Source organism: Humidesulfovibrio mexicanus (assembly GCF_900188225.1).
Classification (GTDB): Bacteria; Desulfobacterota; Desulfovibrionia; order Desulfovibrionales; family Desulfovibrionaceae; genus Humidesulfovibrio; species Humidesulfovibrio mexicanus.
In genome coordinates this window covers 1-52,981 of record NZ_FZOC01000005.1, presented here as the reverse complement: position 1 = coordinate 52,981, position 52,981 = coordinate 1, and the positions used below count along the sequence as shown (strand labels likewise).

General features: G+C 66.4%; 66 protein-coding genes, 1 other RNA gene and 1 pseudogene (1 of these 68 cut by a window edge). 43 read left to right on the top strand and 25 right to left on the bottom strand.

All coding sequences use genetic code 11. The features are described 5' to 3' along the window. From CHB73_RS11540 to CHB73_RS11525, 4 genes are all read right to left on the bottom strand, one after another. Positions 1 to 1,139, bottom strand: partial view of a putative sensor domain DACNV-containing protein gene (locus CHB73_RS11540; protein WP_089274745.1) — the 5' portion only. 55 nt of this gene lie to the left of the window's left edge; only the first 1,139 of its 1,194 coding nucleotides appear in the window; the start codon lies at positions 1,137 to 1,139; the stop codon falls past the left edge of the window. A gap of 148 nt (positions 1,140 to 1,287) precedes the next feature. Then, positions 1,288 to 2,304: a hydrogenase expression/formation protein HypE gene (gene hypE, locus CHB73_RS11535; protein ID WP_089274744.1), complete on the bottom strand. Its 1,017-nt coding sequence runs from the start codon at positions 2,302 to 2,304 to the stop codon at positions 1,288 to 1,290. A 3-nt stretch (positions 2,305 to 2,307) separates the two neighbouring features. Then, the gene (hypD, locus tag CHB73_RS11530; protein ID WP_089274743.1) at positions 2,308 to 3,405 is read right to left on the bottom strand and encodes a hydrogenase formation protein HypD; all 1,098 of its coding nucleotides are present in this window, start codon (positions 3,403 to 3,405) and stop codon (positions 2,308 to 2,310) included. Positions 3,406 to 3,637: 232 nt separating this feature from the next. Further along, positions 3,638 to 3,955: a TusE/DsrC/DsvC family sulfur relay protein gene (locus tag CHB73_RS11525; RefSeq protein WP_089271175.1), complete on the bottom strand. Its 318-nt coding sequence runs from the start codon at positions 3,953 to 3,955 to the stop codon at positions 3,638 to 3,640. Positions 3,956 to 4,227: 272 nt separating this feature from the next. On the opposite strand from CHB73_RS11525, the gene CHB73_RS11520 reads away from it, so the two are divergent. The 7 genes from CHB73_RS11520 to CHB73_RS17005 are packed head-to-tail and all read left to right on the top strand — an operon-like array spanning position 4,228 to position 11,206. After that, a complete protein-coding gene (locus CHB73_RS11520) occupies positions 4,228 to 4,872 on the top strand; it encodes an HD domain-containing protein (RefSeq protein WP_235641591.1) in 645 nt (214 codons plus the stop codon). Continuing rightward, complete coding sequence (locus CHB73_RS11515; protein WP_089274742.1) at positions 4,835 to 5,761, top strand: D-alanine--D-alanine ligase family protein; 927 nt, start codon at positions 4,835 to 4,837, stop codon at positions 5,759 to 5,761. The genes CHB73_RS11520 and CHB73_RS11515 overlap by 38 nt, the downstream gene beginning before the upstream one ends. 2 nt (positions 5,762 to 5,763) lie before the next feature. Beyond that, positions 5,764 to 7,074 carry a 3-deoxy-D-manno-octulosonic acid transferase gene (locus tag CHB73_RS11510; protein ID WP_089274741.1) on the top strand — a complete coding sequence of 437 codons (1,311 nt, stop codon included), beginning with the start codon at positions 5,764 to 5,766 and terminating at the stop codon, positions 7,072 to 7,074. 24 nt (positions 7,075 to 7,098) lie between these two features. After that, on the top strand, positions 7,099 to 7,866 hold the full coding sequence (gene kdsB / locus CHB73_RS11505) for a 3-deoxy-manno-octulosonate cytidylyltransferase (protein ID WP_089274740.1): 768 nt from the start codon (positions 7,099 to 7,101) through the stop codon (positions 7,864 to 7,866). Next, the gene (carA, locus tag CHB73_RS11500) at positions 7,863 to 8,981 is read left to right on the top strand and encodes a glutamine-hydrolyzing carbamoyl-phosphate synthase small subunit (protein WP_089274739.1); all 1,119 of its coding nucleotides are present in this window, start codon (positions 7,863 to 7,865) and stop codon (positions 8,979 to 8,981) included. The genes kdsB and carA overlap by 4 nt, the downstream gene beginning before the upstream one ends. A gap of 49 nt (positions 8,982 to 9,030) precedes the next feature. Beyond that, positions 9,031 to 9,834 (top strand): tetratricopeptide repeat protein, encoded by an 804-nt coding sequence (locus CHB73_RS11495; protein ID WP_089274738.1) that lies wholly within the window; start codon positions 9,031 to 9,033, stop codon positions 9,832 to 9,834. Between the two features lie 16 nt (positions 9,835 to 9,850). After that, complete coding sequence (locus CHB73_RS17005) at positions 9,851 to 11,206, top strand: FAD-binding protein (RefSeq protein WP_089274737.1); 1,356 nt, start codon at positions 9,851 to 9,853, stop codon at positions 11,204 to 11,206. 8 nt (positions 11,207 to 11,214) lie between these two features. Here CHB73_RS17005 and CHB73_RS11485 read toward each other — a convergent pair whose 3' ends face one another. After that, complete coding sequence (locus tag CHB73_RS11485) at positions 11,215 to 11,952, bottom strand: TetR/AcrR family transcriptional regulator (protein ID WP_089274736.1); 738 nt, start codon at positions 11,950 to 11,952, stop codon at positions 11,215 to 11,217. A 279-nt stretch (positions 11,953 to 12,231) separates the two neighbouring features. Between CHB73_RS11485 and CHB73_RS11480 the strand changes: the two genes are divergently transcribed. The 5 genes from CHB73_RS11480 to CHB73_RS11460 all read left to right on the top strand — a co-directional run bounded on the left by CHB73_RS11480 (position 12,232) and on the right by CHB73_RS11460 (position 18,651). Next, the gene (locus tag CHB73_RS11480; protein ID WP_089274735.1) at positions 12,232 to 15,630 is read left to right on the top strand and encodes a PAS domain S-box protein; all 3,399 of its coding nucleotides are present in this window, start codon (positions 12,232 to 12,234) and stop codon (positions 15,628 to 15,630) included. 82 nt (positions 15,631 to 15,712) lie between these two features. Further along, positions 15,713 to 17,287, top strand: coding sequence for an alkaline phosphatase (locus tag CHB73_RS11475; RefSeq protein WP_089274734.1), 1,575 nt, complete (start codon positions 15,713 to 15,715; stop codon positions 17,285 to 17,287). A 177-nt stretch (positions 17,288 to 17,464) separates the two neighbouring features. Further along, positions 17,465 to 17,905, top strand: a complete 441-nt coding sequence (locus CHB73_RS11470) for a flavodoxin (RefSeq protein WP_089274733.1) — start codon at positions 17,465 to 17,467, stop codon at positions 17,903 to 17,905. Further along, on the top strand, positions 17,898 to 18,305 hold the full coding sequence (locus CHB73_RS11465; RefSeq protein WP_089274732.1) for a tetratricopeptide repeat protein: 408 nt from the start codon (positions 17,898 to 17,900) through the stop codon (positions 18,303 to 18,305). The genes CHB73_RS11470 and CHB73_RS11465 overlap by 8 nt, the downstream gene beginning before the upstream one ends. A 34-nt stretch (positions 18,306 to 18,339) precedes the next feature. After that, positions 18,340 to 18,651, top strand: a complete 312-nt coding sequence (locus CHB73_RS11460) for a hypothetical protein (protein WP_089274731.1) — start codon at positions 18,340 to 18,342, stop codon at positions 18,649 to 18,651. Between the two features lie 366 nt (positions 18,652 to 19,017). Here CHB73_RS11460 and CHB73_RS11455 read toward each other — a convergent pair whose 3' ends face one another. The 20 genes from CHB73_RS11455 to CHB73_RS11375 form a co-directional block, all read right to left on the bottom strand. Then, positions 19,018 to 19,398: a Mor transcription activator family protein gene (locus CHB73_RS11455; RefSeq protein WP_089274730.1), complete on the bottom strand. Its 381-nt coding sequence runs from the start codon at positions 19,396 to 19,398 to the stop codon at positions 19,018 to 19,020. Continuing rightward, positions 19,398 to 19,847 (bottom strand): gp16 family protein, encoded by a 450-nt coding sequence (locus tag CHB73_RS11450; RefSeq protein WP_089274729.1) that lies wholly within the window; start codon positions 19,845 to 19,847, stop codon positions 19,398 to 19,400. Before CHB73_RS11450 ends, CHB73_RS11455 begins: the two co-directional genes overlap by 1 nt. Further along, positions 19,848 to 20,018, bottom strand: a complete 171-nt coding sequence (locus CHB73_RS16865; protein ID WP_179217018.1) for a hypothetical protein — start codon at positions 20,016 to 20,018, stop codon at positions 19,848 to 19,850. Positions 20,019 to 20,081: 63 nt separating this feature from the next. Continuing rightward, entirely contained in the window at positions 20,082 to 20,246 is a 165-nt protein-coding gene (locus CHB73_RS16860; protein WP_179217017.1) for a hypothetical protein, read from the bottom strand. Positions 20,247 to 20,275: 29 nt separating this feature from the next. Then, positions 20,276 to 20,965, bottom strand: coding sequence for a DUF2786 domain-containing protein (locus CHB73_RS11445; RefSeq protein WP_089274728.1), 690 nt, complete (start codon positions 20,963 to 20,965; stop codon positions 20,276 to 20,278). Between the two features lie 17 nt (positions 20,966 to 20,982). Further along, positions 20,983 to 21,058, bottom strand: an RNA gene (locus CHB73_RS11440) — hammerhead ribozyme type II. Then, positions 21,056 to 21,208, bottom strand: a complete 153-nt coding sequence (locus tag CHB73_RS16855; RefSeq protein ID WP_179217016.1) for a hypothetical protein — start codon at positions 21,206 to 21,208, stop codon at positions 21,056 to 21,058. The genes CHB73_RS11440 and CHB73_RS16855 overlap by 3 nt, the downstream gene beginning before the upstream one ends. 18 nt (positions 21,209 to 21,226) lie before the next feature. Then, positions 21,227 to 21,502, bottom strand: a complete 276-nt coding sequence (locus tag CHB73_RS11435) for an HU family DNA-binding protein (RefSeq protein ID WP_089274727.1) — start codon at positions 21,500 to 21,502, stop codon at positions 21,227 to 21,229. A 24-nt stretch (positions 21,503 to 21,526) separates the two neighbouring features. Further along, the gene (locus tag CHB73_RS11430) at positions 21,527 to 22,024 is read right to left on the bottom strand and encodes a helix-turn-helix domain-containing protein (protein WP_089274726.1); all 498 of its coding nucleotides are present in this window, start codon (positions 22,022 to 22,024) and stop codon (positions 21,527 to 21,529) included. Further along, positions 22,017 to 22,304, bottom strand: coding sequence for a hypothetical protein (locus CHB73_RS11425; protein WP_089274725.1), 288 nt, complete (start codon positions 22,302 to 22,304; stop codon positions 22,017 to 22,019). Before CHB73_RS11425 ends, CHB73_RS11430 begins: the two co-directional genes overlap by 8 nt. A gap of 29 nt (positions 22,305 to 22,333) precedes the next feature. Continuing rightward, complete coding sequence (locus CHB73_RS11420) at positions 22,334 to 22,930, bottom strand: DUF3164 family protein (RefSeq protein ID WP_089274724.1); 597 nt, start codon at positions 22,928 to 22,930, stop codon at positions 22,334 to 22,336. Between the two features lie 15 nt (positions 22,931 to 22,945). Further along, entirely contained in the window at positions 22,946 to 23,152 is a 207-nt protein-coding gene (locus CHB73_RS11415; protein ID WP_089274723.1) for a hypothetical protein, read from the bottom strand. Between the two features lie 25 nt (positions 23,153 to 23,177). Further along, positions 23,178 to 24,380 (bottom strand): ExeA family protein, encoded by a 1,203-nt coding sequence (locus CHB73_RS11410; RefSeq protein ID WP_089274722.1) that lies wholly within the window; start codon positions 24,378 to 24,380, stop codon positions 23,178 to 23,180. Then, positions 24,374 to 26,131 carry a DDE-type integrase/transposase/recombinase gene (locus CHB73_RS11405; protein WP_089274721.1) on the bottom strand — a complete coding sequence of 586 codons (1,758 nt, stop codon included), beginning with the start codon at positions 26,129 to 26,131 and terminating at the stop codon, positions 24,374 to 24,376. Before CHB73_RS11405 ends, CHB73_RS11410 begins: the two co-directional genes overlap by 7 nt. 1 nt (position 26,132) lies before the next feature. After that, entirely contained in the window at positions 26,133 to 26,417 is a 285-nt protein-coding gene (locus tag CHB73_RS11400) for a hypothetical protein (RefSeq protein WP_089274720.1), read from the bottom strand. Between the two features lie 2 nt (positions 26,418 to 26,419). Beyond that, positions 26,420 to 27,799, bottom strand: a complete 1,380-nt coding sequence (locus tag CHB73_RS11395) for a hypothetical protein (protein ID WP_089274719.1) — start codon at positions 27,797 to 27,799, stop codon at positions 26,420 to 26,422. Beyond that, positions 27,786 to 28,019 carry a hypothetical protein gene (locus CHB73_RS11390; RefSeq protein ID WP_089274718.1) on the bottom strand — a complete coding sequence of 78 codons (234 nt, stop codon included), beginning with the start codon at positions 28,017 to 28,019 and terminating at the stop codon, positions 27,786 to 27,788. The genes CHB73_RS11395 and CHB73_RS11390 overlap by 14 nt, the downstream gene beginning before the upstream one ends. Positions 28,020 to 28,043: 24 nt before the next feature. Beyond that, on the bottom strand, positions 28,044 to 28,349 hold the full coding sequence (locus CHB73_RS11385) for a helix-turn-helix domain-containing protein (protein WP_089274717.1): 306 nt from the start codon (positions 28,347 to 28,349) through the stop codon (positions 28,044 to 28,046). A gap of 9 nt (positions 28,350 to 28,358) precedes the next feature. Beyond that, on the bottom strand, positions 28,359 to 28,808 hold the full coding sequence (locus CHB73_RS11380) for a hypothetical protein (RefSeq protein ID WP_089274716.1): 450 nt from the start codon (positions 28,806 to 28,808) through the stop codon (positions 28,359 to 28,361). 53 nt (positions 28,809 to 28,861) lie between these two features. Next, positions 28,862 to 29,089: a DNA-binding protein gene (locus CHB73_RS11375; RefSeq protein WP_089274715.1), complete on the bottom strand. Its 228-nt coding sequence runs from the start codon at positions 29,087 to 29,089 to the stop codon at positions 28,862 to 28,864. Between the two features lie 103 nt (positions 29,090 to 29,192). Between CHB73_RS11375 and CHB73_RS11370 the strand changes: the two genes are divergently transcribed. The 31 genes and pseudogenes from CHB73_RS11370 to CHB73_RS11220 all read left to right on the top strand — a co-directional run. Next, complete coding sequence (locus CHB73_RS11370) at positions 29,193 to 29,555, top strand: helix-turn-helix domain-containing protein (RefSeq protein WP_179217015.1); 363 nt, start codon at positions 29,193 to 29,195, stop codon at positions 29,553 to 29,555. A 20-nt stretch (positions 29,556 to 29,575) separates the two neighbouring features. Beyond that, positions 29,576 to 30,055: a hypothetical protein gene (locus CHB73_RS11365; protein WP_143337377.1), complete on the top strand. Its 480-nt coding sequence runs from the start codon at positions 29,576 to 29,578 to the stop codon at positions 30,053 to 30,055. Positions 30,056 to 30,139: 84 nt separating this feature from the next. Beyond that, on the top strand, positions 30,140 to 30,682 hold the full coding sequence (locus CHB73_RS11360) for a phospholipase D family nuclease (RefSeq protein ID WP_235641590.1): 543 nt from the start codon (positions 30,140 to 30,142) through the stop codon (positions 30,680 to 30,682). A gap of 230 nt (positions 30,683 to 30,912) precedes the next feature. Then, complete coding sequence (locus CHB73_RS11355; protein WP_179217014.1) at positions 30,913 to 31,284, top strand: putative holin; 372 nt, start codon at positions 30,913 to 30,915, stop codon at positions 31,282 to 31,284. Positions 31,285 to 31,296: 12 nt separating this feature from the next. Then, positions 31,297 to 31,971 (top strand): transglycosylase SLT domain-containing protein, encoded by a 675-nt coding sequence (locus tag CHB73_RS11350; RefSeq protein ID WP_089274711.1) that lies wholly within the window; start codon positions 31,297 to 31,299, stop codon positions 31,969 to 31,971. Further along, positions 31,968 to 32,609 carry a hypothetical protein gene (locus tag CHB73_RS11345; protein WP_089274710.1) on the top strand — a complete coding sequence of 214 codons (642 nt, stop codon included), beginning with the start codon at positions 31,968 to 31,970 and terminating at the stop codon, positions 32,607 to 32,609. The genes CHB73_RS11350 and CHB73_RS11345 overlap by 4 nt, the downstream gene beginning before the upstream one ends. Beyond that, positions 32,606 to 32,992, top strand: a complete 387-nt coding sequence (locus CHB73_RS11340; protein ID WP_089274709.1) for a DUF2730 family protein — start codon at positions 32,606 to 32,608, stop codon at positions 32,990 to 32,992. Before CHB73_RS11345 ends, CHB73_RS11340 begins: the two co-directional genes overlap by 4 nt. Position 32,993: 1 nt before the next feature. After that, entirely contained in the window at positions 32,994 to 33,293 is a 300-nt protein-coding gene (locus CHB73_RS11335; protein WP_089274708.1) for a VpaChn25_0724 family phage protein, read from the top strand. Between the two features lie 3 nt (positions 33,294 to 33,296). Next, positions 33,297 to 33,875 carry a DUF3486 family protein gene (locus tag CHB73_RS11330; protein WP_089274707.1) on the top strand — a complete coding sequence of 193 codons (579 nt, stop codon included), beginning with the start codon at positions 33,297 to 33,299 and terminating at the stop codon, positions 33,873 to 33,875. Continuing rightward, a complete protein-coding gene (locus tag CHB73_RS11325; RefSeq protein WP_089274706.1) occupies positions 33,872 to 35,239 on the top strand; it encodes a phage terminase large subunit family protein in 1,368 nt (455 codons plus the stop codon). Before CHB73_RS11330 ends, CHB73_RS11325 begins: the two co-directional genes overlap by 4 nt. A gap of 8 nt (positions 35,240 to 35,247) precedes the next feature. Further along, positions 35,248 to 36,813: a DUF935 domain-containing protein gene (locus CHB73_RS11320; protein WP_089274705.1), complete on the top strand. Its 1,566-nt coding sequence runs from the start codon at positions 35,248 to 35,250 to the stop codon at positions 36,811 to 36,813. After that, on the top strand, positions 36,813 to 38,192 hold the full coding sequence (locus tag CHB73_RS17000) for a phage head morphogenesis protein (RefSeq protein ID WP_089274704.1): 1,380 nt from the start codon (positions 36,813 to 36,815) through the stop codon (positions 38,190 to 38,192). The genes CHB73_RS11320 and CHB73_RS17000 overlap by 1 nt, the downstream gene beginning before the upstream one ends. 329 nt (positions 38,193 to 38,521) lie before the next feature. Further along, the gene (locus CHB73_RS11310) at positions 38,522 to 39,577 is read left to right on the top strand and encodes a phage protease (RefSeq protein ID WP_089274703.1); all 1,056 of its coding nucleotides are present in this window, start codon (positions 38,522 to 38,524) and stop codon (positions 39,575 to 39,577) included. Next, the gene (locus CHB73_RS11305; protein ID WP_089274702.1) at positions 39,578 to 39,982 is read left to right on the top strand and encodes a hypothetical protein; all 405 of its coding nucleotides are present in this window, start codon (positions 39,578 to 39,580) and stop codon (positions 39,980 to 39,982) included. A gap of 8 nt (positions 39,983 to 39,990) precedes the next feature. Then, positions 39,991 to 40,899, top strand: coding sequence for a Mu-like prophage major head subunit gpT family protein (locus CHB73_RS11300; RefSeq protein ID WP_089274701.1), 909 nt, complete (start codon positions 39,991 to 39,993; stop codon positions 40,897 to 40,899). Positions 40,900 to 40,917: 18 nt separating this feature from the next. Next, on the top strand, positions 40,918 to 41,226 hold the full coding sequence (locus CHB73_RS16995) for an HI1506-related protein (RefSeq protein ID WP_089274700.1): 309 nt from the start codon (positions 40,918 to 40,920) through the stop codon (positions 41,224 to 41,226). Position 41,227: 1 nt separating this feature from the next. Further along, positions 41,228 to 41,656: a gp436 family protein gene (locus CHB73_RS11290; RefSeq protein WP_089274699.1), complete on the top strand. Its 429-nt coding sequence runs from the start codon at positions 41,228 to 41,230 to the stop codon at positions 41,654 to 41,656. After that, positions 41,653 to 42,108, top strand: coding sequence for a phage virion morphogenesis protein (locus CHB73_RS11285; RefSeq protein ID WP_179217013.1), 456 nt, complete (start codon positions 41,653 to 41,655; stop codon positions 42,106 to 42,108). The genes CHB73_RS11290 and CHB73_RS11285 overlap by 4 nt, the downstream gene beginning before the upstream one ends. After that, a complete protein-coding gene (locus CHB73_RS11280) occupies positions 42,105 to 42,674 on the top strand; it encodes a hypothetical protein (protein ID WP_089274697.1) in 570 nt (189 codons plus the stop codon). Before CHB73_RS11285 ends, CHB73_RS11280 begins: the two co-directional genes overlap by 4 nt. Positions 42,675 to 42,676: 2 nt before the next feature. Beyond that, positions 42,677 to 42,853, top strand: a complete 177-nt coding sequence (locus tag CHB73_RS11275) for a DUF2635 domain-containing protein (protein ID WP_089274696.1) — start codon at positions 42,677 to 42,679, stop codon at positions 42,851 to 42,853. A gap of 3 nt (positions 42,854 to 42,856) precedes the next feature. Continuing rightward, on the top strand, positions 42,857 to 44,332 hold the full coding sequence (locus tag CHB73_RS11270) for a phage tail sheath subtilisin-like domain-containing protein (RefSeq protein WP_089274695.1): 1,476 nt from the start codon (positions 42,857 to 42,859) through the stop codon (positions 44,330 to 44,332). Between the two features lie 9 nt (positions 44,333 to 44,341). After that, a complete protein-coding gene (locus CHB73_RS11265) occupies positions 44,342 to 44,698 on the top strand; it encodes a phage tail tube protein (RefSeq protein ID WP_089274694.1) in 357 nt (118 codons plus the stop codon). Between the two features lie 2 nt (positions 44,699 to 44,700). After that, on the top strand, positions 44,701 to 45,063 hold the full coding sequence (locus CHB73_RS11260) for a phage tail assembly protein (protein ID WP_089274693.1): 363 nt from the start codon (positions 44,701 to 44,703) through the stop codon (positions 45,061 to 45,063). Positions 45,064 to 45,192: 129 nt separating this feature from the next. Then, entirely contained in the window at positions 45,193 to 47,064 is a 1,872-nt protein-coding gene (locus tag CHB73_RS11255; RefSeq protein WP_089274692.1) for a phage tail tape measure protein, read from the top strand. Next, positions 47,064 to 48,260, top strand: a complete 1,197-nt coding sequence (locus tag CHB73_RS11250) for a DNA circularization protein (protein ID WP_089274691.1) — start codon at positions 47,064 to 47,066, stop codon at positions 48,258 to 48,260. Before CHB73_RS11255 ends, CHB73_RS11250 begins: the two co-directional genes overlap by 1 nt. After that, entirely contained in the window at positions 48,247 to 49,287 is a 1,041-nt protein-coding gene (locus CHB73_RS11245) for a phage baseplate assembly protein (protein WP_089274690.1), read from the top strand. Before CHB73_RS11250 ends, CHB73_RS11245 begins: the two co-directional genes overlap by 14 nt. Continuing rightward, positions 49,284 to 49,877 carry a phage baseplate assembly protein V gene (locus tag CHB73_RS11240; protein ID WP_218819401.1) on the top strand — a complete coding sequence of 198 codons (594 nt, stop codon included), beginning with the start codon at positions 49,284 to 49,286 and terminating at the stop codon, positions 49,875 to 49,877. Before CHB73_RS11245 ends, CHB73_RS11240 begins: the two co-directional genes overlap by 4 nt. 3 nt (positions 49,878 to 49,880) lie before the next feature. Then, on the top strand, positions 49,881 to 50,327 hold the full coding sequence (locus tag CHB73_RS11235) for a phage GP46 family protein (RefSeq protein ID WP_089274689.1): 447 nt from the start codon (positions 49,881 to 49,883) through the stop codon (positions 50,325 to 50,327). Next, complete coding sequence (locus tag CHB73_RS11230) at positions 50,324 to 51,382, top strand: baseplate J/gp47 family protein (protein WP_089274688.1); 1,059 nt, start codon at positions 50,324 to 50,326, stop codon at positions 51,380 to 51,382. Before CHB73_RS11235 ends, CHB73_RS11230 begins: the two co-directional genes overlap by 4 nt. A 5-nt stretch (positions 51,383 to 51,387) precedes the next feature. Further along, positions 51,388 to 51,981 carry a YmfQ family protein gene (locus tag CHB73_RS11225; RefSeq protein WP_179217012.1) on the top strand — a complete coding sequence of 198 codons (594 nt, stop codon included), beginning with the start codon at positions 51,388 to 51,390 and terminating at the stop codon, positions 51,979 to 51,981. Continuing rightward, positions 51,981 to 52,981: pseudogene (locus tag CHB73_RS11220) on the top strand (hypothetical protein); the annotation flags it as partial. The gene CHB73_RS11225 and the pseudogene CHB73_RS11220, both read left to right, overlap by 1 nt.

Sequence of the window (52,981 nt, the reverse complement as noted above, 5' to 3'; positions counted from 1 at the left end):
CCCTGCAGCACATCCGCCCAGGTGAACATGGACAGCCGCCCGTCCTGCGAGGCCACGAACACATCGCAGGCCCGGTTGGCGTTGACGAAGCGCGCAGCCGACTGGTGGCGCATTCCGCCCAGCTCCGCCAGGGGCACATGCTTGCGCAGCCGCCCGGTCACCGCGTCCAGCGTCGCAACGTCAAACTCCTCCGGCCCGTACAGCAGCTTGGCCCCGAAGCCGTAGAGCCGCAGTTCCATGTCCATCACCACCGCGCCGTCCACCAGCCCCAGTTCGCCGATACGCCGGAACAACGATTCGCTCAGCCCGCGCAGGAAACTCACGGCCTCGAAGCGTTCCCGCAGGGTAATGAGCGAATCGCAGCCGGTGCGCCCGGAAACAAGGTCGTCATAGCCGCGCTTGGCCTCGTCGGCCATGGTCTCGAAATTGCGCACCGAGTCGTACAGCACCCGTGCGCTGGCTTCATCGAAACAAAAGCGGAAGCTCACAGCGCTGCGCCAGGAGTCGTCTTCCGGCAGGGTGAGCACGAGGCTGCCGCCGTGCCCGTGCCGGATCATGGTGCTGACGATGCGGATGAGCCTGCCCGGAACATTGGCGTGCTGCTCCAGGGCGCGCTCCATGCCCAGGGTGCGCGCCACAAGCTGCGCCAGCGAGGCCTCGTCCGAGGCCACGGGGATGGACACCTCGCCCTGGTGCATAAGCGCGAGCACCTGCCCGGCGCGCGAGGCCAGCAGCTTGCCGTTGCCCGCAATGCGCAGCCGCGTGCCGCCCTCCGGCTCGGAATCCACGATGCCCCAGACCTCCAGCCCCTCCGCACCGCCATGCACGGCCAGCGGGCTGCGCGGCGATGCCGTTAGCAACTCCACCAGGTTCTTGACGGAGACAGGCACAGGTCGGGTAAAGCTGCGCGCCAAGAGCGACGCCGAAGGCGAGCACAAGGCGATGGCGCCGCGCACCTGCCTGCCCTCCTCCTGCTCCAGGCTGGCCCAAAAACAGTCGGAACACAGTTGCGCAAGCTGCGCGGCATCGGCCAGCAGGGCCTGGGCGCGGTCGGCGGGCGTATCACCGGGCGCAGGCCCAACGGCGCGCCGCAACGCGTCGATGAAGACGGAATCCACGGGGAAAATGCACGAGTCCATGGGGCCTCGGGGTTGCGCGGCGGTGAGAGGGGCTGTCCCCCCGGATGTAGCGCGTGAGCCCTCCCCTGGGCAAGGGGCTTGCGCACACCCGCCCGGCCCCTCGCAACGGAGGGGAGGCCGGGCGGGTCGTTTCGTGCTTGTCGCGCCCCTAGCAGATGCGCGGCAGCTGCTCGCCTTCAAGCATTCCGAGCAGGCGCTTGCCGCCCAGCCCGGTCCGAAGCAGCACGCGGCCGGGAGCGCCCGGCTTGTCCGTGGGCAGCACGGAGCCGATGCGCCTGGCCCCGCCGCACAGCGGGTCCGCGCGCATGATGGCGAGCGCGGCCTCGGCGTCGGCCTCGGGCACGATGCAGATGAACTTGCCCTCGTTGGCCAGGTACAACGGGTCCAGGCCCAAGAGCGAGCAGCCGCCCTTGACCTCGGCCCGCACCGGGATGTCGTCCTCGACGATCTCGCAGATGACGCCGGAGGCGCTGGCGATCTCGTTCAGCGTGGTGGCCAGGCCGCCGCGCGTGGGGTCGCGCAGCACATGCACGTCCGGCAGCTGGCGCAAAAGCGCCCCGATGGCGTGGTTCAGGCTGGCGCAGTCGGAGAGCAGGGGCGTCTCGAAGGCCAGGCCCTGCCGGGTGGACAGGATGGCCAGGCCGTGGTCGCCCAGGGTGCCGCTGATGAGGATGGCGTCGCCGGGCGCGGCGCGGTCCCCGGCCGGGGCCGGGTCGACAATGACATCGCCGATGCCGGTGGTGTTGATGAAGATCTTGTCCACCGCGCCCTTGGGCACCACCTTGGTGTCGCCGGTGACGATGTCCACCCCGGCCGCGCGCGCGGCAGCGCCCATGGACTCGACAATGCGCCCGAGTTCGACCATGGGCAGCCCTTCTTCGATGATGAAGCCGCAGGTGAGGTACCGGGGCGTGGCGCCCATCATGGCCACGTCGTTCACGGTGCCGTGCACGGCAAGCGCGCCGATGTCGCCGCCGGGAAAGAACGGCGGGTCCACGGTGAAGGTGTCGGTGCTGACGGCCACCCTGCCGCCCACGGAAAGCACCGCGCCGTCGTTCATGCGCCGCAGTTCGGGGTTGTCGAAATGCTTGAGGAACAGCTCGCCGATGAGCCGCTGCGAAGCCTTGCCGCCGGAACCGTAGTCAAGAAGCACCTTGTCGCTCATGAGCTAGTCCACCTGGTATTTGTAGTAGGCCGCGCAGGAGCCCTCGGTGGAGACCATGCACGGCCCGACGGGGTTGGCGGGCGTGCAGGCGCGTCCGAAAAGCGGGCAGAGGTTGGGGGCCAGCTTGCCCTTCAGCACCTCGCCGCACTTGCAGCCGGGCAGAGGCGGGCAGTCCTTGATGACGATGCCGTACTGGCGCTTGGCGTCAAAGGCGGCGTATTCGTCCGCCACTTCCAAACCGGAGCCGGGAATGAGCCCGATGCCGCGCCACAGGGCATCGGCCGGGCGGAACACCTGGGCCATGACCGCACGGGCCTTGGCGTTGCCCTCGTCGCGCACCACGCGGCGGTACAGGTTGGCGATCTCGGCCCGGCCGTCGCGTTTGCATTCGGCCAAAAACAGCAGCGCCTGCAGAATGTCCAGGGGCTCGAACCCGGCCACGGCCGCGGCCTTGCCGAAGCGCTCGGCAACGGGGCGGTAGGGCTCGGCGCCGATGATGGCCGACACGTGCCCGGGCATGATGAAGCCGTCGATGTCCGTGCCGGGGTCGGAAAGCAGGGCCTCCAACGCCGGGGGCACCAGCTTGTGGAAGGAGAGCACGCGGTAGTTGGCCACGCCCTGCGCCCTGGCCATGAGGATGCTGGCGGCCACGCCCGGGGCCGTGGTCTCGAAGCCCACGCCCAAAAACACCACTGTGGCGTCCGGATTGTCGGCCGCCAGCTTTATGGCGTCGGGCGGGGAATACACCACGCTTACGCGCGCGCCCTCGGCCTGGGCGGCCTTGAGGGTGCGCCCCCGGCTGCCGGGCACGCGCATCAGGTCGCCAAAGGTGGCGATGATGACGCCTGGCGTTCCCGCCAGGTCCAAAAACGCGTTGATCTCGGCCTCGTGGGTGACGCACACCGGGCAGCCCGGGCCGGAGAGGTGCACAATCTCCTTTGGCAGGATGGAGCGCAGTCCGCTGCGGAAGATGGCCACGGTGTGCGTGCCGCAGACCTCCATGAAGCGCAGGGGCTGGCCGTCCAGGGTGACGCGCAGGCGCTCCAGAACGCTTTTGCACAGGGCCGGGTCGTGGAACTGGTCGAGAAGTTCGAGGCTCACTGGCTTGTCCTTCGGTTGCGGTCTTGCGGAGGCGGGCGCGCCCACCTTCCGGCCCAAGGGACATACACCGTGTCGGCGCGCGCGTCCATGCCCGCGCCGCGCTTCGCGCGGGCCACCAGCGATTTTCGCGGGGCGGCGCTGCGCACGGGCCAAAAACCGGGAAGGGCGGCGGGCGAAAAAAAGGGGCGCAGACCAAAGCCTCCGCCCCTTCGGGTCACACTTGGCGCAGGGATTACACGCAGCCGGTGGGCTTGGGCAGGCCGGCCATCTTGCAGGCGCCCTTGCCGGGGCCGGAGGGGAACAACTCGTAGATCTCCTTCAGCTTGTATCCGGTCACCTTGGACAGGATGCGCACCATGGGAGCGATGCCGTTCTTCTTGTAGTAGTCCTGCAGGAAGTCGATGACCTTCTGGTGGTTCTCGGTGATGACGGGGATGCCCTCGCTCTCCTTCACGAACTCCACCCACTCAGGGTTCCATTCCTCAAACTTCAGCAGAAAGCCGTCCTCGTCAACCTCGAACTTCTTTCCCTTAAACTCGAGAATAGCCATATTCGGAATCCTCCTCGGTCTAGATTGCATTTCATACGCTGTCGGGGCCACAGACACCGGCATCGGGCTGTCAGCCCTTTGCGCCTTTCGTTTTCCAACAGGTCCTGTAGCCCGAGCCTGGGAATAATTCAAGGGCAATTTCGCACCCGGACCGATAGAAATAGCCGTGCCCACGCTTTCTTTTTCGTCCCGCTGCTGGTAGGCATTGCCCATATGGCGGGCACGGCTCCGCCCTGAAACGCAAATCCGGACAAAAACGCGACGTGACTCCCATGCGCCCAGTCATCCCCATGGCCCCCATGTGGCCAGACCTGCCGCCCCCGCCGCCGCCCGCGCCGGAAACGGCCCGCAGACCCCCCTGGCGCGCGCCTTCCGAGGCCCGCTGCGTGGCCTTGTGGGACCGCTTCAAGATGCCTGCGCACATCCGCGCGCACAGCGCCAAGGTCGCGCTGGTGGCCTCCCAGGTGGCCGAGGCGGCCAGGGCCAAGGGATTCGAGGTCTGCGTGGACACGGTGCGCGCCTCGGCCCTCCTGCACGACATCGCCAAGGCCTACTGCATCAAGCACGGCGGGCACCACGGCCAGCTGGGCGGGGCCTGGGTCATGGCGGTCACGGGGAACCCGGTGCTGGCGCAGGGCGTCATCCACCATATGTACTGGCCGTTCGAGATGGACTTCCGCCGCTTTTTCACCCCGCTGGCCGTGCTCTACGGCGACAAGCGCGTGGCCCACGACACGATCGTGCCCATCGAATCGCGCTTCGGCGATCTCCTTGACCGCTACGGCAAAACGCAGGAGATTCGCGACCGCATCGCGGAGACCAACCGGCAGGCCAAACAGATAGAAAGCGTTCTGTCGCAACTCTTGGAGAAGGATCTCAATGCGCATGATTTTGATAGCCGGCGGCTGGTCGACTGAACGAGACGTCTCCCTTTCCGGCGCGCACGGCATCGCCCAGGCGCTTGGCCGCCTGGGTCACGAGGCGCGCCTGCTCGACCCGGCCACGGACTTCGCGGGCATCATCCCCGCCGCCCGCGAGGCGGACTTCGCCTTCCTGAACCTGCACGGCTCGCCGGGAGAGGACGGCCTCATCCAGGCCATGCTGGAGGAGGCGGGCTGCCCCTACCAGGGAGCCGGGCCAAAGGCCTCGTTCCTGGCCCTGAACAAGGCCGCGGCCAAGGCGCTGTACGAGGCGCGCGGCCTGCGCACCCCGGCCTGGCGGCTCTACACCGGCATCGCGGGCGAAGCGCGCCTGTGCGACCTGCCCTGCCCGCTCTTCGTCAAGCCCAACAACGGCGGATCCAGCCTGGGCATGAGCCGCGTGGAGCGGCCCGAGGACCTGGGCCAGGCCCTGGACAAGGTCTTCGCCATGGGGCAGGCCGCCCTTGTGGAGGAATGCATCCCCGGCATGGAGCTGACCTGCGCCGTCCTGGCGGACCGCGCCCTGCCGGTGATCCTCATCCGCCCGCGCGCGGGCACGGCGTTCTTCGACTACGAGAACAAGTACGCTGCCGACGGGGCCGAAGAGATCTGCCCCGCGCCCGTGGACGCAGCCCTTGCCGCCGAGGTGCAGGGCATGGCCCTGGCCGCGCACAAGGTGCTCGGCATCGAGGGCTACTCCCGCTCCGACTTCATGGTGGACGCCCAGGGCCGCCCCTTCATCCTGGAGACCAACACCCTGCCCGGCATGACGCCCACCAGCCTGCTGCCCAAGGCGGCCAAGGCCGCGGGCATGGACTTCGACGCGCTGGTGGCCGAACTGGTGCGCCTTGGCCTGTCCGCCCGGGCCGCCAAGGCCAAGGGCTAGCCATGCCCGTCCCCCGGAAGCCGCCCCTGGTGGCGCGCGCCATCCTCGGGGTCTACGGCCTGGCCTGGCGCGCGGCCCTGCCCGGCCTGCGGCGCAACGGGCGGCTCAAGGACGGCTGGGACGCGCGGCTCATGCGCTCCGGACCGCCGCCCAAGGCGGACCTCTGGGTCCAGGCGGCCAGCGGCGGCGAGGCGTACCTGGCATGGGAGCTGGCGCGCCGCCTGCCCGACTGTCTGCCCGGCGGCCTTGTGGACGGTCGCCCGCCGCGCGTCCTCGTCACCACCTTCACCAGCCAGGGCATGGGCGTGCTTGCGCGCGCCGCAACCGACCTCGCGGGCCGCGTGGAGCTGCTGCCCGCCTGGTTTCCCTTCGACATTCCCGGCAACATGGCGGCCGCCCTGGCCGCAGTGGCCCCGCGCGCGGTGGCGCTGCTCGAAACCGAGCTCTGGCCTGGGCTTCTGGCCGCCTGCCGCAGGGCCGGAATCCCGGCCCTGGCCGTCAACGCCCGCATGACGCCGAAGAGCCTGCGCGGCTATCTGCGCCTTCCCGGCTTCTGGCGCTGCCTCGGCCCGGAGCGCGTGCTGGCCGTGTCCGAAGACGACGCGACCCGCTTCGCCGCCCTGTTCCCCCAAACGCGCACGCAAATCATGCCGAACATCAAATTCGACCGCCTGGACTTCTCTGCCTCCGCCCCGAACCCGGCCCTGGCGGCCCTGCTGCCGCAAGTCGACGGCGTCCGCGCGCCCTTCATCGTGCTGGGCAGCGTGCGCAGACAGGAGGAAGCCCAGGCTCTCGCCATCATCCAGGGTCTGCTGGCGCGGCTGCCCGGTGCGGTGGTGGGCGTGTTTCCCCGGCACATGGAGCGCCTGAACGCCTGGGAAGGGCTGCTCGAACGGGGCGGCGTGCCCCATGTCCGCCGCAGCGCGGGCGCGGCGCGGCCCGGCTCGGTGCTTCTGTGGGACGCCTTCGGCGAACTCTCCGGCGCCTTCGCCCTGGCGCGGGCCTGCTTCGTCGGCGGCAGCCTGGCGGACCTTGGCGGACAGAATTTTCTGGAGCCTCTGGCGCACGGCGTGACACCGGTCATCGGCCCGTCCTGGTCCAACTTCGCCTGGGTGGGACATGAACTTTTCGAGTGCGGCCTGGCCCGGCTGGAGCAGGACGCGGCGGGCGTGCTGGACGCCCTGTGCGCGCTTGCGGACACCCCGCCCGACCGCCAGGATGTGCGCCGCCGCGCCGAAAGCTACGCACAATCGCGCCGGGGCGGCGCGGACGCCGCTTGCCAGGCGGTTGCCGAATGCCTAATTTGCGGGTAAACACCCTGCGGAGCCGTGACGAGCATGAGAACCCTGCCCCCCTGTTACGCAATCATCCCGGCTCGGTATGATTCCTCGCGCTTTCCCGGCAAGCCGCTTGTGGAAATTTCCGGCGTGCCCATGTGCGTGCGCGTGCACCAGCGCGCGTCCCTGTGCGCGCGCTTTTCGCGGGTGCTCATCGCCACGGACGACGAGCGCATCATGGCTGCGGCCAACGCGTGGGGAGCGCCCGCCATCATGACCGGCCGCCACCACCAGAGCGGCACCGACCGCGTGCTGGAGGCCGCCCGGCTCATCGGCGCGGAGCCGGACAGCGTGGTGGTGAACGTGCAGGGCGACGAACCGGCGCTCGACCCGGCCATGCTGGAGGAATTGCTGGCGCCCTTCGCGGCGCCAGGGGGCGAGACGGTGCAGGCCGCCACCTTGGCCACGCCCATGACCCGCGCCGAGGCCCAAAGCCCGGACCGGGTCAAGGTGGTTCTGGACGCGCAGGGCCGCGCGCTGTATTTTTCCCGTGCCGCCATTCCCTTTTGCCGCGACGGCGAAGCGGACGGGGACACGGCCGGGCCGCTTCTGCATGTGGGGCTGTACGCCTTCCGGATGCACGCGCTGGAGCGCTTTGCGGCGCTGCCGCAGGGCAGGCTTGAGCGCACGGAGAAGCTGGAGCAGTTGAGGCTTCTGGAGAACGCCATCCCCATCCATGTGGCCCTGACCCGCCACGCGTGCCATGGGGTGGACCGGCCAGAAGACGTTGAGCACATTGAAAAAATCCTGCGGGAGCACGCAACATGAAAGCGATTCTGGCCCTTGAGGACGGAACCTGGTTCGAGGGCTCGTCGTTCACCGGTCCCGGCGAGACCGGCGGCGAGGCCATCTTCAACACCGGCATGACCGGCTACCAGGAGATCCTCACCGACCCCTCCTACGTGGGCCAGATGGTCTGCATGACCTACCCGCTCATCGGCAACTACGGCGTCAACGCCGAGGACGTGGAGTCGCACAAGATCGGGGCCGAGGCCCTCATCGTCAAGGAGTGCTGCAAGGAGCCCTCCAACTGGCGCGCCGCCATGTCCCTGCCCGACTACCTCAAAAAGGCCGGCGTCATGGGCATCGAAGGCATCGACACCCGCGCGCTGACCCGGCACCTGCGCCTCAACGGAGCCATGCGCGGGGTCATCTCCACCTCCGGCTCGCCGCAGGAACTGGTCAAAAAGGCCCAGGGGCTGCCCAGCATGGAGGGCCTGAACCTGGCCGACAAGGTCAGCGCCAAGAATCCCTACCTGTGGACCGGCAGCGGCACAAAGACCGTGAACCTGGCCGACTTCAGCTGGGCCGGCAACGGCCCGCGCCTGCTGGTCTACGACTTCGGCGTCAAATGGAACATCCTGCGCCTGCTCGCAGCCCAGGGCTTCGACATGCTCGTGGTGCCATCGCACTTCACACACCAGCAGGCGGCGGAGCTTTCCCCGGACGCGGTGTTCCTCTCCAACGGCCCCGGCGACCCGGCCGTGGTCAAGAACGCCATCGAGGCCACCAGGGTCTTTGCGCAGAAGCTTCCGGTGGCGGGCATCTGCCTGGGACACCAGATCATGGGCCTGGCCCTGGGCGGACGCGCCTACAAGCTCAAGTTCGGCCACCACGGCTGCAACCACCCGGTCATGGACATGGAGTCCGGCAAGATCGAAATCTCCTCGCAGAACCACGGCTTCTGCGTGGACATCGACCACCTGCCGGAGCTCAAGGTGACCCACCGGAACCTGAACGACCAGACGCTGGAGGGCTTCGCCCACAGAAGCAAGCCCCTCATCGCCATCCAGTTCCACCCCGAGGCGGCGCCCGGCCCCCACGACAGCGCCTACTTCTTCCCCCGCTTCCGCGACCTGGTGCGCCAGGCCACGGGCAAGTAAGGGACACAAGCCAGCGCCCGCTTTTGCGCGGGCCAAGGGAGGCGCACGCATGTCAGGCGAACTCACAAAGGCGAGGCAAAAGCTCGCAGGCATCAACGCCAGCCTTAAAATGGGCAAGTACATGACTGCGGCCCAGGCGTTGAACGACGCCATCGTGCTCATGCTCTCCGCACCGCTGCTCAAGAACGAGCGCGAAGAATTCGCCCAGATGCTCGACACCGCCGTGTATTCCCTGAACAATCACAAGGAGCTGCGCAAGTTCTACCCGCTGCTTCTGCACTACACGCCCGGCGCTGAAAAGAAGCTCCTGGAGGAGCTTTACGAGATGCGCAAGGTGCTGCAGGAGGACGTGAACGAGACCGCCCAGAAGGACCTGGAGGCCCTGGAGTCCAAGAAGCGCGAGGGGCTTGAACGCGGCCAGAAGCACCTGGACGAGCAGCAGTTCGACGAGGCCCGGCAGGCCTTCGACAGGCTTACCGGGGAATTCCCCGGCGATGCGGAACTCAAGGCCGACATTGCCGACCGCTACTACAAGGCCGGGCTGAACCAGGACGCCGTGGGCCACCTGAGCCAGGCCATCAACGAATCTCCGGAGTCCATCCACCTGTACAACCGCATCGGCATCGTGCTGCGCAAAATGCAGGACTTCGAAAGCGCCGAGGGCTACTACCGCCGCGCCCTGGGCATCTGCCAAACGGACGAGTACCTCTTCTTCAACCTGGGCCGCCTGTACTACGACTGGCAGAAATGGGCCAAAATGGCCGAGGCCGCCAAGATGGCCGTGGCCATCAACCCCAATTTCGTCGAGGCCAAGAAGCTGCTCGCCTTCGCCCAGAAGAAGCTCGGGGGCTAAGCCCCCAGGAGGCTCCATGGCCCCGCAGGCCGCGCCCGCCCCGTCCTTCCGGCATGTGCTTGTGCTGGGCGCGGGCCTGGCTGGAATGCGCGCCGCCTGGGCCGCAAAGCAGGCCGCCCCGCACCTCGCCGTCACCCTGGTCAGCCCGCGCGCCGCGCCGTGCGGCTCCTCCTTCGCCAACCGCAACAACGCCCTGGGAATGCAGGCCCCCCGCCCCGGCGAGGCGGAAGCCTTCATCAGGGAGGCCCTGGCCCTGGCCGCGCCCGGAACCGTTGCCCTGGAACTGGCGCGCGCCCTGGCGCAGGACGCACCGGTCGCGCTCTCCGACCTGCTCTCCCTCGGCCTGGCGTTCCGGCGCAAGGCCGACGGGGCCCTTGCCCGCTACCCGGGCTGCTTCAGCCCACCCCGGCGGGCCGTGGTCTTCGACGATTTGGGCGCGGCGCACGGCGCGTTCCTGGCCCGCGTGCGGGGCCTGGGCGTGCGCCTGCTGCACGGCTTCGTGGCCCTGCAGATCACCCGCGATGCGGCAGGCCGCGCAACCGGCGCATGGCTCGCCCCCCTGCGCGACGGCGAACCGGTCTTCCTGCGGGCCGACGCGGTGGTGGCGGCCCTGGGCGGCCCGGCTCCGCTCTTCGCCAGGCGCATCTGCGGTCCGGGCGGCAGCGGGCTCTCTTTTGGATTGCTGCGTTCCGCCGGGACCGAGTTGGTCAACGCGCGCTTCCTGCAATTCTTCTGGGGCCATGCGGCCGATGGCGGGTTCGTGAATCCCGGCGCCCTGCCCTGGAGCCTGCTGGCTCCGGAGCTGGCCCACCATGCCGAAGCCAGGCGCGGACACTGCCCGCTGGCTTACTCCCTGCCCGACGCCGCGCTGGACCGCTGGCTGCTTGCCCGGCGCGGTGCGGACGGGCTGGCCCCCCTGCCTGGGGGCGCGCCCCTGGCGCTGTTCGCCCACGCGGGCAACGGCGGGGCGCGCATCGATGCCGACGGCCGAACCGCTGTTCCGGGCCTGTACGCCTGCGGCGAATGCGCGGGCGGAATGCATGGGGCGCAGCGCATGGGCGGCGGCATGGCGCTCTCGGCCCTTGTCTTCGGCGCGCGCGCCGGACGTGCGGCCGCCCTCCAGCCGGACCAGGGCGGAACAGCCCTCGCCGGACCGCCTCCCGCCCCTGCTCCGGGTCTGGACCTGCGCCCGGAGCGGACGTTCCTCCCGCGTCTGCGCAGGGGCATGGACCGCCATGCCGCGCCCTTTGCGCCGCAGGACCGCACGCGCGCGGCCTTCATCGCCTGGCTGCGGACGCAAGAGGAGGACGCGCCCTCCCTGCGGCAACGCCTGCTGGCCCTCTCGGCCCTGTGCGTGCTGGATGCGCAATAGCGCGTGCTTCAGCGGCCCGGCTCGGCCAGGGCGCCGCGCAGAAACACCTCGACAACGGTGCGCAGATATTCCTCCGGGGCGATGCCGCCCTGGCAGCCCGCCCCGCCGCGCCCCACGGCCTGCGAGAGCCTGTGGTTCAGCCGCCGCGAGGAGGTGAACCAATGCTCCACCGTGCACAGCATGGCGGACAAAAGCGGCAGGGGCTCCACGCCCTCGCGCAGTTGGCCGCGCTCCTTCATGAGGGTCAATCGGTCGTGGGCCGCGCGCATCAGGTGCAGGGTGCTCATTTCGCGGCCCTGGTCGTCCAGTTCGTCCAGCCCGGCCACCAGATCCGGGTCGTTGTGCATGGACAGGTCCAGGATGCGGTAAAACCGCACGCACTGCTCGTTGGCGGAAAGAAAGCGAAAATAGGCCGTAAGCGCTGCGCTGATGAACGCGGCGGCCTCCTCGGGCGCGTTTTTCCCGGTGGTGTCCACCACGGGCTGGATGATGCCCTTGAGATCCTCGTCCAACTCGGCGAGAAAGGCGTGCACCGCGGCCACGTACAGCCCCTTCTTGGAGCCGAAGTGGTGGTGGATCAGGCTTTGGGCCACTCCGGCCCTGTGGGCGATGTCGCTCAGCGAGGCCTGATGGTAGTCGCCGCGCAGAAACACCTCGCGGGCGGCCTGCACTATTGCCGCGCGGGTGCGTTCGGCGTCGCGCTGGCGTCTGCGCCGGGCGATGGGGGGCGGGCTCGCGGCGGTCATGAGTCCTCCTTGTTGCACTGCGCCTGACGGGGAAATTTATGCGGAGAACGGCGCAGGCGTCAAGATCGGGTGACATAAGCCAAGCCACGCCCCTCGCCTTGACCTGGGACGGAAAAGCGGCGAGACTTCGCGGCAAACATGGACTGGAGACCAGCAATGCCGCGCAGCGCAACACAGAGCCCCCCTCCGCACGGCCCACAGGCCGGGCGCGTACGCGCGGCCTGCCCCTCCGGTCGTGTCGGCGGCCGGGTCGGCGGCCAGCGCCCGGGACTGTAGCCCATGTTCAAGCGTCTCGCCCTGTGCCTGGTCCTGGCGGTCCTGTTTTCGGGCCTGGCCGCCTGCCCGGCCCTGGCCGAAAAGCCGCGCAAGAACGTGCTGGTGCTCAACTCCTACCACGACGGCTACGCCTGGTCCGACGAGATCGTCACCGGCCTCAGGCAGTACTTCGCCGAGTCCCAATTCCTGGTGGACCTGCAGATTGAGTACATGGACACCAAGCGCTTCGCCACGCAGGAGCGCGCCCAGGCCCTCTTCACGTTCTATCGCGACAAGTTCCGGGACTCGGAGTTCGACCTGGTCATCGCCAGCGACGACTTCGCCTACAACTTCGTGCTGGACTATCAGGACAGGCTGTTCCCCGGTCTGCCCGTGGTCTTCTGCGGGGTCAACGACTTCAAGCCCGAAAAACTCGCCGGAAGGAACAACATCACCGGCCTGGTGGAGAACGTGGACTTCGAGGCCACCCTGCGCCTGGCCGCGCGCCTGCACAAGAACGCCCACAAGATGATCGTCATCGGCGACCGCTCGGTGACGGGCATGGCCATCCAGGGCCAGCTGCGCAAGACGGCACCCAGGCTCCAGGGCCTGCTGGAGTTCGAGTACTGGGACGACCTGCCCATGCCGGAGATTCTGGAGCGGCTTCGCGCCATGCCCAAGAACACCCTGCTGTTCGTCATCCCCATGTACCTGGAGCACGGCGGCAAGCTCTACGCCGCGGACGAGGTGCTGGAAGTCATTTCCGCCAACGTGTCGCTGCCGGTGTACAGCTGCTGGCGTTTCCTGCTCGACCACGGCTGCGTGGGCGGCCGCCTGCACAGCGGGGTGGACCATGGCCGCATGGCCGGGAGCCTGGCCCTGCGCATCCTGGCCGGGGCCGACCCTTCGGCCATCCCGGTGGTGGAACGGCTGAACGATCCCTATGTCTTCGACTACATTGTCCTGAGAAAGATCGGCATCCCCATCTCCGAGCTGCCAAGCGGCGCGGAGATCATCAACGAGCCCTACCGCTTCTACACCATCGACAAGGGCATCTTCTGGACCATCATGGTGAGCCTGGCCGCGCTCCTGTTCATCCTGGTGCTGCTTCTGGTCAGCATCAGCCAGCGCAGGCGCATCCAGGAACGCGTCAACGACCAGCTCTCCTTCCTCAAGATCCTCATGGACGCCATACCCCTGCCGCTCTATTCCCTGACCCGGCGCGGCCTGTTCCAGGACTGCAACCTCGCCTTCGAGCGCCTCTTCCAGGTGGAGCGGGAGAAAATCCAGGGCAAAGCCCCGGAGGATCTGGCCGAGTCCGGGGCAGAGGAGCTGCGCGACGCCGTGGACAAGGAACTGCTCGCCCGGGCCGGGGTGCGCGTGTACGAATCCGCCTTGCACCTGCCCGGAGACGATACCCGCGCGGTGATGCTCTCCAAGGCCACCTACCTGAACGCCAAGGGCGAGATCCTTGGACTGGTGGGCGCGCTCAACGACATTTCCGGGCTCAAGCGCGCCCAGGAGGAGCTGCGGCAGGCCGAGGAAAAGTACCGCGGCATCTTCGAGAACTCGGTGCTGGGCATCTTCCGCGCCGCGCCGGACGCCCGCCTGCTGGACGCCAACCACGCCCTGGTGGAGATGCTTGGCTTCGAAAGCCTGGAAGCCCTGCTGGCCACGGGCGCGGACTTCCTGGCCGGCGACGGCGACGGTCCCGCGGACTGGCTGCGCGCCAGCACCGGCCCCGGCGGCGTGGCCACCCATCGGCGCGAGTTCGTGCGTCCCGACGGCAGACGCATCACCGCGTTTCTGCACATCCGCGTCGTTGCCGGGCCGGACGGCGGCCTTGCCGCCTACGAAGGCGTGGTGGAGGACATCACCCAACGCGAGAACGCCGAACGGGCGCGCAGCGAAAGCGAGCGGATGCTGCAACTGGTGCTCGACACCATCCCCCAGTTGGTGAGCTGGAAGGACCGCGACCTGCGCTACCTGGGCGTGAACCGCTCCTTCGTGTCCTTCTTCGGCCTGGAGGACGCCCGCCGCGTGCTCGGCCACACGGACGAGGAGCTCTTCGGAGAGTCCGAGGCGGCGCGGGCCTCGCAGCAGAGCGACCGCCAGGTGGTGGAGACCAGCCAGCCGCAGTACCGCGCCACCTGGAGCACCGAGGACGGCTACGGACGGCCCGTGCTGCTGGAGGTCTCGCGCGTGCCCCTGCACGACGCCTCGGGCCGGGTGGTGGGCCTTTTGTGCGCAGCCGAGGACGTGACCGAGAAAAACAACCTGGAGCGCCAGCTCCTGCAATCCCAGAAGATGGAGGCCATCGGCACGCTCGCCGGGGGCATCGCCCACGACTTCAACAACATCCTCACCAGCATCATCAACAGTGCGGAGCTGGCCCTCATGGACGCGCCCGGCGAATCGGACATGACGCAGGACTTGCTGCGCGTGTTGCGGGCCGGGCAACGCGGCAGCCAGCTGGTGCGGCAGATCCTGGCCTTCAGTCGGCCTTCCCAGGCAGGGTTCCAGTACGTCAACGTGGCCGACGTGGTGCGCGAGACCTTGAGCCTGCTCTCGGCCTCGCTGCCGCGCAACATCAGCGTGCGCGAGGACATCCGCCAGGACCCGGCCCTGGCCCTGGCCGACCCCATCCAGCTGCACCAGGTATTTTTGAACCTGTGCACCAACGCCTTCCAGGCCATGCGCGAGACCGGCGGCGACCTGCTGCTGACCCTGCAGGCCGAAGACCTGGACGCCCCGGCCGCGGAAGTCCTCTCGCTTCCGCCCGGATGCTACCTCCGCCTCACCATCACCGACACCGGGCCAGGAATCGAGCAGGACATCCTGGACAAAATTTTCGACCCCTTCTTCACCACCAAGGGCAAGGCCGAAGGCACGGGCCTGGGCCTGGCCGTGGTCCACGGCATCATCAAGGCGCACAAGGGCGCGGTGGCCGTATCCAGCATCCCCTGGGAGCGGACCAGCTTCGACATCTACCTGCCCAAGCAGCGGGACTTGGACCAGGAAGAGCAGCCCCTGGCCGAGCACGTGCGCCCCGGCCAGGGCCGCGTGCTGTTCGTGGAGGACGACGACGACCAGCTGGCCACCATCCCCCGCGTGCTGGGCAGACTCGGGTACGAGGTCACCGGCTGCGCCAGCGCGCTGGAGGCCCTGCGCCTGCTGGCCGATCGCCCCGGCGGCTTCGACGTGGTGCTTACGGACTTCGACATGCCGCAGGTAAACGGCGTGGAGTTCGCCTGGCGGCTTCTTTTCGAGCACCCCGGCCTGCCCGTGGTCATGATCTCCGGTCGCCTGCACACCGGCGACGTGCCCCCGGACCTGCCGCCCAACATCCTGCGCGTGCTGGCCAAACCGTACAGCCAGGCGTCCATCTCCGAAGCCCTGCGGGAGATTCTTTCCGCCGGGTAGGTCCGCGTAAATATGTCGCCGTGGCGACACAGCCCTGTCGCAGTTCCCTGGCAGCCTTTCCAGAAACATTCTGGAGGGGCCCATGAACGATTCCGATTCCAGCGCGCAAAACGGACTGACCAGACGTGAACTGCTCGGCCTGCTGGGCGCGGGCGCGCTTGCCGCGCTTCTGCCCGCCGGGCTGCCCGGCCAGGCCCATGCGGCCAACAACGCCGACTTCGACACCGCCAAGGGGCCGGGGCTCATCTTCGTGGTGGGCGACGGAATGCCCGCAGGCGTGGTGCGGGCCATGCACGAAGTGCGCACAGGGGTGTTCGGCCGCGCAAACACCGCCCTGCACGCGCGGCTGCGCGATCCCCGGTCCGCCCTGGGCCTCATGGCCACGGCAAGCCTGTCCAGCATCGTCACCGACTCCGCCCCGGCCTCGGCCGCGTGGTCCACCGGCGTGCATACCGCGAACCGGCATCTCGCCGCCCTGCCCGACGGCCGCCCCCTGACGACCATCTTCGAGCTGGTGCGCAAACGCGGCGTGGCCACTGGCCTGGTCACCACCACACGCGTCACCCACGCCACCCCGGCGGCCTGGATCTCGCACCAGACCAACCGCGACCTTGAGGACGACATCGCCTCGGAAATCCTGGCCTTCCGGCCAGAGGTGCTGTTGGGCGGCGGGTTCAGGCACTTCAGCGCCGCCAAGCGCAAGGACGGCCGCGACCTCCTGGCGGAATTCCAGCGGTCCGGGTGCGACACCGTGACCGATCGCGCCGGGCTGCTGGCGGCGACCGCCGCCGCAAAACCCCTGGTCGGCCTGTTCTCGGCCTCGCACCTGGCCTACAACCTGGACCGCCTGAACGATCCCGCTCTTTCGGCCCAGCCCACCCTGCCGGAGATGACCGCCCAGGCCCTGCGGCGTCTGGCCAAGAATCCAAACGGCTTCCTGCTCCAGGTGGAGGCGGGCCGCATCGACCACGCCTGCCACTCCAACGACGCCTGGTCCTCCATCATGGACACGGTGGAGTTGGACGACACCCTCGCCGTCATCGATTCCTTCCTGGCCGTGAACCCCAAGACGCTCGTCATCGTCACCTCCGACCACGGCAACTCGGGCTGGGGCATCAACGGCACCGGATCGAGCTACAACGACGCCACCGCCGCCCTGCGGAGCTACCGCGCGGGCAAGGCCTCCTTCGAGGCCATCATCAGACGGCTGAAGGGCAAAAACGCCCAGCAGACGCAAGACATCCTCACCGAGTCCACCGGCTTCGCCATAGGGCTCGACGAGGCGGAGATGGTCCTTGCCGCCATGGAGCCCGGCTACGGCGGCTTCACCGGGGACTACGTGTACCAGCCCGACGCCACCATCGGCCTGCTGCTGGCCCGCAACGCCAAGGCCAAGGACGGCAAGGCCGGGCTGCGGCGCGGCAACGTGGGCTTCACCTCCACCAACCACACGGCCGAGGACCAGACCCTGCTTGCCTACGGCCACCGCGCCAGGGAACTGAACCTCGCGCGGCTGCTGGACAACACGGAGCTGTTCGACACCATGTGCGCCTACTTCGGCCTGCGGCACACCAACCCGCGCATGGCCCAGGACGAGGCCGCGCGGCTGCTTCTGGCCACTCGCCAGGACGCCGACCCCAGGCTGCATATCGCCTAAATCTCCTCCAGGCCTCCCCGCCCCATCCAGGTCCGCCCGGCCATAAGCCGGTGCGGGCCTGGACTGTTTTTTGGCGCAAACATTTCTTCCGCGCGCGCCACATTTCTCTTGCAATTGATTTTGAATTTCACTATCAGTGAACTCGTCCAGACAACGGAACCCAACAAGGAGAATACAATGTCCAAAGCGCTCATCGTATACGGATCCACCACCGGCAACACCGAGACCGTGGCCGGGCATGTCGGCGCCGCACTGAACAAGGCCGGCTGGGAAACCGAGATCAAGAACGCGTCCGACGTTTCCGCCGCGGGGCTGGCGAACGGCTGCGACCTGCTGCTTTTCGGCTGCTCCACCTGGGGCGACGAGGACATTGAGCTGCAGGACGATTTCGTGCCCCTGTACGACGATTTGGACAAGGCCGGGCTTTCCGGCAAGAAGGTGGCCGTGTTCGGCTGCGGCGACTCCAGCTACACGCACTTCTGCGGTGCGGTGGACGCCATCGAGCAGAAGGCCGAAAGCCTTGGCGCCGTGCTCGTCACCGGCTCCCTCAAAATCGACGGCGATCCCGACAAGGACGAAGTCATGGACTGGGCCAAGACGGTGGCCGCACATGCATAGCGGTTGCTCCGGCGGCTGCTCCGGCCGCTGCCGCACCCTGCGCACCGCGGCCTTTCTCTGGCGCGAGGGCATGGCCATGCTGAACCAGAACGAGCCCGCCAAGGCCCTGGCCATGCAACGGCAAGCCCTGGAGATCGTGCGCGGCGTTGGCGGGTTCGACGTGCTGCAGGCGCGCATCCACAACAACATCGGCGTGATCCTGTCCTGCTCCGATCGGCACCAGGAGGCCAAGCGTTCGTTCGAGCACGCGCTCTTCCTGCTGCATGGCCGCATCAAGCCCGACAGCAGCCTGCACCGCGTGATCGAAAAGAACCACAAGTACGTGACGGGCCGCACCATGCCGCAACATGTCCCGGCGAGCGCGCCCGCCATCCAGGCCGAACCGCGGGCCGCCCTCTAGGGATCCGCCCCGCAGCGCACCAAGGAGGCGCATCATGCCGGAACTCGACGCAATCACCCTGTACAACAAGCTGGCCTTGCGCGCCCGCCGCGCAGGAGCCACGGAACAGGCACTGCTGCACCTCTCCGACGCCCTGCGCCTCTCGCGCGAATGCGGAAGCTCCCTGCTGGAGGCGCACTCGCGCAATTCCATGGGCATGGCCTACGCCCAGGCCGGCCGCCCGGAACTGGCCGCCAGCTGCTGCCGAACCGCCCTGTGCGTGCTGGGCCGCAGCCAAGGCAAACCAGCCGGAGCGCGCCTCGCACAGTCCATTGCCGCCAACCTCGCCGCCTTCGAAAAGGCATAAAGCCCCCGCCGACCCTCCATCCGGGGGTGGCGAACCTGGAACACGCACCAGGAGCGCCACCCCCGGAACCCCGCCCTGAAAAAGACCATTCGACGCAATTTCCCAGGCCACCCAGCTGCGGTGCGGCGGTGCTCTGCCCGCCTGTGCAAAGCTGACCCGAAACGGTTCGGGAAGACTCTGCGCAACCGCCGGAAAAATGTAGAAGGGCTCCCGTTCGCATCGCTGCCCCCGCCTTTCGCGCCACGCGGTGATCCCCGTCAGGATAACTGAGACAGGCTGACGTGATAAATGGGACTTGGCGGGACGATCCGGGCTGAGGTGGGACGGCCACATTTGAAATGGTGTTGCAGTATGTGAAACGGAAAATCAGGCGCGATCGTGATCCTGCGGCGAAGTCACGTCAAGGTTAAGAAGCGAAGCTTGCTTGGGCATGCGTAGCTCGCCCTGCTCCTTGATAATGCGGTAGATGCACTGCCTTGAAAGGCCGTACTTGAGGGCAAGTTCCGACTGATTGTCACCATTGAATTCGCGGTAGATCTGCTTATTCCGGGTGCTGCGACGTCCGATCATGTCCATGGGTAGGTACACCGTTTGTCCTCCCCAATCGTCCGCAAGCCTGCCAGCAGCATCTTCGGCAAACGCTTTGGCCTTGGCTGCGCTGATGCCGAGCTCGTCTTGCACTTGCTTGGCGAGCTTGTCCGCAAAGTCTCGCAGCAGCTCCATGCCGATTTCGCGAGGTGTGGCCATTATGATCCCTCCACGCGATCTACCCACTTCTTGAGGCTCTCGATGACCAGACCGGCCTGGTAGCCGTTCAGCCACTCCAGGCGTTCCACCTTGGTCTGCCGCTTCACAAACGCGGCCAAGGCCGCCTCGCTGCTGTCTTGGATCGCGCCCATGTCGCGCAGGGTGAGCCAAAGCGAGCGGATCTTCCGCGACTGCGGATCGTCCGCCAAGCGCTTCGTCTTGGCCTTGCTGGCGGGCTTGGCCGGGGCATTAAAGCCACGACTCCTCAAATGATCGACCACCGCCTCCAGCTCGCTCATGCTCATGTCCGAGCAGCTGGTCTTGCCGGTCTGCGCCTGGAGCATGGCGCGGTAGTCCTCATCAGACAGACCCAGGCTGCGCTTGGCCACGTGGATGATCTTGATGAGCTTGCCCTTGTAGGGCGCAAGGTTGCGAGCGGGTACGGCCATCTAAGCCTCCTTTTGGCGCTGGGCCATGAATGCCGCATACTTGCGGTTGAGTGCTTCGGCGCAGACCTCGGCCATGTTGACGGCGGCAGCTTCGGCCTTGTCCTCGGGTAGGCTGCAATCACGGGGGATGATGGCGGCCAGGCGCTTCTTTTCGGTGTCGCGCAGGATCACGGAGTCACCAGCTGCGCGAGCGACGATGAAACGAGGAACGGCACCAGTTGTCATTAGCTACCTCTACTTACTGAAGCTGATGGTGATGGAGGTGCCCTTCTTACCCTGACGCTTGCGGTAAGTGATCTTGGTCGCCCTATCCATACAACGCTGGATCAGTTCCTCGGGAGTCGGAACGGCTTGCGTGGCGGGGGGGGCGGGTATCTCGGGCTTCTCGCTGGCGCTCATGGTGCTCTCCTTGTGCTAGCGGTTGCAGGTTAAGCGGTGATTTCAAGCTGCCTTGCTCCCTTGAGCGGCGACGAAAGAGGCACATTTAAACCATCAGTCATGCCTGCTTCCAGGTCGGCAGCGCGGACCTTCTTGAACTCCAGGCTGCTGGACCGTAAATCGTCGGGCATGGCGGCCTCTATGGCGTCCATTTTGACAGGGACCAAATCAGTTTGAGTCACGGGCGTGCGCGTGCGCTGGGCCATCAACCTGCCGGAAACAGTGAGCACCACTCCACGGAGATACGATTCGCGGGCGAGGCTTTTGCTGCGGCTGCTCCGAAGTCGGCGGCACTGGGGCGATCGCATATGTCTGGACGCCATGCTCAGCATCGTTTTGTAGAGGTAGCCGAACGTCCAGGCACAGACTTCCTGGTCTGCGCCGACACCGACGAAACAGGTGTTGCCCTCCCAGGAGTGATAGTAGGCGCAATCAAACGCCTTGGCCGTGTGGTACGCCAAGGACATCGCCCACTTCTCCAGGCGCTGCCGCGTCCTTGTCTTGGCTGTATCCGCGTGGATTCGGCCGTCATCACCGGCGGGGATGTCCGACATGGAGAGGTTATACTGGGACAGCAGCTCCTGGGCCTTCGCCGCTGCGGTCGCCGCCTCGTGCTCGTTGTCGGACTTGGAAAGCGACAGCAGCTTGCGGATTTTCTCGATGATGCGCTCGTGTCCCATGGTCTTCTCCTGTCGGTTGTCGGCTGCTCATCAGGACCGGGCCACCACGCCCGGCCGACCGCACCCGGCCCGCAGGCCGGGGCGGTTTCGCTACGATTGCGTTGAGAATTTTGTGACGGCCTCCATCATGATGCCCGCGGCATACTGGGCTTTCGTCATGGTATCTTCATCCTTGAGAGGCGGTTTGAAATCCAATTCGAAGTCGACCGTCTCTTGCTCCGTGTCTTTGATGGTGATGGTCACTGTCGCCACGGCCGCCCCCTAGCCCTTCAGGGCGTCCTTGAGTTCCTGGCCGGCCACGAACTTGACCGCAGTATGCGCGGCGATCTGCAAGGGCTGGCCGGTCTTCGGATTGCGGCCCTCGCGCGCCTTGCATTCCTTGGCCTTGAGCTTGCCCAGGCCGGGCAGGGGCACCTCGCCGCCGCCCAGCAACTCAGCGGCGGCAACGCTGCCCAGGCTGTCGAGCACGCGCTCCACGGTGGCCTTGCTGTCCCCGGACTCCTCGGCGATCTTGGCGATAAGGTCTTTCTTGGTCATTGTTTTCGCTCCTATTTTACATGGTTACATGGTGAAGTTCTGGGCGGCCACTTCGGCGTCCACGTCGCGCAGCCGGGAGGAGAGTTCCTTGATCCTTTTCTGGGCCTGCACGAGCATGTCGCGGCTCGTGCCCTTGAGTTCGATGAGGTCGTCGAGCGTGGTGCGCGAATGCACCAGGGCCTCGCGGATCATGTCCGACAAGCTCTCGGTTTCGCGCATCACCCGGTGCAGTTCCTGCTCCAGCTCTTCCACGCGGGCTGAAGCACCGCCCGTGGTCTCGCGCGGGCCCTCGCCGGTCAGGAACCAATCGGCGAACACCTGGTGCTTGCGCTGGAGCTTGAGCAGCCACTCGGCCGGGATGCTGGCCCGGCGCTTGGCGTCGGAGATGGAGGACTGGCGGATATCCAGGGCCTCGGCCAGCTGCACCTGTGTGCGGGCGCCGGTGACGGTGCGGATGCGTTCCATGGCGGCCTCGAAGGCGGCCACACGCTCGGGGGTGATTTCGCGGGCTTGCTTAGGCATGGCTGGCCTCGCTGACGTGGGGGACGTCCTCAATCACAGCCCCGACCATGATCTTCACCTGACCACCCTCGGAGTATCCGCCATCGACGGTGATCTCTTCCATCGGCTCTTTGCCGCCCTGCATGCTTTCCTCCGGGGCGAAGTCTTGCAGTTCACCGGAATGAGCGGCTTCCCTGGCTATCTCCAAGGCGTCTTCAAGCGACTCGGCGTAGACGATGACGTCTTGGTCCTTTTCGTAACTCACGTTGATTTTGAACGGCTTGCGCTCGCTGCTGCTCATGGTATTCTCCTTGTCGCTTGGAGTTGGGTTTAGACCGCCGCCATATCCAGCGGGATGGCGGTGTAGGAGCCGTTGTCCCGGCGCTCGTAGACGCGCACGTAGGGCTTGGTGCCCGTGACCTGGATGCTGTCTCCGATGGCCTGCATGGCCCGCAGCCAGCGCTCGTCGGTGATGTTCAGGCGGCGCAGGCCGAGCACACGCGAGGTCGAGAGGTTGCCCTCCTTGTCGACCTGGAAGGCCTGGTCGATGATGGCCTGGATCTCGCTGCGGGCGTCCTTGGTCCAGTCGCGCAGGCATTCGTCGATGAGGGCCTTGGCGGCTTGCAGGCGCTCGTCAAAGGTGATGTTTTCGGCCACCTGCCGGACGATCTTGTAGCGGCCGTCAAAGGACAGCAGGGACACGTTCCCCTTGTTGCCGCCCACCTTGACCTCGTACTTCTCGGCGCTGAGCTGGATGAACGCGCCCACGTCGTCCATGATCTCGGCCTTGAGTTCGGCCAAGGCCTTGCGCATGGCCTTGGCCTTGGCCACCTTCTCCATCACCAGCTCGTGCCGAGCCTTGTCGATTTCCTGCACCTGGGCCAGCGGCACCTGGTGCCCCTGGGCGTTTTCCATGTAACCTTCCATCATTGCTCCTTATGCCTAGGCCTCGGCCGAGGTGGTTATGGGGTTGTAGACAATGGTCCCATCGCGCGGGGTGGGCCAATTGCGTTCAATCTCTTCAGCCTGGTCGCCAGCATCGTCCAATTCGTGTTGGATGCACTTGATGGCGGCCCATGCATCCTCACTCACCTGACCGCCCAGGGCGGAAAGGGCCTTGCGCGCATTGCGAATCTTTTCTGCAAGCATGGTGGTCTCCTCGTTTGGGCTTGGTTTACACGGAGCGGATGACGTCCGCGTTGACGATAGGCACGCCCAGCTCAGCGGCGGTGTTCAGGGCGGCCACGATGAAGTTGCCGACCGCGAGCGGGTAGCAAAGGCTCACGCCGTCCCGGCTGCGCTGGCTGGGGTGCTGAACGGTCAGCCGGGCGCGAAGGGCCTCAATGCCGTCGTCGCTGATTATCTTGGCCAAGTCGTCCACGCCCGCCCGTGAGAACTTGAAGCGCAGGTAGGCGTGCAGATCGTCGTTGCGCAGTGGGGGCAGTTCCACCAGCTCGCAGCGCTGGACCACCTCACGCACCTGGTAGTTGCTCTCGCTGAGCTTGGTCTTGAGTTCGGTCTGGCCGATGAGCAGGATGCCGAGCAGCGATGCCAGGCCGTCCGTCAGCTCGATGTAGCGCTTGAGGTGCTTCAAGAGCGGCGTGCTCAAATCATGCGCCTCCTCGATGATGAGCACGTGCGAGTTGCCCGCGCGCTTGCTGGCGGAGAGCGCCCGGTGGACTTGGCGGAACCTGGCCTCCGGGCTGGCGGCCACGGTTTCCAACGGCACCACCGTGCGCAGAATGGCCTCGGCGATGTGCGTGGAGCGGAGGGTCTTGCCCAGGCGCTCGGTGTCCTCCATGCCGAGCACATACGGCTCGATGACCAGCACGGGGCGGCCCTCGCCCTGCAGCCGCTCAAGCAGGTCACGGCGCAGGATGGTCTTGCCCGAGCCCGACTCTCCGGCCACGGCCATGAGCCCGCCGTGGCGCGCCGTGGCGTACATGGCCTCGCGCACGTAGCGGATGTCCTGGCTCATGAACACGTCAGCCGGGTCCTGCACGTCGTTGATGAAGGGGTTTCGGGTCAGGCGGAAGTGCCGCTTGGTTTCGGGGAACAGTCCTTGTCGCCTCAAGAGCATGGTGGTCTCCTCCTCCTTGGGTGCTGCGGCCGCAGAAACGGCCTGGTGGCAATAGTTGGTCTCGCGTTTGCGCACGCCCATGCGCACAAAGGCGTCTTCAAGTTTCTCGCGCGGCACGCCTTGGGCCAGCAGGAAATCCACGATGAGCCCGCGGACCTCGCCCATGCCCTTGCGTTTTGGCCACGCGCCCCGGTTCACCAGCTCGGAAAATCCCGCAGGGCTCAAGCCGCATGCGTCGGCCACCATGCGCTGGGACACGCCTTCCAAGCCGTCGATGATCGTCTTCAAGTTCAGCATGCCGTGCCTCCGGCAACGAGTTTGAGCACCGCGCCGACCGGGGTCTCCGGCGCGGCAAGGCGCGTTGCGATGTCGTCGACCTGTTCAGCGGGAACGCCGTCCGGGTAACGCTGGACAAGCCAGGCATAGCGTTCGGCGGTCCATTCCTGGCCCAGGCGGGCCTTGAGCTGCTTTGCGGCTTCCACGTGGGACAGGGGCGGAATCTCGCGGCGGGAGGCGTCCAGGCCCAGGTCACGGCCACGGCGGGGGATGTATGCCGGAGCCGGGGCGGCGGTGATGTCCGCCTCGATGTCGAGGCCGTAGGGCGCCACGCCGGTCTTGCGCCCGGCCACAACCCCGGCGGCCTCGATCTCCTTGGTGCGCTTGTCGGCCACGGTGTCCGGCAGGGCCTTGTGCTCCTGGCCCCACACGGCCGCGTCCGCGCGGAAGCCCGCCTCGGTCATCTGCACCGGCTCAACGGTCCAGATGGTTTCGTCGCCGCGCTCGTCCTTCACGGCCACGTCCACCGCCGGGGCCTTGTAGGGGTTGACCACCACGCTCACCTTCATGCCGGGCACCAGCCCGGCCAGGTACCGCAGGTCGTACGTTTTGCGGCCAAAGCCCTTGACGCTGTGGGTGATGCTCATGTCCGCGCGCACCGTGGCGTCCACCGGCCTGGTGGTGACCAGCTCGCGGCACAGTTCCATACTTGGCGCGATGCGCAGCTGGTCTTCGGTGATGGTGAGCCAGAGGGCGTTGCGGGTCTGCTTTGTGCGGGAATGGACAGCCCAGGCGTTGTAGTGGCAGCGCCAGCGGTCCGCCGCAGCCTGGAGCTGCTCCACGGTTTCGATGCGCATGAAGGACAGGCGCCCTTCAAACTGCGTCTCCACCAGCTGTTGCGCCTGCTCCACTTGCCCCTTGGCGCGGCTGTTCCCCGGCGTATGCACCAGAGGCGTAACGCCAAGATTTTTGAGCAAGTTCAGGAACAGGTGCGAGGTGTTGGCCGAGCCAAGGTCCATCATCAAGTTGTTGGGCACCCCATGCATGGGGTCATTCTGCTCGCGTTTCTGGATGGCTTGCAGGAACGTTTCCGCGAGGTTTTCCGATGTTTCGCCCGCTGTCTGGACGTAACGGACGTAGAGCGTTCCGGAGTAGTGATCCGTCACCACGTAGCGCCACACGCGTTCCTGCGACACCCGCTCAATGTTCAAGGGCTTGTTCTTGTAGAACACGCCCTCGGGCATGATCTGCAAACCCTGCTTCGGCAGGTAGAAGATGACGCACATGCTGGCGTCCACCTGCCACACATGGTTCGGGTGCAGGCTCTGCATGTGCGTGTGCGGCTTGCCCTGCTGCAACATGGCCGGGTGGCAGCCATGCCGCCGCATTGCGCGCGAAAGCGTGGCGGCGGAATCGGGCAGCCGGACCTCTCCGGTCTCTGCGTCCACGGAGCCGCGACCGTTCTCGCGCAGGATTTCCAAGGTCTCGGTGAGGGGCATGGTCTTTTTGCCGGTCTTGCGCCGTGCGCCCTGGACCAGGGCCGCCGCCTGCATGGCCACCTCCTTGGTGACCATGCTGCTGCCACGGTCCGCGCGCTTTTTGCGGCCTGAGTCGAACCCGACATCCTTCAAGCGGCGGTAGACCTCCTGACGGGAGCAGCACAGGGTCCGCGCCGCCTTGTCCACCAGGGCCGTCCGCCCGCCGTGCGGGGCCGCGCCAAGCCGCGTGGCCAGCTCGCGCAGGAGGTCCAGTTCGCCCAGGTCCGCTTTCACGCTAGGCCTCCGTAACGAGTTTGTAGGCCGTTTGGAACTTGGCAGCGCTGATCACTCGGAAGGCGCGGTCCCCGTCGCAGATGATATAGTCGCCGGAGCTGACCTCCAGCCAATTGCCCTTGTCGAGATGGAGGAGAATCCTCGTCGCGCCGATGAGCACGTCGCCGTCCTCGTAGGCGGCGCGAAACCATGTCGGGAGGTTGCCCCAGGCGGTAGTCGCCTGCGCGAACACGGTTTCGGCGTCCACGGCGCGGACAGTCCTGGGCATTTCCTTGTAGAGCCCCATGACTACCTGCCCTCCTGGTCCACCGGGCTTTGCTTGGCCTGGTCGCGCATCCATTCGGGCAGCATGATTTCCGCCATGTCCGCCTGAATGCCGTTCTCTTGCAGCGCGTACTGCACCTGCTGGCAGAACCACGAGGCGGTATGGTCCGCGTGCTCCTTGGTGTAGGCGCTGACCTCGGCCTCCTTGATCTCGGCCAGCTGCACGAGGAAGGCATTGACGGCGGCCTGTGCCTCCATCACGGCGGTGGTCAGCTTCTTGGCGGCGGCTTGCTCCTGCTCCAGGCGCAGCACTTCGCGCTTGTTCGCGGGCAGGCTCTTGAGCTTCTCCAGCTCCATGCTGATCTTGTCGAGGCGCTCGCTCTTGTCGGCCAAGAGCTTGTCGCGGGCGTCCAGGTCGGCCTTCATGTCCTCGGTCTGCTTCTTGGTGGCGGCGCGTTCGCTCTGGTGCCGGGCGGCCAGGTCTTGCAGGATGTCCAGCACCTGCTCCTTGCTTTCTGCGGCCAGGGCGGTCTTGACGATCTCCTGCTCGGCCTCGGGCAGGGCCTTGAGGGCGGCGTAGTCGCGGGCCTTGAAGCCGATACGCTCGGCGGACTCGTAGAGGTCCGGGCCGAGGAGGTGCAGATTCTTTGAGAGTTCGTAGCAGCGCGTATAGGACTTGCCGAACGCGAGCTGACAGAACTCCTCAAAGTTCTGACAGCGTCGAAGGTTTCCCTCCGCGTCCTTAATTGGGTAGTCCTTGTATCTCTTTGAGTTGCGAAGGTCGACGAAGGTCTGCGCGACGATAATATCTCCGACGTGTCGAAAGAATTCGGCGGCCTTGATGCGCCCCAGAGCCTCGGACACAGGGGCCATGTCCATCACGGCCTGGTCGGCTACCGCCATGGTGTTCTGCGTCTGCAGCAGCTCCGCGCTGCGCTCTGGGGTGATGTCGGGGATGGCCTCAATCCGGCCAACGTTCGGGCCGTTCTTCAGGCCTTCGCGCCACGCGGACGGGTCGCCGACCATGGAAGCCTTGTTAGGATCAAAGGCCGGCGGGGTGGCCAGATTCATCTTGCCGGGCTTGCCCTTGGGTTCCCAGGAGAACCGCTGGTTGTTCGGCACATTGTCGGGGCCGAGCCAACTGACGAGGACGTGATGCAAATGATACTCGTCCTGTTCGGGGTCTATGCTCCGCACGGCGGCGATGGCGATGCCTGTCAGGGCCTCGTCCGAGAGGTCTTTCTTGGCGTTTTCGGCCAACTCTGCCGCGACCTGGAGCGCCTCGTGGGCGCGGTCCGCCAGGACGGGCTTGATGGCCGGATTCCTGCCAAGGTCATGGATCACGTCCATGACGGCCTCACTTTCAAGAATGGCGTGGAGGCGTTCGATGCTAATTTCCTGCATGGTCGTCCTCCTCGTGCAGCGGCGTAGCCAACTCACGCAGGCGCTCAAGAATCTCGATCATGCGAGGGTCTGTGGTCAGCAGAGCCAGCGCCCCGCCATCGCCCCTCGTGAACGAGAGAGTCCCGGAGCCCCGCTCGTTTAGCTCGCCAAGCAACTCCCCGAAGGTTTTGGATAGAAAGCTCTTTCCGTTGTCGGTCTTGATGGTCTCTGGCGCTGTCATGGTTTCTCCTTGTCGCTTGTCGTGTTAGCGCGTTGCCCCTGCGGCGACGCGTTGGTTGATCTCGGACATGCGGTCTTGCAAGCTGGCCATATGGGCGGTGTGCGCGGCGGATATCTGCAGCATGGCCACGCTGTGGGCCCAGCGGCCGTTGTCCAGCTTTGTGGCCAGGCCCTCGGCCTCAAGCTCTGCCAGGGCGCGGCTCACGTTCACGGGGCTTTCGCCAAGGGACTCGGAGATCTCCTTGTTCGAGATCCCGGTGATGGTGTGCCCCTTGAGGATCTTGAGCACGCGCAGCGCGCGGCGGGCGGATGAGATGGTGTTGTCTTTCAAGTCGTCCTCCTAGGCCTTGATGCGTTCCAGCAGATCGCGCTTCTTCCGGTGGCGCGTGCGGTCCTCGGCGGTCATGCGGCCCAGCTCGTAGTAGGCGTGCTGCTCCGGGGCCAGCACGCTCCACCCGGAGCACTCCAGCGCGGCGCGCGCCAGCCCGGCGTCACCGGTTACGATGGTGAGGGCCGCGAGCTGCTCCAGCGGGATGGACCGGTCCTCCTTGGCGGTGGACGTCCAGTTGTTGATCTGATGGATGGAGACGTTCTCTCCGGTGAGGCGGGTCAGCTCGTCGGCCACGGTCTCGCGGGAGAGTCCGCAGGAGCGCAGCGCCTGGCGCAGGGCCTCCTTGACGGTCTCGGACGTACGCAGTGAGCCAGCTTTCAGCTTTTGCGAGGGCAGGCTTGACAAGGGAAGGGTGAGTTGCACCATCCCAGGGGCAAGATTGGGCGTGCGCTTAGACATTGCACACCCCCGCGCCGCCGTGTAGAAGATTGCCAAGCCGCATGGAGTTCGCCCTACATGTTGATGGCGGTGGCGATGTCATGGTCCTCGATGATTTCGCCCGCCTTGAGACCCAGCTTCACGGCGATCTTGTGGCTCTGACCGCGCACACCTTTCTTGCGGCCAGAGAGAACTTCGAAGACCAGGTTGGTCTCGAAGCCATTGGCCCTGGCCCAAGAAGCAACGGAGATGCCCTTGCGCTCAAATTCCTTTTTCACGTCCTGGGAGGTTCTCGGAATCATACGGTAATTCCCTTTGTGGCTAGTAAGTGTGTGGGCGTGTGCCGAATGTGTGTTGGTCAGACGATGTACCCAAATGGTTACTTTGTCAAGCTCTCGAATGGGTATGATTCAAAAAAAGATTCTCTCTCTCGACACCATTGGCGGTCGCATTGCGTTTATCCGTGGGGAGATGCGGCAGGAGGATTTTGCCGTCCTCCTGGGGGTAAGCCGAATGACTTTGATCCGCTACGAGAAGGGGGAGCGGCAGCCGGACGCTGATTTTTTAAAAACGATTGTTGCTGAATTCGGGGTTGACGGCAGTTGGCTGCTCCTTGGGGATGGGGACTTGCCGTCGATCAAGCTCACCCCCCGCGAGGCGGCGCTGCTTGACAACTACCGGCACTGCCCGGACGACGCGCAACGGAACTTGGAAACGATGGGTGCTTTGTTGGCGCAATCCAGCGCCGGGAAGAAAAAAGTTGGCTGAGTAGCTGGAGGAGGGAGGGCGTGAAGGGTGTGCAAGCTGTTTCTGCCCTGGTTCTTCTACTAGTATTTTGTGGGGTATCTGGTTGTGGCGTTGATGAAAAAGAGCAAAAAAATCTGACGATGACCCTGCCGTCAGACACGCCACCGCACACTGTCGAGCTACTGCGCCGGGTGCTACCGAAGATAGAGGCGCACTGCCCAGGGCTGGTGAAGTATTGGTCAGCGCTGGAATTCCAGCAGGTGGAGCCGGACCGACCGTATCACGTTGGAGCCGGGACGCACCTGCCAGATTGGCCTCAGGTGACGTGGCTGGTATTCCAGGTAAAAGACGAGAACCAGTTGGTGCCTGGGAAGTATAGGGCGCACGGGCATGTCTGTCGGATTGGCATCGACGCGGACGGCACAGCCCTGATCGTGCCCAAAGAACCTTGCCAGTCTTTGTTCTTTGATCGGCCAGCAGCCCTAGCCGACCAGGATTTCATCGTCGATATCCGAGACTAGCCGCCTCATCCCACCACCATCTTCCCCGCGCTGGCCGCTTAGGTCATCCCGTGGTGGATATGTTAGCCGCACCGGAGTGATGCCGTGCCCTTCTCCACTCGTCTATTTACTCTGTTCCTCGTGGTTTGGTTGCCCTCACAGGCGTTAGCCGCCGAGGTTGTATTTCACGACACTTCGGCGGAAGTCTATTTTAGCCCGCGTGGCGGGGCGCAGCAAGCCTTGCTCCGGCATATCGAGCAGGCACGCAAATCCATCTTCGTGCAGGCGTATGGGTTCACTTCCCCGGAGATAGCCTCTGCCCTTTTGGCCGCTGCCGATCGTGGTGTCCATGTTGAGGCCATCTTGGACAGAAGCCAGCGCAAGGCACGTGGCACAAAGGCCGGAGCCCTCGCCGAGGCGGGAATCCCGGTTTATATTGATAGCCGACACGCCATTGCCCACAACAAAGTTATGGTGCTGGACCGCAGGATCGTAATTACGGGAAGCTACAACTTCACCAAGTCTGCGGAGACTCGAAACGCCGAAAATCTTTTAATTGTCGAGTCCCCTGAGTTGGCCCGGAAGTATCTTTCGTCATGGCGCAAACACAAGAAGCACTCCAAACCATGGTTGCAGCCATCTAACTAATGTCTCCTCTCTCCGGGCCGCCCTTTGGGCGGCCCTTGCCGTTTCTAGCCTCCGGCCCCTCCCGCCGATAGTAACGCCGGTTACAAGACCCGGCCTCGCCACCCGCCTAGTGTGGCCTTCGCACGCGCGTGAACCGCGCGATTGACGCTTCTCCTTGTCGCGCTCCGCCGCCGGTCTGGATGGTCCCGGCCGGTGGCGGGGCAAAGGGGAGAGGCGAACGCGGAGGCAAAATGAACACGCTCAAGTCCCTGTCCGCTTGGCTGCGCCGCAAGTCCCCGCGCATGACCCTGCCCAACCTGTTGGCCACCGCGCTTTTGCTGATTGTGGCGGCCATGGCGCCGCACCAAGCCCCGGTCCTCATGTACAAGCTCGGCGGCGTGGCCGCTGGCGGCTGCCTGGGCTACCTCCTCGACGTTGCAGCCTTCCCCTACGCCAAGCCCAGCGGATACCTCCGCGTCGACTGGCGCAACGTGGACAATTTCGAGGATGACAAGCCGGACTACGGTTTCGCCCTCGGCTGTGAGTTGCCATTCCTGATTGCGTGCGCGCGTCGCGCGGCCATCATCTGCGCCTGCATGTTGGCCGTGGCCCTGGCGCTGTAGGTGGGGGGAGAAATGGACGAGTACGATACCGACCCCTACCTCAAGCTGCTGCAGTTGGTCCTTATCTCGTTATGGGGGGGCTGCGTGGTCCTCCTTGTGGTGTTTTCCCTGCAGGCCCGCGCCCATGCCGCCGAGCGCATCCCCGCAGCCGCCCTCAAGTACCGCGGCCAGATCATCCGCGCCGCGCGCGCGGAGGCGGGCCTTGCCGCCCCGGTGGCCGTGTTCGCGGCTCAAATCGAACAGGAGTCCGGGTGGAACCGGCAAGCCGTCTCGCCTGTGGGCGCGCGTGGCCTGGGACAGTTTATGCCATCCACGGCGGCGGACATGGGCCGCAACCGCCCGGACCTCGGCCCGGCGGAACCCTTCAACCCCGGCTGGGCCATCCGCGCCCTGGTGGCCTACGACCTGGCGCAGCTCAAGCGCATCCGCGCCGCCACCCCGTGTGATGCCTGGGCCATGGCCCTGGCCGCTTACAACGGCGGCCTCGGCTGGGTGCAGCGTGACCAGGCGCTGGCCAAGCGTAAGGGCCTGGACTCCGGCCGCTGGGAGCACGTCGCCAGCGTCAACGCCGGGCGGTCCATCGCCGCGAAGCGCGAAAATACGGACTATCCCAGACAAATCCTGCTCCGGCGTCAATCCAGGTACCTAGTGTGGGGGCCGGGCATACTCTGCGAGGTCGCACAATGATCCCCCTCGACCTCACCAAACCCGCCGTCAAGCTGGCCCTGGGCCTTGGCGGCGCGCTCGCCGTGCTGCTGCTCTGCCTGGCCTGCGCCTGGGGCGGCTACCGCTACGGCCACGCCACGGCAAAGGCCGGGGGCGACAAGGCTTTGGCCGAGCTGCGCCAGACGCAAGCGGATGCCAACCGCCTGGCCAGCGACACGGCCCGGCGCATCGTGGATGCCGAGATCATCCGCCGCGATCAGTTGGCCGAAGACCTGGCCACGGCCCGCGCAACCATTGCGGCCCAGGGCCGCGCAATCACAAACCAAAGGATAGCCCATGCGTCGCAATCTGTTGCTGTTGCTGATGGCCGCTGCACTTTTGGCCATGAGTGGGTGGGGCTGTACAACGAAGCCTGGGGCTTCGGCCACGGTGATCCAGCCGGTGCCGCCTCCGCCCCCGGCCCTGACGGAGAAGCCGGAAGCCTACCGGCCGCTCAAGCCGGGGAGTTTCAACAAGGCGGAGTGACGCCGGAGGATGTGCTAGCCGTCAACCGCGACAACGCCCGCATCTGCCGCGACACCACGGCCAAGTACCTGGCCCTGCGCGAGTGGGCGCTGGGGCTGCCAAGAACCACTGATGACCAGGAGGCCCGCCCGTGAACATCGCCGACATCGGCAACGCCCTCGGGCCTTGGCTGCAAGTGTTCTCCATGCTTGGGGCCGTGGTGCAGTGCGTGGGCACCATCGTCCTGTGGATGCTCGTGCGCAAGTTCATGACCCGCGAGGAATGCGAGGACTGCCGCAAGGTCTGCCGCAAACAGGTCGACGAGCGGCTCGGCAAACAGGAGGCCAGCAGCGGTGAGCTGCACCAGGCCGTGTCCCAGGCCGCGCCCAAAGACAAGTTGGCCGAGGTGGACAAGGCCGACGAGACCTTGCGCGGGGAGATCAAGGCTCTGACCGCGATGATCCAGGGGCTCAAGGATCAGCAGCACGCCATGTCGAGGCAGGTGTCCCTGCTCATGGAACACCATTTGAGGAGGTAGCGTGAACAGCTTTGAACGCCTGTTGAACGAGGACCGCCGCCTGGTCATTCTGCGCGTGCTGACCGAAGACCCCGGCTACCGCGCCAACGCCTACGTGCTGCGCCCGGCCTTGGAGGCCATGGGCCACACTGTGGCCATGGACAAGCTGGAGGGCGACCTGGCCTGGCTGGCCGAGCTTGGTCTGCTGACCATTGGCCGGAGCTCCGGCATCACCGTGGCCACGCTCACCGCGCGCGGCCTGGACGTGGCCGCCGGTCGCGCCACTGTGCCCGGCGTCAAACGCCCAGAGCCGGAGGCGTAGGCCATGCCGCGCAAGTCCACAGTCAAGCGCCTGCCGCCGGAGCTGCGCGAGCAGATCGGCGCGCTCCTTGAGCAGGGCCGCACCCTCACGGAGATCACCGAGCATCTGCGCCAGCTGGGCGCGGAGGTCTCCCGCTCGGCCCTGGGCCGCTACAAGCAGCACCTGGACAAGGTGGGCGAGAAGCTGCGCCGTTCGCGCGAAGTGGCCGAGGCGCTCATCACCAAGCTGGGAGCGGCCCCGGAGTCCAAGACCACGCGGCTCAACGTGGAGCTGATGCACGGCGCGATCCTCGACTTGCTGCTCAAGATCAACGAGGACGGCGAAGGGGGAGAGGATGCCAAGTCCGTCGCCCTGGACCCTCAGGGCGCCATGCTGCTGGGCAAGGCGCTCGACCATCTTTCGCGCGCCAGCAAGGCCGACGCCGAGCTGATCGGCAAGATCCGCGAGCAGGCCCGCAAGGACGCCGAGGCCAAGCTGGACAAGGCCGTTGATGCGGCCACGGGCGAGGCCAAGCGCGACGCCGCCCTCACGCCGGAGCAGGTGCTGGAGCGCGTCCGGGCCATCTATCGGGGCGAAGCATGAGCGGTATCCTGTACCCGTTCCAGCGCCGCTGGATCGACGATCCCGCGCGCTTCAAGGTGGGCATGTTCGCCCGCCAGACGGGCAAGACGTTCACCAACACCCTGGAGATCGCCGAGGACATCCTGGCCCACGACGTGGCCGGCACGCGCACGCGCTGGGTCATCCTTTCGCGCGGGGAACGCCAGGCCAAGGAGGCCATGGACGAAGGGCTCAAGCTGCATTTGCGGGCCATGGGCGCGGCCTTCGAGGCCGTGGAGGGCGACTCCGGCTATCGCTACGAGGACGGCTCCAGCATCAAGGCCCTTGAGGTCATCATGCGCCACGGCTCCCGCGTCACCGCCCTGCCGGCCAATCCGGACACGGCGCGCGGCTTTTCGGCCAACGTGCTGCTCGACGAATTCGCCTTCCACAAGGATTCCCGCGCCATCTGGAAGGCGCTCTTCCCGGTCATCTCCAAGCCCGGTCTCAAGCTGCGCGTGGTCAGCACGCCAAACGGCAAGGGCAACAAATTCTACGACCTGGTCACGGGCAAGAACGACCGCTGGAGCCGCCACATCGTGGACATCCACCAGGCCGTTGCCGAAGGCCTGGAGCGCAACATAGCCGAGCTGCGCGAGGGCTGCGGCGACGAAGACGCCTGGCTGCAGGAGTTCGAGCTGCAATGGCTCGACGAGTCCTCGGCTTGGCTGTCCTACGAGCTGATCAACACCTGCGAGCATGACCGCGCCGGACAGCCGGAGGGCTACGCGGGCGGGCCGTGCTTTGTGGGGGTGGACATCGGCGCGCGGCGCGACCTGTTCGTCATCTGGGTTCTGGAGGCCGTGGGCGACGTGCTCTGGACGCGGGAGATCATCGCCCGGCGGCGCATCCCCTTTGCCGAGCAGGACCGCCTGCTCGACGCCGTGTTCGAGCGTTACCGCGTCGTTCGTTGCGGCATGGACCAGACAGGCATGGGCGAAAAGCCCGTGGAGGACGCCAAGGCACGGCACGGCAGCTTGCGCGTGGAGGGCGTGCTGTTCACCGGCCCGAACAAGCTCACCCTGGCCACGGCAGGCAAGGAAACCTTCGAGGACAAACGCATCCGCATTCCCCTGGGCGACAAAGAGGTACGGGCGGACCTGCACAAGCTCCAGCGGGTGGTCGGCCCCACGGGCAGCCCGCGCTTTGTGGCGGAGAGCGATGCCGAGGGACACGCCGACCGGGCTTGGGCCTGTTTCCTGGCCGTGAACGCGGCCTCACAGGAGCAGGAGCGTTTCGGCTCCATCCGCGTGCCCCGCAACCCCACTTCGAGCCATGAGCGGGACGACGAGTCCCATGACCGCAACGTCCGCATCACTGCCGGTTTCCGGCGCGGCAGCCTGTAGGAGCACCCATGAAAACAGTCACCCTTGTCGATCACCTGGGCCGCCCAATCGAACGGCAGACTTTGCTGAGCGAGGTGGCCGCACCGCAGCTCACCGGCGTGCGCCGCGCCTGGGATCCGGAGGCCATCGCCCAGGGGCTGACGCCGCATCGCCTAGCCAGGATTCTGCGCGCCGCGGCCGAAGGCGATCTGCGCGCATACCTCACCCTGGCCGAGGAGATGGAGGAGCGCGACCCGCATTACCAATCCGTGCTCGGCACCCGTAAGCGCGCCTGCTCCGGTTTGGAGCCCACAGTGGCCGCAGCCACGGATGACAAGCGCGACGTGGAGCTGGCCGACGCCGTGCGTGAGCATATCGCCGAGTCCACGGAGTTTCCGGACCTGTGCACCGACCTGCTTGACGGGCTGGGCAAGGGCTATGCCGCGTGCGAGATCATCTGGAACCGGCAGGCCACGCGTTGGCTTCCTGCCGCCTATGAATGGCGCGACCCCAAGTTCTTCCGCTTCGACCAGGTCACCGGCCGCGAGCTGCGCCTGGAGGATATGGGCGCAGTGGATGGCCTGCCCTTGCCTCCGTTCAAGTTCCTCGTCCACATGCCCAAGCTCAAGAGCGGCCTGCCCGCGCGCGGCGGCCTGGCCCGTCTGGTGGCGGCGGCGCACATGTGCAAAAGCTACACCCTCACGGACTGGCTGGCCTTTGCCGAGGTATTCGGCATGCCGCTGCGGCTGGGGCGCTATGGCCCGAACGCCTCTGCGGATGACATCCGGACGCTGGTCTCCGCCGTGGCCAACCTGGGCACGGACGCCGCCGCCGTGATTCCGGACACCATGCGGATTGAGATGGTTGATGGAGGCAAGGGCGGTTCCTCCGGCGGGCAGATCCTGTTCCAGAACTTGGCGGAATGGCTGGACCGGCAGGTGAGCAAGGCCGTGCTGGGCCAGACCATGACCAGCGACGATGGCAGCTCCCTTGGTCAAGCAAAGGTCCACAACGAGGTGCGCAAGGACATCTTGACGGCCGATGCGCGTCAGCTCGCCGCCACCATCAACCGCGACCTGGTGCGCCCCTTCGTCGACCTGAACTACGGTCCGCCGCCTTCCGGCAAATACCCGCGGCTGGTGCTGCCCGTGCGCGAGGCCGAGGACGTGAAGGCACTCACCGAAGCCCTGGCCAAGCTGGTGCCGCTGGGGTTGCGCGTGGAGGCCTCCGTGGTGCGCGACCGCCTGGGCTTCCCCGATCCTGCGGATGGTGCCGAGGTGCTGGGCGCGGCGCAAACACCGGCACAGGATAACGACGAGGGCCGCGCCGCGAACCGCGAGGGGTACACAACTGGCGGCGACATGGGGGCGGAGCTTGAGGAGTTCGCCGGGGAGGCCCTGGCCGACTGGGAGCCACAGGCCAGCGTCGTGGTGGATCCCGTCCAGGAGTTGGCCGACCGCTGCGAGAGCTATGAGGATTTCTTGGCCGGGCTGCCCGGCCTGCTGGAAAAGATGGATCCGTCCGCCCTGGTGCGAGCCCTGGCGCTGGCCACGTTCAAGGCGCGCGCCGTGGGTGACGCGGGGAGCGGCTCCTGATGCCACGGCGAGAGTTCACGCCGAAGCCCGGCTTTACCTTTCCCGGTCCGCCTCCCAAGGAGGCGCTGGAGTTCTTCCGCGCCAAGGGACTGAAACCTTCTTTCAGCTACCAGGATGTGTGGGCCGAGGAAAATGTGGCCAACTTCACCGTGGCCAAGGCCATGCAGCTCGACGTGCTCTCCAGCATCAGCGATGCGGCCGAGCGGGCGCTCTCGGAGGGACGCACCTTCCGCGATTTCGCCAAGGACTTGAAGCCGGAACTCCAGCGCCAGGGTTGGTGGGGCAAGCGAGAGGTCGTGGATCCGCTGACGGGCAAGACACGCATGGCGCAGCTGGGAAGCCCGCGCAGGCTCAAGACTATCTACGACACCAACATGCGCACGGCCCGCGCGGCCGGGCAGTGGGAGCGCATCCAGCGCACCAAGCGGGCGCTGCCCTTCCTCTTGTACGAACTTGGCCCCTCGCGTGAGCACCGGCCGGAGCACGCGGCCTGGGCCGGGCTCATGCTGCCCGTGGATGATCCGTTCTGGCGTAGCCACTACCCGCCCAACGGGTACGGCTGCAAATGCAGGGTCCGCCAAGTTTCGCGCGCAGAGGCCACGCGGCTTGAGAAAAGCGGTGTGAGCGCGCAGGTGCAAGAGACCGATTCCGAGTCCGGCCTGCCCACCGGCCGCTTCACCAGCCGCACACTGCCGGTCCGCACAGCCGCGCCGGAGGTTCGCACGCGGCAGTGGACAAACCGCCGCACGGGCGAAGTGAGCCAGGTGCCGGTCGGGATCGACCCCGGCTTCGACTACAACTTCGGCGAGGCCTATCGCGTGCGCCAGGCTGCCCGCCAGTGGGCGGAGAAGGTCGCCGCGGCGCCGACCGAGCTGGGCGCGGCGGCGGCTGCGGACATGCCCGCAGAGGTGCTGGCCAACCTCAACGCCGAGTATCGGGAATGGGCGCGGCGCATCGCGCGCGGCGACGCCGTTGGGGCCGGTGGGCGGCGCGTGGTGGGGGCCATGCGGCCCAGAGTCGTGGAGAAGCTGGCTGAGCTCGGCGAGCTGCCGACCGGGGCCGCGCTCACCATCGAACAGCGCGAGGTGACGCACCTGCTGGCCGAGGCCCGCAAGGGGGAAAAGGCGTTGCCCGAAGAGGTGGTGCTGAACCTGCCTGCGTACTTGGCCAAGGCCAAGGCGGTCATCTGGGATGGTGCCGGACGCCGCAAAGCCCTGCTCTACGTGCTTGACCTGGAGCAGGAGAAGCTCGGCCGCGTGGTGGTTCGCCTGGATCATTCGGCCAAGGGCGTCCCCACCAACGCCGTCCGGAGCGGATCGCGGGTGCAGGAAGCCAACCTGAAGCAGAAGGGGATGGTGGTGCTGGATGGTCAGCTGTAGCCCTCGGCGGGACGCCATCCGGATCTTGTGTCCGGCACCCCCGCATGGAAGCTCGAAAGCAACCACTGGCCCGACGGTTTTCCAGTCTTCGAGGGCTACGCTTGAATCCCATATAGGCATTCGCCGCCAGGGCGTCAATGCGGCGTCGGGCCGCCCGTAGGCCACAACTCCCCGGCAACGCCGCCGCAAGGCCGCAGAGAGCGTTTTTGAACGTTTTTGAACGCCCTCTGACATCACCCGCAGGCCGCGCCTCGTCCAGGTTACCCTCCCGCCAAAAGTCGTAACGCCGGTTACAAGACCTGGCCCGGCCCGAAGCATAGCTTCGCGGCATGAAGCACACAGCATTCAACACTGAACTCCCCGCGAGCGCCCCCGAGTGGATCCAGCTCCTGCCCGCCGGTCCGGATGTCGTCGGTGTGGACGGCCGCCGCTGGCTCTTCGACCAAGTCGGCATGGTTTCCGTGCTCAACGCCTTCGCCCGCCGGGCGCAGCCCCTCGTCATTGACTGGGAGCACGCCACCGAGTTGCGCGGCGCGGCCGGGCTGGAGGCCCCCGCATCCGGCTGGATTCGTGAACTGCAAGACCGTGGCGGCGAGCTGTGGGCGCGGGTGGAGTGGAACGCCCGCGCCGCCGAGCAGATCCGCAATCGCGAGTACCGCTACATCTCCCCAGTGTTCACCTTTCAGAAGAGTTCCGGCCGCGTCGCGGAGGTGGTCTCCGCCGGCCTCACCAACGTTCCCAACCTGCGGCTCACGGCCTTAAACCGCGAGTCCCAAGACTCCAACCAGGAGGACGACATGCCTTTGAAGCTCATTGCAAAGGCCCTGGGGCTGGACGACGGCGCGACCGCTGACCAGATCCTCACGGCCACGAATTCCCTCAAGGCCAAGGCCGAGCAGACCTCGGCCGTGCCGGTCGCCCTGTGCCGCGCCCTGGGCCTGGCCGAGACGGCAACGCCCGAAAGCGCGGTCCAGATCGTGAGCGGCCTCAAGACCCAATCCCTGGACCTCACCCGCTTCGTGCCCAGGGCCGACTACGAGCTGGCCACCAACCGCGCCAACGACGCCGAAGCCAGGCTGAAGGCCCAGGCCGACGCCCAGGCCGAGGCCGAGATCAACGGGCTGGTGGACCAGGCCGTGAAGGACGGCAAGGTGGCCCCGGCGTCCAAGGATTTCTATCTGGCGGCCTGCCGCCAGCAGGGCGGCGTGGAGGAGTTCAAGAAGTTCCTCGGCACCGCCCCGGTCATCGCCCCGGACAAGACCGTCCAGCGCGAGGTCGGCGCGGACGGCGCGGCCAAGCTCACGGATGTTGAGCAGGCCATGTGCAAGGTCCTGGATCTCGATCCCAAGGACTACGCAAAAACCCTCGGCAAGGAGGAGAAGTAGATGGCTGCCCTCACCGCTGACCGCAATACCCCGATCCGCGCCGGGGAGGAGATCGTCTACCCCGTCTCCGCCGGCAAGAAGTGCTACGCCGGTGGCCTCGCCGTCATGAACGCCGGCACCTGCGAGCCCGGCAGCACGGCGGTCGGCCTTGTGAGCGTGGGCCGCTTCGAGGAGCAGGTGGACAACAGCCTGGGCCAGGACGGCGACGCGAAGGTCAAGGTTCGTCGCGGCTGCTTCCGCTTTGGCAACTCCTCGGGCGCTGACGAGGTCACGCTCTCCGAAGTGGGGGCCAAGGCCTACATCGTGGACGACGCCACCGTGGCCAAGACCAGCGCCACAAACACCAGGTCCGAGGCCGGGGTCATCGTGGACGTTGACGACCTCGGCGTCTGGATCAACATCTAGGAGGCCTCATGATCATCAACGGAGCAAGCCTTTCGGCCCTGTTCACGGGCCTCAAAACCACCTTCAACAACGCCTTCGCCGCCGCGCCCTCCCTGTGGCCTAAAATCGCCATGCTGGTCACCTCCACCACAAGGGAGAACGACTATGCCTGGCTGGCCAACTTCCCGCGCATGCGCAAGTGGGTGGGCGACAAGGTCGTCAAGTCTTTGGCCGCCTTCAAGTACACCATCGTCAACGACGACTTCGAAGCCACCATCGCGGTGCGGCGCAACGACATCGAGGACGACAACCTGGGCATCTACGGTCCCCAGGCGAAAGGGGCGGCGTTCTCCGCCAAGCAGCTCCCGGACGAGATCATCTTCGAGCTGGTCAACCAGGGCTTCGCCTCGCCCTGCTACGATGGCCAATACTTCTTCGACACCGACCATCCCGTGAACGGCGCGAGCGTGAGCAACCGCGGCACCGTGGCCTTGTCCTGTGCCACCCTGGCTGCGGCCCAGGCAAGCTACGGCGCTGCGCGCACGGCCATGCGGAAGTTCAAGGACGATGACGGCCGTCCCCTGAACATCACCCCGACCGTGCTCCTGGTGCCCCCGGCTTTGGATGACACCGCCACCGCCCTCATGACCGTGGATCGCCTGGAGGACGGCAAGCCCAACCCCTACAAGGGCACGGCCGAGGTTGTCGTCGCAAACTGGCTGACCTCCGACACCGCCTGGTTCCTGCTGGACACCACCAAGCCGGTGATGCCCTTCATCTACCAGCAGCGCAAGGCCCCGGTATTCGTCCAGCAGACCGCCCCCGACTCGGACAACGTGTTCAACCGCGCCGAGTACAAGTTCGGGGCCGAGGCCCGCGGCGCTGGCGGCTACGGCCTCTGGCAGCTCGCCTGGGGCTCCACCGGCGCCGGCGCGTAACCAGGGAGGCGACACACCATGCCCGTGATCATCACCGCCAAGAAAGACGGCTTCCGCCGCTGCGGCGTGGCCCACCCGGCCCGCCCTGTGGAGCACGCGGACGGGACTTTCAGCAGCGAACAGCTGGAGATCCTCAAGGCCGAGCCCATGCTCGTCGTCCAGGAACTCGTCGGCGCGAGCGCCGACCCCCTGGCCGCCATGACCAAGGACAAGCTGGCCGCGCTGCTCACCGAGCGCGGGGTGTCCTTCGACCCCAAGGCCAAGAAGGACGAACTGCTGGCCCTGGCCAGCGCCCTGCCGCAGGAAAGCGGCGCCCAGGAGGAGTAGCGTGTACGCGACCGCCCAGGAACTGGAGACGCGCCTTGGTGGCGTTGACGCCTTGGTCACCCTTGCGGACCGCGACGGCGACGGCGTGGCCGATGCCGAGCTGGTGGAGCGGGCCCTGGCCGATGCCGAAGCCGAAATCGACTCCTACCTGGCCGGCCGCTACGCCCTGCCCCTGCCCACCGTGCCGGCCGTGCTCGTGCGCCTGGCGTGCGACATGGCCGTGTACCGCATCACCTGCGACTACGGCCGGGGTCTCACCGAGGAGATCCGGCAGCGTTACGAGGACGCGGTGGCCTGGCTTCGGCGCGCGGCCTCCGGGGATGTTGCCCTGGGGCTGCCGCCTCAACAGGAGCCCGCGCAAACGACAACGGTGCCGGGGCTTGTTTCCGGCAAGCCCCGCGCCTTTGTTCGCACCCGGAGGACCTGGTGAGCGGCCTGGCGCTGCGCACGGACTTCTCCGACCTGGACCGCCTGCAGACCAGGCTCGACCGGCTGGCCAAGGCGGACAGGTCACAGCTGTTGGAAGACCTCGGCGCGGTGCTGGAGTCCTCGACCCGCGCCCGCATCCAGTCCGAAAAAAGCGGCCCGGACGGCGAGCCCTGGCCGGACTGGAGCCCGGCCTACGCCATGACGCGGCATGGCGGGCACAGCCTGCTTTCCGCCGATGGCGGCCTGCTGGATTCCATCCGGCCAGACGTGCGTGGAGACGAGGTCGAGGTGGGCACCAACCTCGTGTACGGCGCGGTGCACCAGTTTGGCGGGGCCGAGGTGGACATGCCCATTCCGGCCAGGCCGTACCTGGGCGTCTCCGCCCAGGACGAGTCAGACATGCTTGCCGTGGCCGACGAATGGCTGGACGAACTGCTGGGGGAACTCAAATGAGCATCGTCGCCTTGCGCCAGGCCGTCGTGGATGACCTCAAGGCCAAGCTGCCCCGCCTGGGCGGTCGGGCCGTGGTCGTGGCCCCTCACGCGGGCCGCTTTGACGCGGCCGAGCTTTCGCGGGTGGCCACCCAGGCCCCGGCCGTGCTCGTGGCCGTGCTCGGCCTGGCCGATCTGACCGAATCCTGCGCCGAGGTTGATGGGACCTGCCAGATCGTGGCCATAGTGCTGTGCAAGGATGCGCCGCGTCTGCCGCGCGACCTTGCCTCCCTGGCTCTTGCGCAGGCCCTGGCGGGCATCGTGCCGGGCAATTGTTGGGGCGGGGCGGCGGCCAGGGCCCCGGAAGCGGTCCGCTGCGACAATCTTTTTTCCGCCAGTCTGGATAAGGCCGGGGTCGCCATGTGGGGCGTCTCGTGGAGGCAGCACGCCACGGTGGCTCGCGCATTCGGGACATCCGCACCGGAGGACATCCCGGACTGGTTCCTGTTGTGTCACGTGGAAACGGCACAGGCGCAGGACGCGCCGCTGACCGAGGACAACATCAACCTTCCCAAAGGCGAGGAGTAACCATGCCCGTCAAATATCTTGTTCCGAAACCGGGTCTCGTCGTGCGCGATCCTGTCACCAAGACCCCTCTGCCCGCAGAAGGCCGCGAGGTTGCGATGACCACGTACTGGCTCCGCCGCCTGCGCGAGGGCGACGTCCTCGAAGGCGCGCCTGTCAAGAGCGCCAAGAGCAAGGAGTAGACTATGAACATCAGCTTCAACAGCCTGTCCGAAAACGTGCGCATCCCCCTGGCGTACGTCGAATTCGACAACTCCAAGGCCGTCACCGGAACTCCGGAGGCATCGTACAAGGTGCTGTTCATCGGGCAGAAGCTGGCCGAAGGGACCGGTGCGGCCCTTGTGCCCACACGCATCACCTCCGCTGCCCAGTCCGAGGCGCTCCATGGCCGGGGCTCCATGCTCGCGGCCATGTTCCGCGCGGCCAAGGCCGCCGACCGCTGGCTGGAGACCTGGGCCATCGCCCTGGATGATTCGGTCTCCGGCGTGGCCGCAACCGGCAGCTTGCTGCTGACCGGACCGGCGATCGCCAGCGGCGTTGTGAACCTCTATGTGGGCGGCGCCCTCGTGCGCATCGCCGTCACGGCCGGAGACTCCGCGCAGAGCATTGCCGCAGCCCTGGCCGCAGCCATCAACGCCGATGGCGAACAGCCGTTGGTAGCCGCAATTAACGGCACGACGCCCGCCCAGGTGGACCTGACCTGCCGCTGGAAAGGCGCCACCGGCAACGACATCGACCTGCGGCTTAACTACCATACCGGCGAGGCCCTGCCCGCCGGGGTCGGCGTGGCCATCACCGCCATGCACGGCGGCGCGGGCGATCCCGACATCGCCGACGCCGTGGCCGTGATGGGCAACGAGTGGTGGCGCGCCATTGTCACTCCCTACACGGATACCGCCAACCTGGACGCCCTGGACGCTGAGCTGCTCGACCGCTGGGGGCCAATGCGGCAAATGGAAGGCATCGCTTATGCCGCCGTGCGCGGCACCCTGGCCCAGACCAGCACCTGGGGCCTGGCCCGCAATTCTCAGCTGCAGACCTGCATGGGCACGGGCAAGTCGCCTACGCCGCCGTGGATCTTCGCCGCCGATTACGGCGTGCAGGCCGCCAAAAGCCTTTCGGCGGACCCTGCACGGCCGCTGCAGACTCTGGTGCTGCCAAGCTGTCTGCCGCCCGCAGTGGAAGACCGCTGGGATGACCCGGAGCGCAACCTGCTGCTTTTCGACGGCGTGGCCACCTACAATGTCAATGCAGCCGGCAAGTGTTGCATCGAGCGCGAGGTGACCACCTATCGGGTCAACGCCTACGGCCTGCCCGACCCCAGTTATCTGGACATCCAGACCCCGGCCACCCTTGGCTACTGGCGCTACGCCGTGCGCGCCCGCATCACCCAGAAGTACCCCAGGCACAAACTCGCCAAGGACGGCACCCGCTTTGGGCCTGGCCAGGCCATCGTCACGCCATCCATCATCCGCGACGAGTTGTTCGTCCTGTTCCGCGAACTGGAGCTTGAAGGCCTGGTGGAGGACTTCGACGCCTTCAAGGAGGCCCTGCTCGTGGAGCGCAACGCCAACAGCCAAACCCGCGTGGATGTGCTGGCCACCCCGGACCTGGTGAACCAGTTCCGCATGTTCGCCATGCTCACCCAGTTCATTCTCTAGGAGGACGCAATGACCCAGATCACCGGCAAGGCAACCATCCGCGTCGACGGCACCGAGCTGCGCACCGCGCCCGGCGCCACCCTGGACACAGGCGGTGAGAAGCGCGAGCCCAAGGTGGGCGCGGGCAAGGTGTGGGGCTTCTCCGAGGACACCCAGGCCCCGGAGGTCACCTGCAAGGTCTACCACACGGCGGACACCTCGCTCAAAAAGCTCGGGGCCATCACCAGCGCCACCTTGAGCTTTGAATGCGACACCGGCGCGAAGTTCGTCCTGCGCGAGGCCTTCGTGACCGAGCCGCCCAAGCTGGACGCCAAGGACGGCACCGTGGAGCTCAAATTCTCCGCCATCAGCTGCGACGAGGCCTAGCCATGAACACCCTCACCCTCACCCTCATGGACGGCCTGGCCATCGGCGAAGACGTGCTCAAGGAAGCCGTGTTGCGGGCGTCCACCTGCGGCGACATCATCGAAGCCCACGAGGAGAGCGAGAAGCTGGTCTACACCAAGGAAGGGCCGCGCCTGGTCTCCAGCCCCACGCTTTCGGGCGCGGGCATGTTGCGTCGGCAGATCGTGCGCATCGGCAACATGCAGGGGCCGTTCTCCTTGCAGGATCTCCACAAGCTGAGCCCGCGCGACATGCGCGCCCTGCAGGACGCGGCCGAGGCGCTGGACGATGCCGCGGCCGGGGAGGCCTTGAGCGCACGGGGGCGAGATTCCGGGGCTGGCGAGTAATGTCCGGGCGCTGGTCCTGATCCTGGCCGTGAAAACCGGCTGGAGCGAGGGCGAGTTGTCCCGGCTGCCGCTGCCCCGCCTGTTCCGGTACCTTGAAGGCCTTGAAAAGATCCAGAAAGGAAAACGTCAATGACCATGCGCGCATCCGTCATCCTCGACCTGACTGGCAATCTGGCCGCCCAGGCCCGGCGCAACGAGGCCGCCCTGGGCGGTCTCGCCCGTTCCGGCACACGGGATATGGGCCTGCTCTCTCGGTCAGTATCGGCGGTCGGGCGTGGTTTGGATTCCCTGGCGGGGAAATACTCGGCTGCATTGGCGGGTGCGGGCGTTGCTTTCAAGTCGTACCGCGCTGTCGCTGATTCCGCGCAGCTCGACAAGAGCCTGATCCGCGTCACGCAGACTGCCGGGGCAACGAGGCAGGCTGCTGCCGCCCTGCGCCGGGAACTGCTCGAAATGGCCAAAGAAACCGGCCAGTCCGTAGACGACCTGCTCGTGGGCTTCAACGCCTTGGTCGCGTCGGGCATGGAATGGGACAAGGCCTTGGCCACCATCGGGCCGATCAACAAAGCCATGGCTGTCACAGGGGCAAACGCGAAAGTCTTGTCCGATGGGCTCACCGTGGCTGGTGAGGCCTTCCAATTCGATTTGAGCAAGGCAGGTCAGGCGGCGCAGCTACTGGACCAAATGACTGTTGCTGGCCGACTTGGAAATGCCGAATTGGAGGACCTCTCCGGCATTATTGCGGGCATTGGCCAGGACGCCAAGGCTGCGGGCATGTCATTTGGACAAGCGCTTGGGTTCGTGGAAAAGCTGTCCTTGATCGAAAAGAGTCCCGACAGGCTTCGCACCCTTGCCTCTTCGACTCTGCGGCTGTTTACCAATTTGGACTACCAAAAGAAGGCGAGTCAGGCCACCGGGGTCAAGTTTTATGACGCCAAGGGAGAACGGCGCGCGGCCATAGATGTCCTCGAGGATATCTCCGCGAAATACAAAAAGGCGACCACCGACGCCCAGCGGGATCGGTTCATTGATGCCGCATTTGGAGACGCCGACCTGGACACAAAGAAGGGCTTGGGCTCGTCGGTGCTCAAAGGTAACGCCATCGCAGAGATGCGGGCGATGATCAGCCAAATTGAGAAGGCGAACGGTGCGATCACCAAAGACCTCCCCGACGCGCTGGCCAACTCCGTTGACCAGGTTGCGCGCCTGAAGGCTGCGCTTCGGCAGGCTGCTGACGGCTTCGCCAAGCCCGTAAACGAGACCATCCAGGGGGCCATCAAGCACCTGTTGGATGAGCGTAAGCTCAGCGGTGAGCAATTGCTTGCGGGCGGAGCTGCGGCGGCGGGGATTGGCTTCGGCCTGGTCAAGGGCGGCGGCAAGCTGCTTCAGAAGGTCGGGGGTATGGGCGCTGGGGTGGCCACGGGAAAGGCGCTCCAGGAATTCGCCGGGGTGACGCCTGTCTATGTGGTGAATATGCCAGGAGGCGGGTTGACCGCCACAGGCGGTGGCGTCGGGGGTGGAATCGGCGAAGGCTTTGCCAAGACGGGCAACCGGGCGGGGAAGCTGGCCAGGCTTACCAAGTGGGGCGGGCGCATCGGCGTCGCGCTGGCCGTGGCCGGCACCGGCTACGAGATGTACAACGCCTGGACCGACCGCAACGCCACCACGGGGCAGAAGGTGCAGACCACAGCCGGAGGCGTGGGCGGCCTGGCCGGTGGCTTGGGCGGGGCCAAGATCGGGGCGGCCATCGGCACGGCCATTGCGCCTGGTTTGGGCACGGCCATCGGCGGGCTGCTGGGCGGAGCCGTGGGCTACATGGCGGGCAAATTCGGCGGAGAGGCCCTGGCGGAGAAGTTGACGCCAAAGGACATCGCCGACGCGGTGAACGCCAAGGACGCCCATTTGCGCATTGAGGTCACCGGCCCGGCCGCCGTGCGCGAGGTGCGCACCAAGGGCTTCACCGCCGATGTCGACACCGGCCTCTACATGGGGGCGCACTGATGGCCGCCGAGACCGCATCCAGTTGGCGTGACAAGCTGCGCCCCGGTTCATTCCGCGGCGTGCCCTTCAAGGTGGATAGCCACGACACGGCTTTTGGCCGCCGCACGGCCACGCACGAATACCCGCTGCGCGACACCCCCTACACGGAGGACCTCGGCCGCAAGGCGCGTGAGTACACTCTGGAACTCCTCGTCATAGGCACGGACTACATGGACGCGCGCGACCGCCTCCGCGAAGCCCTTGAGAAGGGCGGCCCCGGCGAGCTTGTCCACCCGTACCTTGGCACGCTGGAGGTCTGCGCGCGCGATGGCGGTCGCCTGCGCGAATCCACGCGGGAGGGGGGCATGGCCCGCTTCACCGTGGTGTTCGTCGAAGCGGGGGCCGAGCTTGAGCCCGATTCGAAAAAGGACACGGCCTGGGTTGTGGACCAGGCCTCAGAGAATGCGACAAAGAAGGCGGAAACGGACTTTTCGGGGAGGTTCAGCATCGCCGGTCCGCTGCGCCTGCTCACAACGTCCAAGGCCGGGCTGGATCAGCTCCTCGGCGGCGTCAAAAGCATGGTGGGCGCTCCTTTTTCTGAACTCAAAATGGCCAAGGACATTCTCTCCAGCCTGTGGGGCGAGCCGTCCTGTCTGGCCGGATGGATCACCGGCCTGTTCAGCGGGCTGGCCGGACTCGACCCTACGACAAGCTCCTCCGTGGCCCTTGCTCTGGCAAAGGGGGATATTTCCGCACGCGGTTGCGGCTATGCGGGCAGTTCGCCGACGTCCGCCCTGGGCGCACAGAGTCTGGCCAACCTGCAGGCACTGGATTCCCTTGTGCAGGTGGCGGCCATCGCCAGCGCGGCACGCGCCGCCTCGGGCACAGAGTACGCCTCGGCGGATGACGCCCTGGCCACGCGCGACGCCGTCTGCGAGGCCATTGAAAACGCGGCCCTGGAGGCTTCGGATTCCATGTACCCACAGTTGGCGGACTTGCGCGCCGCCGTTGTGGAGGACCTGGGAACACGCGCCGCGGCCTTGCCGCGTCTGTCCTCATACAGATTGCCCACCACAACTCCGGCCGTGGTCATCGCCCACCAGTTGTATGGCGACGCCACACGCGAGGGGGAAATCACGGCGCGCAACCATGTGCGCCATCCCGGCGCTGTGCCGGGCGGGACAACCCTGGAGGTGCTTGCCGATGCCTTCGTATGACGTGCGGCTTGAAGTGGGCGACATGCTCTATGGCGGCTGGGCGTCCATAGTGATCCGGCGCGGCCTTGAACAGGTGGCCGGCAGCTTTGAGCTGGCCCTTACAGAGCGCTGGCCCGGTCAGGACATCCCCCGGCCCATCGCGCCCGGCGCGCGCTGCCGGGTGCTGGTGGATGGCGAGCCCGTCATCACTGGCTACGTCGACGACGTCATGCCCTCCTATGACGCGAAGGAGCATGGCCTGTCGGTGAGTGGCCGGGACAAGACCGCTGACCTGGTGGACTGCTCGGCGCCTTCGACGCAATGGGCGGGGCGCGGGCTGCTGCCTGTGGCCAAAGCCTTGTGCCGTCCCTTCGGCATCGAGGTGCTCGCCCAGTGTGATACGGGCAAGCCTTTCTCTCAGCTCAAGAACAATGAGGGCGACAGCGTCTACGAAACTCTTGAGGCGGCCGCCAGGGTGCGGGCCGTGCTGCTCGTCACGGATGGGCATGGCCGATTGCTCATCACGCGGGCGGGCCAGGGCGCGCGCGTGGCCACGGTGCTGGAACTCGGCAAGAATGTGCTTGGCTGCAAGGCCTCGTTTTCTCTACGCGATCGGTTCAGCACATACACGGTGAAGGGGCAAAGCGTCGGTCTGGACGGCTGGGGAGGCGCGGCGGCGCATTCCAAGGGCTCCGCGAACGACTCCCGCGTGCCGCGCCATCGTCCGTTGACCATCATCGCCGAGGACCAGGTGGAGGGAGCAGGCGCTGGCGAACGTGCCCGCTGGGAGGCCAGCGTGCGCTATGGCCGCTCGCGGCGCGTCACGTACACGGTACGCGGCTGGAAGCACGCCAACGGACTTTGGGAGCCCGGCCAGACCGTGCCTGTTCGGGATACATGGTTGTCCATCGACGAACCGCTGCTGATGGTGGGCGTGGCCTATCTGCTCGATGAACAGGGGACGCGCTGCGAGCTGACGCTTCAGCCTGTGGAGGCGTTCAGCCTGCTGCCCGTGCCGGAGAAGGACAAGGGGGAGGTTTGGCCATGATGCGCGCGTTGCAGAAAATGCACGAGGGCTTGCGCCGCAAGATGGCCACGCTCGTCAACCGGGCCATTGTGCAGATGGTGGCTGATGCGGATGGGCTGCAGGAGTTGCAGGTGCAAGCCCTGGCCGACGAGGTCATGGGCCGCATCGAACGCATGCAGCAATACGGATTCACCAGCGTACCGCTGCCCGGCGCCGAGGCTGTGTTGCTGTCCGCTGCAGGGTGCCGGTCCAATGCCATTGTGGTGGCCGTTGATGACCGGCGCTACCGACTTACGGGGCTTCAAGGCGGCGAGGTGGCGCTCTACACGGATGAAGGCGACAGCGTCGTGCTCAAGCGCGGCCATCTCATTGAGGTCTCCACCGAGACTTTACACGTAAAGGCGACCACGAGGGTGCTCTTCGAAACGCCTTCCTTTGCCATGATCGCGCCTGGCGGCGGTGCGACCTCGGCCAGCATCCAGGGTAGTCTGCATGCAACGGGCAACATCGCAACCGATGCCGATGCCCTCGCGGGCAGCGTGTCTCTGCGCGGCCATGTCCATCCGGAGAACGACGGCGGCGGGCCGACCGGCTCGCCGGTCGGGGGCTAGGCCATGGATATCGCCGTTGCCTTCAAGACGTTTTCCGGTGACCTGAGCATCCAGGGCGGCGACCTGGCCAAGGAGGACGGTCTGGTCACGGCCGTCACCCTGTCCCTGTTTCTCGACGCCCGTGCGCGCGACGATGATGAAATTCCGGACGGGACATCGGACCGGCGCGGCTGGTGGGCGGACGCCTATTCCGGGCTGGCAGGCGACTCGACCGGATCACGTTTGTGGTTGCTCTCGCGGGAGAAACAGTTGTCGGAGGTGTTGGAGCGCGCGCGGGAGTACGCCGCCGAGGCCCTGGACTGGATGGTGAAGGACGCGGTGGCCAAGACCGTACAGGTTGAGGCCTCCGCCCCTGGAAATGGTGTTCTCGCCTTGGACATCCGTATCGAACGGCCAAACGGCGACGTGGTGAACACCCGTTACACTCTGTTGTGGGAGGCCATGAAATGAGTTTTGACAGGCCCTCGCTCGCCACCCTCATCTCGCGCGATCAGGCGGATACCGCCGCCAGGCTTGCCGGAGCCGATCCTACGCTGCGCCGCTCGCTTGTCGGTGTGCTGTCATCCGTGCGGGCCGCTGCGGTGCATGGGTTGTATGGCTATCTTGACTGGCTGGCCCTGCAGCTTATGCCCGACACGGCCGAGACCGAGCATCTGGAGCGTTGGGCTTCCATCTGGGGGCTGGCGCGCCAGGCCGCCACCCGGGCTACCGGCTTGGCCACGTTTACCGGTGCGAGCGGTGCGGCCATCCCAGCGGAAACGATAGTGCTGCGGTCCGATGGGACGGTGTATGTCACCGACGAGGAAGCCCTGCTGGTAGACGGCATCGCAAACGTCGCGATTACCGCCAGCCAGGCCGGGACTGTCGGCAACGCCGGGGCCGGGGTGCTGCTGGCCCTGGAGTCACCGATATCCGGAGTGGAAAGCAAGGCGACGGCCGCCAGCGGCCTCACCGGCGGGGCCGATGATGAAACCGATGCCGCTCTGCGCGCCCGACTGCTGCTGCGTATCCGGACCCCAGCCAAGGGCGGCTCCGCCGACGATTACGCACGGTGGGTGCTCGATCATGTGCCCGGCGCCACACGCGCCTGGGTGGCTCCGCAGGAGCTTGGCGCGGGCACAGTGACGGTGCGCTTTTGCATGGATGGCGCCTACGCTGACGGTATTCCGGCGGCTGGAGATGTCGCAGCGGCCCAGGCCATTCTGGAAACCCTCCGTCCGGTCACGGCGGAGGTGTACGTTGCGGCCCCCATATCCAGGCCCCTCGGCCTTTCCATCCGCCTCACCCCGGACTTGGCCAGCGTGCGCGCGGCCGTGACCGCGGAACTTGCCGATATGTTGCGCGACGAAGCAACGCCTGGCGGGACCATTCTCGTCAGCCACATCCGCGAGGCCATCAGCCTCGCCACGGGCGAAACCGACCATGTGCTGCTTTCCCCCACGACAAATGTGGAATGCGCCACAGGGGAACTTGCGGTCGTTGGCGCCATCACCTGGAGCGAATGATGGGCATGAACGGCTCCGATTACCTCGCCCTGTTGCTGGCCCTGCAACCGCCAGGTCCGGCTCTGCCCAGCAGTCCTGACAGTATTTGGGGGGCGCTGCTGCGGGCCGAGGCCGACGAGTTGGCCAGGGTGGACGGGCGGGCTGATGGCCTGATGGCCGAAAGCGACCCGCGCACCAGCGCCGAATTGCTGCCCGACTGGGAGCGCGTGTGCGGGTTGCCGGGCGTGTGCGGAGCATCGGCTCAGACGGTGGCTGCCAGGCGTGCCGCGGTGCATGCACAGCTTGTGGAGCTCGGCGGCCAGCGCCCGGCCGACTATGTGACGCTGGCCGCCACCCTTGGCTACCCGGATGCTCGGGTTGAAGAATTCCGGCCGTTCCGCGTCGGTCAGTCCGGCGCCGGAGACGGCCTTTATGATGGTGACTGGCGGCATTGCTTCCGATTGCGGGTGCAGGCCGGGCTTGTCCGCCGGTTTACGGTGGGGCAATCCGCAGCGGGCGAACCGCTGGCAACATGGGGCGACGAACTGCTGGAATGCGTGGTCAGCGACCGCGCCCCGGCCCATGCCATTGCGCAAGTTGCGTATGGAGAGGAGGAATAATGCACAGGATTGACCATGCGACGGCCACATCTGGCCATCTGTTCACCGAAGGCTCGGCAGCGGCGGCCGTACCCGCCACCATCATGACGGCAGCCTGGGCGAACGATGTGCAGGAGAACTTGGCCAAGCTCATCGAGACGGCAAGCATCGCACTGGTAAAAGGCGATGACGCGCAACTCACCCAGGCCGTCCTCAAGCTCATTCTGGACGCCGTGGCTGGGCATAATGAGTCCGCCGCCGCCCACGCGGACATCCGCCAACTTATCGCGGGCATCACCATCCCCGCCGCCAGCGAGACCGTGGCGGGCGTGCTCAAGCTGTCCACTACTGACCAAGCCCGTGCGGGCACGGACAACACCACGGCCATGAGCCCGGCGGACGTGGCGGCGGCCATCGCGGCCGCCCGCTGGTCCGATGCGTTGGCCCGCGATAACGCGGCGATGTCCACATTTGTTGCGCACCTCACCGCTGGGCGCGCCAGCGGCCCGGTGCCCCGAGGCGGCATCTGGACCCTGGCGACCAACGAGCTTTCGGGCAGCGGCGCGTACTACGACGCCAGCGGCCATGCCTACCACAACCAGGTCCCCAGCAGCGTGGACCATTCTGGGACGATAAGCGCGGGCACTCCCAACGTTTCCGGATACACTGTCGTGGATACATCCGTCGTCATCGCCAATGGCCGTGTCGTAACGCATGTGCGCATCTATGCCACGGCCTCCAGCACCGGAGTCATCTACGTGTTTCAGCGCACGGCAGCCGGAGCGTATACCGTCGTCGCGTCGGGAGGTTTTAGCCATACGGGCAGCGGATGGGAGCAGTTCGCGCTCTCTGCGGCGTACACAGTTCCAGCCACGGGAACATATATGGTCGGTGCGTATTCCGCCAATTTCGGGGCGTGCAGCTACCACACCGCTGGCCGGGCGTACAAGACGGGATCAAGCAGCGGCAGCGTCACCATGAGTGAGGATATGATTTCTGGCGTGGCCATGGGCTACGCCTA

What these genes read in the sequence shown, in the direction of transcription:
- hypE (WP_089274744.1), bottom strand. Translation starts at nt 2,304, where the DNA reads ATGAGCGACAAGGTGCTTCTTGACTACGGTTCCGGCGGCAAGGCTTCG.
- CHB73_RS11525 (WP_089271175.1), bottom strand. Translation starts at nt 3,955, where the DNA reads ATGGCTATTCTCGAGTTTAAGGGAAAGAAGTTCGAGGTTGACGAGGAC.
- CHB73_RS11520 (WP_235641591.1), top strand. Translation starts at nt 4,228, where the DNA reads ATGCGCCCAGTCATCCCCATGGCCCCCATGTGGCCAGACCTGCCGCCC.
- CHB73_RS11515 (WP_089274742.1), top strand. Translation starts at nt 4,835, where the DNA reads ATGCGCATGATTTTGATAGCCGGCGGCTGGTCGACTGAACGAGACGTC.
- CHB73_RS11510 (WP_089274741.1), top strand. Translation starts at nt 5,764, where the DNA reads ATGCCCGTCCCCCGGAAGCCGCCCCTGGTGGCGCGCGCCATCCTCGGG.
- kdsB (WP_089274740.1), top strand. Translation starts at nt 7,099, where the DNA reads ATGAGAACCCTGCCCCCCTGTTACGCAATCATCCCGGCTCGGTATGAT.
- carA (WP_089274739.1), top strand. Translation starts at nt 7,863, where the DNA reads ATGAAAGCGATTCTGGCCCTTGAGGACGGAACCTGGTTCGAGGGCTCG.
- CHB73_RS11495 (WP_089274738.1), top strand. Translation starts at nt 9,031, where the DNA reads ATGTCAGGCGAACTCACAAAGGCGAGGCAAAAGCTCGCAGGCATCAAC.
- CHB73_RS17005 (WP_089274737.1), top strand. Translation starts at nt 9,851, where the DNA reads ATGGCCCCGCAGGCCGCGCCCGCCCCGTCCTTCCGGCATGTGCTTGTG.
- CHB73_RS11485 (WP_089274736.1), bottom strand. Translation starts at nt 11,952, where the DNA reads ATGACCGCCGCGAGCCCGCCCCCCATCGCCCGGCGCAGACGCCAGCGC.
- CHB73_RS11480 (WP_089274735.1), top strand. Translation starts at nt 12,232, where the DNA reads ATGTTCAAGCGTCTCGCCCTGTGCCTGGTCCTGGCGGTCCTGTTTTCG.
- CHB73_RS11475 (WP_089274734.1), top strand. Translation starts at nt 15,713, where the DNA reads ATGAACGATTCCGATTCCAGCGCGCAAAACGGACTGACCAGACGTGAA.
- CHB73_RS11470 (WP_089274733.1), top strand. Translation starts at nt 17,465, where the DNA reads ATGTCCAAAGCGCTCATCGTATACGGATCCACCACCGGCAACACCGAG.
- CHB73_RS11465 (WP_089274732.1), top strand. Translation starts at nt 17,898, where the DNA reads ATGCATAGCGGTTGCTCCGGCGGCTGCTCCGGCCGCTGCCGCACCCTG.
- CHB73_RS11460 (WP_089274731.1), top strand. Translation starts at nt 18,340, where the DNA reads ATGCCGGAACTCGACGCAATCACCCTGTACAACAAGCTGGCCTTGCGC.
- CHB73_RS11455 (WP_089274730.1), bottom strand. Translation starts at nt 19,398, where the DNA reads ATGGCCACACCTCGCGAAATCGGCATGGAGCTGCTGCGAGACTTTGCG.
- CHB73_RS11450 (WP_089274729.1), bottom strand. Translation starts at nt 19,847, where the DNA reads ATGGCCGTACCCGCTCGCAACCTTGCGCCCTACAAGGGCAAGCTCATC.
- CHB73_RS16860 (WP_179217017.1), bottom strand. Translation starts at nt 20,246, where the DNA reads ATGAGCGCCAGCGAGAAGCCCGAGATACCCGCCCCCCCCGCCACGCAA.
- CHB73_RS11445 (WP_089274728.1), bottom strand. Translation starts at nt 20,965, where the DNA reads ATGGGACACGAGCGCATCATCGAGAAAATCCGCAAGCTGCTGTCGCTT.
- CHB73_RS11435 (WP_089274727.1), bottom strand. Translation starts at nt 21,502, where the DNA reads ATGACCAAGAAAGACCTTATCGCCAAGATCGCCGAGGAGTCCGGGGAC.
- CHB73_RS11430 (WP_089274726.1), bottom strand. Translation starts at nt 22,024, where the DNA reads ATGCCTAAGCAAGCCCGCGAAATCACCCCCGAGCGTGTGGCCGCCTTC.
- CHB73_RS11425 (WP_089274725.1), bottom strand. Translation starts at nt 22,304, where the DNA reads ATGAGCAGCAGCGAGCGCAAGCCGTTCAAAATCAACGTGAGTTACGAA.
- CHB73_RS11420 (WP_089274724.1), bottom strand. Translation starts at nt 22,930, where the DNA reads ATGGAAGGTTACATGGAAAACGCCCAGGGGCACCAGGTGCCGCTGGCC.
- CHB73_RS11415 (WP_089274723.1), bottom strand. Translation starts at nt 23,152, where the DNA reads ATGCTTGCAGAAAAGATTCGCAATGCGCGCAAGGCCCTTTCCGCCCTG.
- CHB73_RS11410 (WP_089274722.1), bottom strand. Translation starts at nt 24,380, where the DNA reads ATGCTGAACTTGAAGACGATCATCGACGGCTTGGAAGGCGTGTCCCAG.
- CHB73_RS11400 (WP_089274720.1), bottom strand. Translation starts at nt 26,417, where the DNA reads ATGGGGCTCTACAAGGAAATGCCCAGGACTGTCCGCGCCGTGGACGCC.
- CHB73_RS11395 (WP_089274719.1), bottom strand. Translation starts at nt 27,799, where the DNA reads ATGCAGGAAATTAGCATCGAACGCCTCCACGCCATTCTTGAAAGTGAG.
- CHB73_RS11390 (WP_089274718.1), bottom strand. Translation starts at nt 28,019, where the DNA reads ATGACAGCGCCAGAGACCATCAAGACCGACAACGGAAAGAGCTTTCTA.
- CHB73_RS11380 (WP_089274716.1), bottom strand. Translation starts at nt 28,808, where the DNA reads ATGTCTAAGCGCACGCCCAATCTTGCCCCTGGGATGGTGCAACTCACC.
- CHB73_RS11375 (WP_089274715.1), bottom strand. Translation starts at nt 29,089, where the DNA reads ATGATTCCGAGAACCTCCCAGGACGTGAAAAAGGAATTTGAGCGCAAG.
- CHB73_RS11370 (WP_179217015.1), top strand. Translation starts at nt 29,193, where the DNA reads ATGATTCAAAAAAAGATTCTCTCTCTCGACACCATTGGCGGTCGCATT.
- CHB73_RS11355 (WP_179217014.1), top strand. Translation starts at nt 30,913, where the DNA reads ATGAACACGCTCAAGTCCCTGTCCGCTTGGCTGCGCCGCAAGTCCCCG.
- CHB73_RS11350 (WP_089274711.1), top strand. Translation starts at nt 31,297, where the DNA reads ATGGACGAGTACGATACCGACCCCTACCTCAAGCTGCTGCAGTTGGTC.
- CHB73_RS11345 (WP_089274710.1), top strand. Translation starts at nt 31,968, where the DNA reads ATGATCCCCCTCGACCTCACCAAACCCGCCGTCAAGCTGGCCCTGGGC.
- CHB73_RS11330 (WP_089274707.1), top strand. Translation starts at nt 33,297, where the DNA reads ATGCCGCGCAAGTCCACAGTCAAGCGCCTGCCGCCGGAGCTGCGCGAG.
- CHB73_RS11325 (WP_089274706.1), top strand. Translation starts at nt 33,872, where the DNA reads ATGAGCGGTATCCTGTACCCGTTCCAGCGCCGCTGGATCGACGATCCC.
- CHB73_RS11320 (WP_089274705.1), top strand. Translation starts at nt 35,248, where the DNA reads ATGAAAACAGTCACCCTTGTCGATCACCTGGGCCGCCCAATCGAACGG.
- CHB73_RS17000 (WP_089274704.1), top strand. Translation starts at nt 36,813, where the DNA reads ATGCCACGGCGAGAGTTCACGCCGAAGCCCGGCTTTACCTTTCCCGGT.
- CHB73_RS11310 (WP_089274703.1), top strand. Translation starts at nt 38,522, where the DNA reads ATGAAGCACACAGCATTCAACACTGAACTCCCCGCGAGCGCCCCCGAG.
- CHB73_RS11305 (WP_089274702.1), top strand. Translation starts at nt 39,578, where the DNA reads ATGGCTGCCCTCACCGCTGACCGCAATACCCCGATCCGCGCCGGGGAG.
- CHB73_RS11300 (WP_089274701.1), top strand. Translation starts at nt 39,991, where the DNA reads ATGATCATCAACGGAGCAAGCCTTTCGGCCCTGTTCACGGGCCTCAAA.
- CHB73_RS16995 (WP_089274700.1), top strand. Translation starts at nt 40,918, where the DNA reads ATGCCCGTGATCATCACCGCCAAGAAAGACGGCTTCCGCCGCTGCGGC.
- CHB73_RS11280 (WP_089274697.1), top strand. Translation starts at nt 42,105, where the DNA reads ATGAGCATCGTCGCCTTGCGCCAGGCCGTCGTGGATGACCTCAAGGCC.
- CHB73_RS11275 (WP_089274696.1), top strand. Translation starts at nt 42,677, where the DNA reads ATGCCCGTCAAATATCTTGTTCCGAAACCGGGTCTCGTCGTGCGCGAT.
- CHB73_RS11270 (WP_089274695.1), top strand. Translation starts at nt 42,857, where the DNA reads ATGAACATCAGCTTCAACAGCCTGTCCGAAAACGTGCGCATCCCCCTG.
- CHB73_RS11265 (WP_089274694.1), top strand. Translation starts at nt 44,342, where the DNA reads ATGACCCAGATCACCGGCAAGGCAACCATCCGCGTCGACGGCACCGAG.
- CHB73_RS11260 (WP_089274693.1), top strand. Translation starts at nt 44,701, where the DNA reads ATGAACACCCTCACCCTCACCCTCATGGACGGCCTGGCCATCGGCGAA.
- CHB73_RS11255 (WP_089274692.1), top strand. Translation starts at nt 45,193, where the DNA reads ATGACCATGCGCGCATCCGTCATCCTCGACCTGACTGGCAATCTGGCC.
- CHB73_RS11250 (WP_089274691.1), top strand. Translation starts at nt 47,064, where the DNA reads ATGGCCGCCGAGACCGCATCCAGTTGGCGTGACAAGCTGCGCCCCGGT.
- CHB73_RS11245 (WP_089274690.1), top strand. Translation starts at nt 48,247, where the DNA reads ATGCCTTCGTATGACGTGCGGCTTGAAGTGGGCGACATGCTCTATGGC.
- CHB73_RS11240 (WP_218819401.1), top strand. Translation starts at nt 49,284, where the DNA reads ATGATGCGCGCGTTGCAGAAAATGCACGAGGGCTTGCGCCGCAAGATG.
- CHB73_RS11235 (WP_089274689.1), top strand. Translation starts at nt 49,881, where the DNA reads ATGGATATCGCCGTTGCCTTCAAGACGTTTTCCGGTGACCTGAGCATC.
- CHB73_RS11230 (WP_089274688.1), top strand. Translation starts at nt 50,324, where the DNA reads ATGAGTTTTGACAGGCCCTCGCTCGCCACCCTCATCTCGCGCGATCAG.
- CHB73_RS11225 (WP_179217012.1), top strand. Translation starts at nt 51,388, where the DNA reads ATGAACGGCTCCGATTACCTCGCCCTGTTGCTGGCCCTGCAACCGCCA.